Origin of the sequence: Enterococcus gallinarum NBRC 100675 (assembly GCF_001544275.1) — a bacterium.
GTDB lineage: Bacteria > Bacillota > Bacilli > Lactobacillales > Enterococcaceae > Enterococcus_D > Enterococcus_D gallinarum.
Genome location: NZ_BCQE01000033.1, coordinates 1 through 42,511 on the forward strand (window position 1 = coordinate 1; position 42,511 = coordinate 42,511).

Consider the following 42,511-nt stretch of genomic DNA (forward strand, 5'->3'; position numbering starts at 1 on the left):
AGCTAAAGTATATAACATGTATAGTTATATACAAATATTTAGCTTCGGTTGGTATAAACTTAATAAGTGACTTTTTGAGCCAAAAGTAAGGAATTACAAAAAGAGAAAGAAGAGAAGGAAGAATGAAAAAGGTATTATTTGCGGTTAGTTTAGTTGTTAATATAGCACTAGCAGGAGGATTATTTTATACCATTACAGAAATGAATAAGCTTGATGACCAACGGGAAAGCTTAGCAATCAGTAACGAACAATACAAAAGGAAGCTAGATGAAGCTAGCAGCACCAACGTGGACACTCAAGAAGCCGTAGAATCCTCTACAATTGTTTATAGCAATGAATCCAGTGAAACCCTAACAAATTCGGAAAGAAGCACAGCTCCAGCTACAGAAACTGTTTCTCAAAAAGCTACTATAACAATAGGAAGTAAAGTATTCACGTTTATAGTAAATGGCTTGACAATAGAACACGATTCTAGCAGAACAGGAAAAATGACCGAGCTTTCTCATGAGTTTCCAGTGATTGTTACTACTCCTAGTGCTACCCTTAACGGTATATTGGTGCAAGACAACAATGATAATAATTGCTATATAATGGTAGACGGTCAAACTCTATACAGAGGAACATACCAATAAATTTTGAGTCTTAATATGACTGATATTTATAAAAAATTCCTGATATTAGAACAAGAATACGCTGTCTTCAAATGTATAATATTACAATAGCACGATATAGCAATATTGTTATATCGTGTTTCATAATAATTAAGAGCTTTAAAATTAGTATTTATTAGATACTTAAAAGCTATTTTAGTATTGATAAATTGTTACCAGCAACAAAAAAGAAGTTACTTAGTGCTAACTTTTGAGCAACTGCTAGAGGAGGTAGGATATGGCTAATTATCCTGTAATTTTTATTGTATTTTCTAGAAATGTAATTATTCTCTTAAACATTCCAGCATATCCAAGTATATAGAAAATTTACGTTTTCTATATACTTGGATTTGAATTATAGCTATTTGTAATTTACTTCAATTATTTCGCTATAGCAGCTAATAACACTATAAAGACACACACAGTAACTCCTTAAATGGGCTGCGTATGTGTCTTTATAGTGTTGATCACTTCATATTTTAGTTGATCGAAATCCTTATCATACGTAGCAATATATACCGCTAAATTTACAGCATCTTTTTGATCAATAGCTAAAAGCTGTCCATTGATTTTCAAAAAGACAAAAGTAGCTAAGAAAGCAGTACGTTTATTTGCATTGTGAAAAGGATGTTTCTTTATCAATTGTATAAGTAGGATAGCTGCTTTTTCATAAATCGAAGGATAAACCTCTTCACCAAAAGCTGAGGCTCGAAGTTGCCCTACACACATTTCTAAAGCATTCGCATCCTTTACACCAAGGGGTTCATTAGGAGAGTATTTTTTTATTTGGATTACATTCATTTTTATAATATCTTTGGCTTCTAGGTAATGAATACTCATTTATCGACAAGCTCTCTAAAAGTAGTATCATATTCAGTTAATGCTTGAGATATTGCTACATCAATTTCATCAGATAAGGCTTGTTTTTTTGTAATTGCCGCTCGAAGTTTTTCTTCATCTAAAAAAACCGTATCTCCGGGATTTAACCCATTTTCTTTAAGAAACTCCTTTGAAATAGTTAATACTACTGAGTTCCCCACTTCCCTAAATTTTCTTTCTTTAATTGCCATAGTCTTCTCCCTCCTTTTTCTTTGTATATACAGTATATACGCTTGTTGATTTTAAATCAAGCATAGTCCCTCTCATGTCTAACTCTATAGAAAGATTGTTCTTTCTATATAATTAATTAAGAAAATTCAAAAAATTTAGATTGCTCCCTTCTATTTCCTTCCCTATTTATGTATACCATTTATTTTAAATTATTAAACGTATACCTATTTATATGCTTTTTTTGAAACAAATTAATAAATTTTAGAGCATACCAATTGACAAAACATTCTATAATTGGTATAGTCCAATTATAGAGATACTCTTCTCCCCTACTTATTGAAAGGATGAATGACATGAAAAATACAGAAATATATCAAAAAATAGATACAATCATACTTCATATGCCCGATTATATAAAAGATTTTGTTCAAGATCGTGAGGATAAAGATCAATCACCTCGAACCACTTTAGAATATCTAAAAAATTATAAGCTCTTTTATGAATGGCTTCTGAGTGAGTCTATAGTTCCTGATACTTCTATCACCTCGATAAGACAGTTAACTGCCTATGACCTAAACTTGTACAAATCTCATTTGAAACGTCGCACAAAAGAAAATGTAAAAAAAGAGACAACAAAAACTAAGCTCAAAGATAATAATAACTTAGGTCTATCTACTTCTACTATCAATAGAAATATCACGGCATTAAAGGTTCTATTTAAATATCTTTCGAAAAGTTCCAATAATCCTCTAGGAAAACCATACTTAGACAATAATCCTATGGATCAAGTAGCAACCATCACAGATAAAACTACGTTAGCTGCACGTGCCAATGCCATTGAGAAAAAATTATTTCTAGATAAGGATACACAAAATTATCTAGATTATATTGCCAATGAATATAAAAATACTTTGAGTAAACGAGCTTTGATCTATTATCAACGAGATGTAGAAAGAGACCTGGCGATCAATGCACTGATTTTAGGATCTGGATTGAGACTCTCCGAGGTTATAAATATTAATTTAGATGACCTATCTTTAGATAAGAATAATGTGGTAGTAACTAGAAAAGGAAATAAAAGAGATGCTGTCAATATAGCAGCATTCGCAATGGAATATTTAGCTAATTATCTAGCTATTCGGAAAGAACGATATAAAGTAACAGAAAACGAAAAAGCTTTATTTCTAGCAATTTACCAAGGAGAAGCCAAGCGTATATCCGGTATTGCAATCGAACGGATGGTAGCAAAATATTCAAAAGGCTTTAGAATTCAAGTCAGCCCTCACAAACTGCGTCATACATTAGCTACTAGACTCTACCAACAGACAAATTCATTGGTATTAACTGCCCAACAATTTGGACATTCAAGTACCAATACAACAACTTTATATACCCATATAGACAATGCGGCTACGATCGATGCATTAAATGCTTTATGAGTATAATGTATAAATAGGCGGAAATAAGAAACAACACGCTAGAAAAGCCTGTATTATAGTTTTTCTAGTGTGTTTCTTTTGGTGTGATCCTACTTTTGTTTATCATTTATTTTTTATTATCGTAAATAGGTGTCGGTTTGATTTTAGAAAAATTAGTTTGGATATAATCTGTGGGATCATTTGTTATCTCTCTCAATGAATTTAGATACAAATGACCATAAGTTCCTAAAGTCGTTTGTACATCAGCATGTTTTAACCTTTCTTTAATTCGAAGTGCATCTTTTTATTGTGATATAAGCAAAGAAGCATGACTATGCCTTAATCCGTGTATGCGGATTATATGAACACCAACGATCGTTGCATGTCTTCTCATAATATGACGGATTGTATATTTCTGAGTAGGTGTTCCATTATAAGAAAGTACAAACGACATGCCTCCTATTGAAACTTGACGCTCCTTCCAAGCTTTTAAAAAGGTAATTGTATTGTCGTCTAGTTCGATTGTACGAATACTAGAAGCCGTTTCGGGTTCTACAAACTCATAGGTTTTGGCTCTCTTATAATAGAGTGTTTTATTCACACGCAAGTTTTTATTTTCAAAATCAATATCTTTCCAAGTTAATGCAATGGCTTCTCCCAAACGCATAACGGTCATAAAAAGTAACCACATACAAATAAAACCAAAATGTTGGTACAAATCATCAATATAAAAAGTTGAAATAACTTTTGTAAATTCTTCTTTTGTCCAAAAATCAACTGTAGTTTTCCTTTTCTTCACATTTCCAATAACTTTTGCAGGATTTTTTTCAAGTAGTCCCAAAACAACTGCTCGATCTAATGACATCTGAAAAATCCCATACATGTTTCTTACATAAGAATTTTTATATTTGCTCAATAAATTATTTTGCCACTTTTGAATGTCAATTGGACGTATTTCTCTTAACTCCATTTTAAAGAAATAAGAAAAGTTTTTTTGATTGTAGATAACCGATTTTTATATGTTCTTTCTTCTACTTTCCCTTGATAATAAGGTAGGAATAATTTATAAAAAAACTCCTCAAACAACATAGTACTTTGAGAAGTTTCTGCTTCTTTTCCATAATTAGAAACAAGTTCGGTATACGCTTTTTTTCTTCTTTAACTGTTTTAACCCCTCTACGTTTTTTTGTACTCTTTTCCCTGTTCGTTTGTCGAATCCCAAACTAGCAGTAAAATGATATTTCCCATTTTTATCTTTTTTAAAATTAACCATGATTCTGAAAATCCTCCTCTACCTCTATCTTCATACCTAAAACTTCTTCTACAGATTCAACAGGTACTAGTCCTAATCTTCTATTTTCGTAATAGGTATAGCTTTTTGAAACCATAATTGCTTTTGCCTGTCGTATGATTCTCTCAGACTGATACTTCCCATAACCTAATTTCATTAATTCATTTTTTGTTATAACCACCATTTAACCACCACATTTTTTATTCAAATATAAAAAAGAACACTACTAAAAATAGTAGCGTTCCTGCATATTTTTATTCAAATTTAATCAGCTTTATAAATCTTTGTATACTTGCTCCTTAATACTCAAAAAATGCACATTAGAAATCTAATTCTAAAAAATATCACTAGTGTTGCATAAAACATTTTAGAATATTCTGAAAACTATTTCCTCTGAAAATAAGTCAAAAAAAGCTGTGCTGACGCAGAGGATGACTTTTTCCAGAAAATTTTTTATCTGTTATTCAACTGAAAACCAAAAGTAACGAGCTAAATTTCTTTTTTCTCATGTGGGAATTAATTTTTCTACCCAACATTCAAAAGGCTGAAACAGTAAATAACGAAAGAATCGTTTGATTTGGAACACTGATTTTTCCGTTTTCGTCTCCAATTTGATGAGAAACGTGAGGAGAGCGGAAATCATCGTTAAAATCAATTGATTCTGCACGCCTTTTTCACTTTGAGAAAAGAAGGTTTTAATGGTCATGTGTTGTTTGATGTGCTTGAAAAACAATTCGATTTGCCAACGAGCGTGATACATATCAGAGATTTCTTTTGAAGAGACGTCCATTCGATTGGTGATAAATTGAAACACACGTCCGTTCTTATCTTGAACAGTGACTAGTCGGAAATTGGCGGTTAGATAGGTTTTAGATCCTAAACGAACCAGCTCGTCTCGTAGAATTTCTGTTTCTGGCGATGTTTCCAGAGTATCTATCACGTGAACTTTGGTGTTTTTTTTAATCCGAGTGACGAAGAAATAGCCATCCCAATGCATCTGATCCATCTTTTCAAAGTCCTAATACCCACGATCAAACACGTAAGTTGCCTCTGGTTGATTCACCAATACTGGTAGTTGATTGAGATCATGTTCATGGGCATTTGTTAAGGTAAAATCAGTTGGATACATCGTGGTATCGTCCATATAACAATAGTTTAAGTGTAACTTGACACCTGATTTTGTTTGACGGAAAGTCGCCCACTTATGACGTTTTAAACTAAGCGAAAACGTACTGGAATCAATCAGATACAGATGATTTCGCTTGGTTGGTTTGATTTGATGTTGAACTTTTTCTAACAGTTGTTGAAAAATTTCTTCTAACACTTTAGGTTCAAGTGCATTAAATGCTCGAGACAATTGGGTATGACTAATCGATGACACATCGGTTTCTAGTTGGAGCGATCGGTCGATAAGAGCTGTACTCAAATCACGCAAACTTTCTTTTTCTTCATTAACTGCGTAGAGAAAGAGCTTGAGCACAGCTTCAAAAGACAGTTTTTTACGATACGAATTGTAATCAAAAATACATTTTTGGGAGTTGACAGAAAGTTTTCCTAATTTTATGGCAGAAAACCATTTATTAAATGTTGTATTTGTTTTATACTTATCCATGTATGAGTCCTTTTTATTGGTCTTGGATAAGTCATCCAAGTGCTAGTATAAAGGATTTTTTGTTCTATGGAATAGGTTAAAATTTTAATGCAACACTAGTGAAAATTTTTATATCTTTAGACTCAATGATAAATTCTTTCGTATCCAAGTTAGCCGTTAATGTTGCACTATCACTACCGTTTTTATTTTTACGTGTAATCACTATTTCTGATTCTGATGGCGTTGCTACTTCAATCGTTCCATCCAAATCAAACGCCGCAGATTCATTTCTAAATTTTAAAAGTGCAAATAATTGTTGAATCACTGGCCGTTGCACTTCTTCTTCAATTTCGGCTAAATCATAGTAATGACGATTAATATTACGCCCTTCTTTCGTTGCTTCCAACAGTTCAATATCATTTTTTCCTGCTAATAACCCAACGTAATAAATTTGTGGAATCCCTGGCGCAAATACTTGAATCGCACGTGCTAACAGATAGCTACGGTCATTATCGCCTAATGCACTATAATAGGTGCTGTTAATTTGATAAATATCTAAATTATTGTAATTGGCACTTGAATAGACCTTCTTCACATTCGCCCCGACTTTATACAATTCCTCAGAGGTGTAATCCAATTCTTCATCTGTTAATAAATCACGAGCGTCCACAACACCAATTCCATCATGCGTATCCAATGTTGTAAACTGCTTCATCGGACTCATTTTCAACCAATTGGCTAAACGTTCTGATTTTCCACTATAAAGTGAATACAGAGTGACCATTGGCAAGGCGAAGTCATAGATATAATAATCATGATTGGCAATTTTCATTTGAATGGAATAATGCTCATGGATTTCTGGTAATAATTCGACGTCATATTTCGCTGCTTCTTGACGCACTTCGTCTAAAAGTTCCCAAATATCTGGTTCCACGAAGAAATCATTGGTATCTAATTTTTTAATCGCATAAGCAAACGCATCTAATCGAATTAAAGAACAGCCATGGTTCGCCATATCTTTGATGGTTTCTCGAATAAATTCTTTCACAACTTCTTTGGTCACATCTAAATCAATTTGTTCTTCCCCAAAGGTATTCCAAACCTCTTCTGTCGTACCATCCGCAAATTCTACCGTTTGAAACGGCGCTTTGTCTTTACGCTTGTAGATTAAATTAATATCTTCTTGTGTTGGTCGATTTTCTGGGAAAAATTCATGAATACGGATAAACATTTCTTTGTATGGTGACTGCTCATGGTTTTTTTTGAAATCTTGGAAAAATTTTGATTCACGAGAAATGTGATTAATCATAAAATCAAACATCAAATAATAATCTTCACCTAATGCTTCCACATCTTCCCATGTTCCAAGAGCTGGATCAACTGTCGTATAATCACTCGGCGCAAAGCCTCGATCACCTGTCGATGGAAAAAAAGGCAACAGATGTACACCACCAATAACACCTTGTAAATGTTTGTCTAAGACTTGTTTTAATTCGCCCATGTTTTTTCCTAAACTATCTGCATAGGTGATGAGCATTGCTTCGTTTTTAATTTTCATAATTGTCCTCCATAATTAGCTAATACAATACTTTCAAACGGTCGTAAACGCAATTTTCGACTTTGATCTAATAAAACATCTTCATAATTATTGATTAATACTTGTTGGTACTGTTCATCTACATAATATTCTTGTTCTGTTGCTGTAACGTTTAAGATAACTAATACGATTTTATCTTCTAATTGGCGTTCATAAAGCAAAATATGTTCATTTTTATCTTTCACTGGTAGAAATTGTCCGTAGATTAGCACGTCTTTGTATACACTATTTTTTCTTAATTTAATTAATTGATGATAATAATTGAATACCGACTGTTGATTGGTTAACTGAGCTTCTGCATTGAGTTCTGGATAATTAGGATTTACTTTTAACCATACATTATCAGAAGTTGAGAATCTGGCATTTTTTTGCGTATTCCATTGCATAGGTGTGCGAGAATTATCCCGACTTCGTTTATTGACAGCTTTCAATGCTTGCTCTGGTGCCAATCCATATTCTAATGCCCGTTTATACTGAGAATGCGTAGCTACATCATCAAAATCTTCTAATGATGCCATTTCTATGTTGGTCATTCCTAGTTCTTGTCCTTGATAAATAAAAGGGGTACCTCTTAGTAACATAAAAAGCGTCGCCAACATTTTTTTACTATAATCATTGATCCATTCTTCTGGAATATATTTATTAATTGAACGTGGTTGATCGTGGTTTTCTAAATATAAGGCGCCCCAACCTTTATCTTGCGTAACTAATTGATTCGTAAAAATATTGGTACGCATATCCGTCCATGTCCATTGGCTATCTTTAAACCATTCACCAGTTTCAGGTACATCAATATCCGTATAACTAAAATCAAAAACCATCGAATAATAGCCATCTTCACCAATATATTCATCTAAACGTTCATTAGGAACATCGGCTTCTGCTACCGTCATACTATTATGTGGTTTAAATGTCCGCTCTCTCATTTCTTTTAACCACACTTCAATGCCCGACTGATTAAGAATCCAGGGCCCAATGAAGGCTAACCCATCTTCTCCATCAGATTCAAAGATGCCATACTCTAGTTTTTTTTTGATGTTTAATATCGCATCGATTCTAAATCCGCCTAGTCCTTTATCTAACCAATAGTTAATCATTGCATAGATTTCTTCACGTACTTCTTCATTTTCCCAATTCAAATCAGGCTGCTTTTTAGTAAATGCGTGTAAATAAAACATATTTTCTTCGTTTGGAATGAGTCTCTTTTGGTGTTGCACTTATATTGTAAATTCAAGCTACTATATCTGTTTCAAATAAAAGCGTTGTGTCGCATAATCACCATGTAGTTCTGAGTCAATATAAAAACCGAGATTCATCAATTCATCGCCAGCAAATGTTACATCTTCCATTTGATAAGTTGCTTCTTCTGCTAATCCTGCTAATTTCAATGTGACTAATGGATGCGCAGCTTCTGCTAATACTCGGAAATAAAAGACCATGGCTTCTGTTTGGTCTTTTGAGACAAACATCCATGCAGTATCATTGCCTTCAAACGGACTTTCCAAGCGATAAAAAGTTCCATATTGCAAAAGTTGGCGATGCTTTTTATAAAAGGCAACTTGTTCTTTAATTTCTGCTTTTTCTTCAGAAGTTAATTGCGTTAGATCTAGCTCATAACCAAAAACACCAGCCATCGCAGCATTGCCACGAATAGTTAAACTCGTTTCTCTTCCTGTTTGATGATTTGGGACTGCTGAAACATGCGCACCCATACTTGAAATTGGATACACTAAGCTGGTTCCATATTGAATTTTCAGACGAGCCACGGCATCGGTATTGTCGCTCGTCCAAGTTTGTGGCATGTAATACAAGAAACCTGCATCAAAACGACCGCCTCCACCCGAACAACTTTCAAATAAAATAGTTGGATAATTCGTTGTTAACTTTTCTAAAAATTCATATAACCCTAACATATAACGATGAGCCACTTCACCTTGCATCGTTGAGTCCAACAAGACAGAATAGACTTCTGTCATATTTCGATTCATATCCCACTTCACATAATCAATCGGTACACGATCAAAAATCGCCGTCATTTGTTGATAGATATTATCACGAACATCTTGTCTTGAAAAATCAAGAACATATTGATTTCGACTAATTGAGCGGTCACGACCTGGAATACCCAATGCCCAATCTGGATGTGCTCGAAATAGTTCACTATCTTCAGAAATCATTTCCGGTTCAAACCAAATCCCAAATTTCATCCCGTTATCATGCACTTGCTTGGCTAAATTTTCCAAACCACAAGCAAGTTTGCCTTCTGTTTCAACCCAATCACCTAATGAAGTGAAGTCATTTTCACGACCGCCAAACCAACCATCATCTAAAACAAACATTTCAATGCCCAAGTTCTTCGCATCATCGACAATATTCATGATTTTTTCTTCGTTAAAATCAAAATACGTTGCTTCCCAGTTGTTGATTAACGTGGGACGTTCTTGTAAACGATAGTTTCCACGAATTAAACGGTGATTATACAATTCATGATACGTCTGTGATAACGTATTCAGACCTTCATTACTATAAACCATCACGACTTCTGGCGTTTGAAATGAGTCGCCAGTTTTTAGTTGCCAACCAAAATTAAATGAGTTAATTCCCATAATGACCCGTGTTTGGTCAAATGGATCTTTTTGAATCACCGTTTCGTGATTACCGCTATAAACTAAATTAAATCCATATGCCTCTCCTTGAAATTCATCTGTTTTGGCATCTACTAAAGCAACAAACGGATTTTGTTGATGGCTGCTTGATCCGCGTTTACTATCTAATACTTTTATCCCTGTATGAATTTTTTCTCTAGTCATTTGACGTTCTCTTGCCCAGGTACCATTTAAATGAATTAACTCGAGTGGACGATTTGAAAAATCAATTGATTGACTAGCTAAGCGGTTAATCTCCACTGTTTCATCACTATTATTTACTAATTGCGTAGAACGAATAATTACACTGTGATTTTGATAAATTGTGTAGAACAACTGTAAAGTCAATCCACTAATCGCGTCTTTCAATTGAATAATCAGCGTTTCAGCTTCATCATCATCTTCCGTATATAAGGCTGGCAATCCCGCTAAGCTGGGCTTTCCTTTTTGAATTTCGTAGCTATCATAACGAAAATCATTTACACGACTACCGTTTCCTAATTTAATATTATGCGCCGGTTCTCTAAAATCACCATGTCCATATCCTGGAAATTCTAATGGTAATGTATCTAAAGATAATAAACGATCTTGTGCATTTGCATTGTTGGGTGAGAAGGAACGATCTGTTCGGGGGTAGCGATACCCACCAGAATAGTGCGTAATCTTTTTTCCAAAATAAAGATGCGTTAAATAATTATTTTCTTCGATTCCTAATAGATAGCTAATTTTTTTATTTTGTAAATGAAATGTTTGTGTGTGATTGTCAAATATAATCATAAGTTTATGAACTCCTTTATAATGAGAATAATTTATTGGTTATTTCACTGCTCCATTGCTCATTCCAGCTATAATACTTCTTTGGAAAGCAAGATAAACTAGTGTAATCGTGACAATTCCTACTGTATAGGAAGCAAAACTTGGACCATAGTCGTTAAAATATTGTCCCGTATAATTATATTGAAACAATGGTAGTGTCCACATATTAGACTCACGATTTAAAATTAATAATGGTAGCATGAAATCATTCCAAAACCATAGAGCATTAAGAATAATAGTCGTCGCATGCATTGGTTTTAACATTGGGAAAACAATTTTGAAATAAGTTGTAAAGTGACTAGCCCCATCAATTTCAGCAGCCTCATCCAGACTGATAGGCACATTTAGTTTAATAAAACCAACATATAAAAATAGTGTCTGTGGTACGGCATAAGTGAGATAGAGTAAGATTAATCCCCACATATTTGCTAAACCAATTTTACTCATCATAACGGTAATCGGAATCATAATTACTTGGAAAGGAACAAAAATTCCTAAAATTAAAAATAAATACATCAATCCGTATGCTTTCCCACGAGTCATTTTTCTTGCTAGTGAATAAGCAGCCATAGGAATAATTGCTGTCACAGCAACTACTGCAATGATTGTGATGATTGCCGAATTCCAAAAGTAATGACCAATTCCATCCGCTAACAATCTTCGGAAATTTTCCAAAGTCGCTGGATTAGGAAAACGAAAGAAATTATTCATAATATCGGGTGTTGTTTTAAATGAACCGAATAGCGTTGAAACTAAGGGAACTAAAATCATGAAGCCCCCTAATAATAAAAGCAAGTATTTAGAAATATTTTTTTCTTTTGATGTTTTCATTGGGAAACCTCCTAGATTTCAAATTTTTTCGATAATTTTAATTGTGCCAGTGAAACAATCCCAATTAAGATAAATAAGACTAAAGCAATAGCATTCGCATAACCAAACTGATTGTTTTTAAAAGCATAATTATAAACAAGTAACCCCAAAGATGTTGTGGCATCGCTTGGTCCACCACCAGTTAAAGCAAAAATTTGATCAAATGCTGTTAAGCCACCTTTTAATGCCATAATAAATACCATTGAAATACTTGGTAATAAGTAGGTGATTTCAATATTCCAAAAAATTTGCTTATCATTCGCCCCATCCATTCTAGCAGCTTCAATAATTTCTTGTGGAATACTTTGAAAACCCGCTAAGAAAATGATGACTGGCATGGCAATTCCTTGCCAAAGTAAAACAAAAATTACTGCAAAAATCGCTCCCCATGTTGTTCCTAAAAGACTGGTTTGTAAAAATTCAATGCCTAACATACTACCAATTTTTGGTAAACCATAGTTAAAAATTTGTTTAAATACTAAAGAAACAACCACGCCCGATAAGACCGCTGGAAAAAAGAACCATGCTCTAAAGAATGTTTTCCCTTTAATATTTGCGTTCAACGCCCGCGCAATCAAAATACCAAAACCAATTTGTCCAGCAATCATGCAAAGCGTCACAATTAAAGTGAAGCCAATCGATTTGATAAACTTCGGATCAGAAAAAAGAATCTTATAATTGTTCAAACCCACAAAATCAAAATTATAAGTCAGACCAGTCCAATTAGTTAAACTGTAAAAAGCACCTTGAACCATTGGAAAGTAGAAAAAAATCATCTGCAAAATAATTGGAATTGCTACAAAAATGATTGCCCAGTAACGATTTAAAATTTCTTTTATTTTCATTTTATTATCCTACCTTCCGTCAGCTTTCATTGGATTAAAGAAAGCATTTAATGCGTTAATCATGGCTTTTTGATTGCCATTGTGTAAATAATTTGTTGTTAAGGTATAAAAATCATTTTCACTATTCCAATCTTTGGCTAACCAAACTAAATGACGATCAGTAAAAGCAAGTTCAGTTAAACCACTTAATGGTGAATCCTGAGTATTCTCGATAACGCCCTCAACAGCACACGGTGCACCATCTACATCATAATATTTCTGCATCGCTTCAGGTGTTGTCATATATTCTACAAAACGTTTGGCTTCTTCTTTATGTTGAGAAGTTGCAGAAACTGATAAGGCTAGGTCTCCTGCGCCAATCGTTAGACTTTGACCTGCTTCATCTGCTGGAAAAGGAAAAGTTCCTACTTCAAAATCTGGATTTTGTGAATGAATCATCGGCATTGCCCATGAACCATTCGGCATAATCAACGCATCACCTTTTGTAAAAGTAACTACTGTATCGTTATAACCGGCACCTTGCCAGTTGTTTTGCAAAGCTTTTGGTTCTCTTAACAAATCTAATCGATTAAAATCTTTTTGCATTTCTTTGCTTTCAGCATTAATTCCATTAACTTCTGAGAAACGCCAAACATTGTTCGCTTCCTCTTCACCACCAGCAGCAGTCGCTAAAGCTAGTTGGTGATAACCATTTAAAGTCCAGCCTTCTGCTCCTGCAATCGCAAACGGTACTTTGTTTTGATCTTTAATCTCAGCTACTATTTTTTCAAATTCTGCCCAAGTTTCTGGTGCTTGAATTCCCATTTCCTCAAAAGCAGTTTTGTTATAGTAAAAACCATAGACATTAGCGGTTAATGGTATGCTATATACACGATCCTCAATAGCAAAACGTTGTGCATATCCATTTTTGATATTCTCTAAATACGGTTCTTCGGTTAAGTCCTCTAAATAACCAGCTTTCGCCCATTCTTTCAATTCTATACTTTGAGGATAAAGATTAATGACATCTGGTACATCGCCTGCAAGCATACGTGTTTTAATTACTTCACCAGCATTCGGTACATCCACAACTTTTACATGAATATCAGGGTTTTTTGCTTCAAAATCTTTAGCAATCTCCTGAATCGTTTGAGTCATTTCTTTTTTTTGATTAAAAAACTCTATTTCTACCTTACCGCTTGCATCTTCCTGATTTTTTCCACAAGCAGTCAAAGAGATCGTTGCTCCTAGTGCTATACAAGTTAAAATGATTTTTTTAGACCACTTCATTTTATGCTCCTCCTTATACAATTTGAATGCGTTTTCTTTTTTGTTAACACTAATGTAACTGTTTACTAAGTGTTTTGTCAATATTTTTACTAAATTTAACTAAGAAAAGAGTAAGGAATTGAAAATTCCTTACTCTTTCAGCTTCTTTTTAATTATATTCAGGTAAATAGTCCCCATGTGCTTCGATTAAATCATCCACTAAATTTTTGATATCTGTTAAAGACAATTCAGATGATAGATGTGGATCTAAATACGCTGCTTGATAAATTTTTGATTTATCTAGTGTTAAAGCGGCTTCTACTGTCAGTTCTTGAACATTGATATTCGTCCGATTTAAAGCAGCTAATTGTGTTGGCAATTCACCGACATAGGTTGGTTGCACGCCATTTTTATCGACTAAACAAGGTACTTCCACACAAACATCTGTCGGTAAGTTTGTGATTAAGCCTTTATTTAAGACATTTCCTGCAATCACTGACGGAGTTCCTGTCGTAATAGAATCCATGATATATGAAGCATATTCACGGCTTCTCGTATGTGTTAACTCCCCATTATTTACAATGTCCTCTCGCATGCTTTCCCAATCATTAATTTGTTGTTCACAACGACGTAAGTATTCATCCAACGGAATCCCTAATTCGTCAATCAATTCTGGGTATTTTGATTTAATAAAGTATGGATGGTATTCTGCATTGTGTTCACTTGATTCTGTAATATAGTAACCAAAACGTTTCAACAATTCAAAACGTACAGAATCTGGATGTGGATTTGGTTTTTCTGCAGCTAACTGACGAATTGTTGGATAGAAATCTTCCCCATTTTTTGTAATTTCCAACAAGAATGCCATATGATTAATGCCTGCAATTTTCCATTGAAAGTCATTTAAGTCATATTGATCGGCTATTCCTAAATGCTCAAACAATTCTGGTACGCATACTTGAACGCTATGACATAAACCAACAGTCTTAATACTCGTCGCTTTTAAAACACCCATGGTTAACATCGCCATCGGATTTGTATAGTTCAATAACCAAGCATTTGGACAAACTTCTTCCATTTCTTTAGCAAAGTCTAACATTACTGGTAGTGTCCGTAGGGTTCTAAAAATCCCACCAATCCCCATGGTGTCACCAATAGTTTGTCGCAACCCATATTTTTTAGGAATATCAAAATCAATCACTGTTGAAGGTTTATAACCACCCACTTGAATAGCATTGATAACAAAATCAGCCTCTCTTAACGCTTCTTTGCGATCATAATAAGAAACAATATCAGCACGATTTTCATTCGAATTTTTATTAATATTTTTAAGCATTAAATTTGATTCTTTTAGTCGTTTTTCATCAATATCGTACAATGCAATATGTGCATCTTGTAGACTTGGAGTTAACATCGCATCGCCTAATACGTTTTTTGCAAAAATAGTACTTCCTGCACCAATAAATGTAATTTTTGTCATGTACTTACTCTCCAATCACTAATTAATAGTTTTATAATTTACCACCTGTTGTAGCAATTCCTTCAATGAATTTTCTTTGGAAAACGATGAATATCACAACTATTGGCCAAATTGCTAATAACGAACCTGCCATTAATTGTGGGAAGTTCGTGGCATATTGTCCTTGTAAGTTTGCTAATCCCGGAGCTAAAGGCATCTTATCAATTGAAGTATTGACAATCAATGGCCACATTAAATCTTTAAATGCAAACAACGCTGTGAATATTCCAAGTGCAACCAATCCTGATTTAGCAAGCGGCAACATAATTTTGAAAAAGATCGTCCAAATATTGGCACCTTCTAAATAGGCCGCTTCCTCCAATTCATCAGGTAAACCTAAGAAAAATTGTCTTAATAAAAACGTACCAAACGCACTAACTACCCCTGGTAATATTAATGCTGGAATTGTATTTAAAATACCCAATTTTTGTGCTAATAAATACTGTGGAGTAATAAAAATGGAACCGGGAATCATCATTTGAATAAGTACTAAGCTGAAAAAGATATTTTCCCCTGGAAAACTTAGACGCGCACAAGCATATGCAGCCATTGCTGAAAATAAAACCGAGCCAATCACTCGTCCAACAACCATTAAAAATGTATTGATATAAAAAGCCATGAATGGTAATAAATCAAGTACTTGTTGATAGTTACTTAGCTGAAATTTCTCAGGGAAAATTGTAGGTGGAATTTGGGTAGATTCAACCAACGTTTTCCCTGAAGTTAAAATCATCCAAATAAAAGGTAATGCCATTGCAATACCACCTAAAATAAGCATGATATGGATTGGCGCATTTGAAAAAAATTTATTTTTCATAATTTGATAGCCTCCTTAATAGTTTACCCACTTTTTCTGCAACTTCATTTGAATTGCAGTAATAATTAATATAATCACTAAAAGGAACATAACGATTGCCGAACCATATCCCTTGTCATTTAAAATAAATGAATGTTTATAGAATAAATAGGCTAATGATTGTGATTTAAACATGGCGGTACTATTAGGAGTAATCATCATAAAAATAACATCAAATACTTGGAAAGCATTGATAACTGTTGTTACAACTACAAAAAATAATGTTGGTGTAACTAATGGTAACGTAATGTTGAAAAACTGCTGGATTGGACTAGCACCATCAATTTCCGCTGCTTCATAATAATCTTTAGGAATTTCTTATAAGCCGGCTAGTAATAACACCATGTTATAACCAATAGCACTCCAAACTCCTACAATGATAATAGAATAAATCGCAATCGATGGATCCGTTAACCATGCTGGTCCATCGAGACCTATTTTAGCCAACATGTTATTAATCAGTCCATAATCATTATTGAACATCCAGCGCCAAATCATTGCGACTGCGGATGGTGCAGCAACGACTGGTAGAAAATAAATTGTCCGATAAATCGACAATCCTTTAACTTTTCTATTCATTAAAACTGCCACCAACAAGGATAATACAACAATACTAGGTATCGAAACCACTGCATAAATTAATGTGTTTAATAAAGACTGAAAAACTTCACCGTCTGCAAACATTTTTTGGTAATTTCTTAATCCGACCCATTCAGTATCACCGAACCCTACCGTTTTTTGAAAACTTAAAATTGCTGTTTGAATTGCTGGCCATATATTTAATAAAATTAATCCTAATGCCGTTGGAAAAATAAAAATATAGCCTCATATCACTTGATCTTTACGATATTTTCCAAAAATTCGATTTTTCATAATATCCCCCTTTTTGGTATTCATCCATTAATATACAGACGAAATAGAATCCTTTCGCCTGTATATTGTATAATTAACTAATTTAATTTCCGCTCAATATCGCATTGACTTCTTTTTCAATTTGAGCGGTTCCATCTTCAACAGTTACTTCACCAGACAGAATACGGTTAATAATTTGAACTTCTGCTTGTTCAGCTCGTAATCCATCTTTATTGTATGGACGAGGGACTCCATACTCCAACATTTTTCCAAAAGCACTCAAATCAATTGTATCTGAAGAAGCAGCCCACTCGTCTTCAAAGCCTTTTAGTGCTGGGATTGATGCCCCCGTTTCCGCTTGGATTTTATTGGCGTCCTCACTAGCTAAAAATGCCATTAGTTTTTTCACTTCTTCTGGGTATTTTGTATTCGCACTGGCAGCCCAACCAAGTCCATTTGTAATTGTTGCATTAACTTTTCCCTTAGGTAACACGGCAGAAGCAACATTTTCAACTAGATAGTCATTTTTCAAAAATCCCGGTGCAAACCAGTTTCCTTCAATCATCATTGCTAATCTACCTGATTGAAAACGACTTAACTTATCAGGATCTTGTAATTCTGTAATTGTTGGTGAAGCATGATCAACAAGTGCAATATCTCGATAAAAAGCTAAAGCTTCTTGTGCTTCTGGGGTATTCAAACCTGATTTTGTATTGTCATCGGCAAATACTTCTCCCCCATTTTGATAAATAAATGGCCAGTAGCCAGTCTCTGTTCCAATATGTGATGCAAAACCATAGATGCCTTTTGATTCATCTGTTAAATCAATTGCAGCTTGTCTGAGTGTTTCCCATGTCCATGTTTCATCTGGATAATCGACACCTGCATTATCAAATAATTCTTTGTTGTACCATAGCCCCACTACAGAAGCATCTTTAGGGATTGCGTATAGTTCGTCTTCAAGCGTATAGAAATCAGCAATTCCTTCAGTAAAGTTTCCCATGTCAATATCATTTTCTTTGATAACATCATCAAGTCCCATCAAAGCATTCTGTGACATATATTTATAGGATTCGCTAGAGTGCATGGTTACTACATCTGGCATATTACCTCCCGTTGTTGCAGCTTCTAATTTAACCCAATATTGATCCCAAGGCGTTGTCTCCATTTCTACTTTGATATCAGGATTTTGTTTTTCAAATTCATCTAACATTTTTCTTAGTCCTGGAGCTTGGTCAGTATCCCAACTCGCATAGCTTAAAGTTACTTGCCCGTCTTTAGAATTACTATCTCCCCCACCACATGCTGCGAGTAATGTCCCAGTTAAAACAGCTATCCCTGTTAAAGCTATTTTTTTGAAATGTTTCATCTTAATTCCTCCTGTTTTGAATGCGTTTTCTTTTTGTTAACAACACCATAACTGTTTACTTAATGTTTTGTCGAGATTTTTTACTAAAAATATTAGTAAACAAAAAAGTAAACACCCTTTTTTGGATGTTTACTTTTTAATCGATATTTTTTTCACTTTCTCTAACAATAATATTATTAGAAACAATCACTTTGATCGAAACATTTCTAACTTCTTTTATTCGTTCATTAACCATGCGAACTGCTAGTTTTCCAATTTCTTCTGTATTCACATTCACCGTATTTAATGCAGGTGTTAAAAATTCAGCAACTTCAATATTATCAAAACTCACAATCGAAATATCTTCTGGAATATGTAGACCATTTTTTTGAAGTGAACGATAAACCCCCACAGCAATAGGATCATTTCCTACCATGATAGCAGTCGGCAACTTATCTTTAGCATGTTTTTTCAAAAGTAAATCTGCTGCCTGCATTCCGTCAAGTGTGGTCCAGCCTTCTAAATAAATTTGACTATATTTTTCTAATCCTTTTTGTTTCATCCACGTCTCATAGGCTATTTTTCGATAATCATCATCTGACACGTGTTTATTTCCTTGGCTATCTAAACGAACACGTCCTCCTCCGATAAACGCAATGTTTCGGTGTCCTTTTTTATACAATCGATCTAAATGCTGATTCGTTGCTTTTGTTAAATCAGTATAAACTGCATCTACTTCAGCTTCAATACTAGGGTCATCAATCACTACGACATTCGAATTAATTGCTGATACTTCTTCAATCACAGAAGATAGCACCTGCCCAATAATCAACACACCTTGACATTTTAGCAAATCGTCTTGCTCCAACGGTGTTTCTGACAAACGAATAATTTTCTTCAAATTGACTTTGCTTTGTTCTGCTTCGACTTGAATCCCTCTGCGAATCGTTCGAAAATAGGGATCTTCCAACTCATCTACTTCAGAAACTGTCGTTATTAATGCAATATTTGTTAAATTTTTTGCAACGGGACTTTTTTTGACATAATGATAAAAATTAACCGATTCTGCAATCTTTCGTTTGGTTTCATCGGTTACTGAAAGTGTCGGATCCTCATTTAGCACGCGCGATACTGTTGCAATGGACACACCCGCCCGTTTTGCAACATCCCTAATTCCTACCATAATAGCTCCTCTTTTCATATTTGAAAGTGTTTACTAAAATATAATCATACATTTTGAAAATAAGCAAATTTCGTTAAAAATAGGCACTGTAATCATAATTAAAAACAAGAAAAAATATCCGAACAATTTAGAGTAAATAATGCTAATTCTAGTGAATTTGCGACGAGGAACTGCTAGATCACAGTTCATTCTCTCTATCGTTCGGATATTTTATTGTTAACTATACTTATTTCACAGAGCTTTTTTATTTGATTTTGTGAACAGAGTCTCGAGGGTTCTGTTGCAAAGTTTTAAATCTACTATCAAATAAGGTAGAATAATAGAAAAAGATAGCAGGAGGAATGACGATGAATCATTTTAAAGGAAAGCAATTTCAGCAGGATGTGATTATTGTAGCCGTGGGCTACTATCTTCGTTATAACCTTAGCTATCGTGAAGTTCAAGAAATCTTATATGATCGTGGCATTAACGTTTCTCATACAACGATTTATCGTTGGGTGCAAGAGTACAGCAAAGTCCTCTATTATCTTTGGAAAAAGAAAAATAAAAAATCCTTCTATTCATGGAAAATGGATGAAACGTACATCAAAATTAAAGGAAAATGGCATTATTTGTATCGAGCCATCGATGCAGATGGTTTAACCTTGGATATTTGGTTACGTAAAAAACGGGACACACAAGCAGCCTATGCTTTTCTTAAGCGGTTAGTGAAGCAGTTTGATGAACCGAAGGTTGTAGTCACAGATAAAGCCCCCTCTATTACAAGTGCCTTTAAGAAACTAAAAGAATACGGCTTTTATCAAGGGACAGAACATCGTACCATTAAATACCTGAATAATTTGATTGAACAAGACCTTCGTCCAGTAAAGAGACGCAATAAATTCTATCGAAGTTTACGCACTGCCTCTACCACGATTAAAGGCATGGAAGCCATCCGAGGATTATATAAGAAAACCCGAAAAGAAGGCACTCTCTTCGGGTTTTCGGTCTGTACTGAAATCAAGGTATTATTGGGAATCCCAGCTTAAATCATAGATACCGTAAGGGATTTTATTCTTTATTTAAAACTTTGCAACAGAACCACATTTCTTGTTGGATTCTTTCTGTTTTTTTCATATTCTCCTCCAAAGGTGTCATGAAATGAAACCATTAACTGTTACAGTTAGTTTATCATAGAAAAAAGGAGAATTGATTATGGCATCCATCGATGTAGCACTTTTTTTGACCTTAGAAGGAAAAGGAACAGAAGCACTGGCTTTCTATCAGGATATTTTTGATGGAAAACTATTATTTAAAATGACGTTCCAAGAATTTAAAACCCAATTGGCTCCCGATACTGTGATTGAAACTGGCACCGAGCATTGGCTTTCCCACGCAGTACTGCAAATAGGCCAGACGCAAATGCAGTTGACAGATCAACCCATTGATCCTAGGATTCCTTGCCAGCAAGGAAATACCTTGTCATTGAGTGTCATTACGGATACGATCGAAAAAGCACAAACCATTTACGAGAAATTGAGCCAACACCAATTGAGCAAGATCTATCAGTCTCCTATTCAAAATGAATTTGCGGACTTCTACGCCATCTTGCAAGATCCGTTTGGTCTGGTCATTCAAATCACCAAAGAAAAAACACTTTCTGATGAGTAGGAGGAAAATCAATGCGTCAGTATCAAACAAAAGCAGAATTGATCCAAACCATTCAAGACACGTTTCAAAAATACATCACCGAATTTGAAGAGATTCCAGAAGAATGGAGACACCAGCACCATGATGAGGTAGATAAAAGTCCCTCTGAAAATTTGTCTTATCAACTAGGGTGGCTCCATCTTCTATTAGACTGGGAAGCCCAAGAAAAAAACGGCGTTGCTGTGCAAACACCAGCAGCAGGCTATAAGTGGAATCAGTTAGGTGCACTTTATGATCAATTTTATCAGCGCTATGGGCAGCTTTCCCTAAAAGAACAACAACAGCAGTTGACCCAACTGGTGGAGGAACTATGCCAATGGATCAGCACACTATCAGATACCGAACTGTTTGAGCCCGGACAGAGAAAGTGGGCTACAACCAAAGCACAATGGCCCCTGTATAAATGGATCCACATTAATTCAGTGGCGCCATTCACTAATTTCCGAACAAAAATCAGAAAATGGAAACGATTGGTGATGGCCTAAAATGCGGCAATCAGAGAAATTGATGACTGCATTATTGAAGATGCACCATATAGCTGGCCCCACTAAGATTCAAACGGAGAGACAAAACAGCGTATATGAAGGCATGACTTTCGTTGTTGGAAACACGACTTTTCGTAGCCGTCTGGCGAAGAAAACACCAAAGAAAAAAGGCTATTTCACTGCATTGTGGGAGCACCCTCATGAAAAGAATCAAGCTTATTCATTAAGCGGCTATCCAGACAAACTAATGATTACTGTCCTTGATGGCAAGCAAAAAGGTCAATTTGTCTTCCCGTCTTCTGTTCTTGTCGCCAACGGCATCATCAAAACAGAAACAACCGCAGGGAAAATGGCTTTTCGCGTGTATCCACCATGGGTGCAGGACTTAAATCCTACCGCATCCCGAACACAAAACTGGCAAACGCCTTATTTCCTCGATTTATCTGAACCTCTCAAGCAGACTGAAACCCTAGAAAAGTTTTACTTTCAATGAAAAAGGCTTAGAAGATGTCTGCGCTTCTGAGCTTTTTTCTCTCATCCCGTCTCTAATTTCCTTTATTAGCAAAAATCTCATTTTCCCTTTGACAGATTCCAAACTATTTTGTACACTAGATAAAACAATTTAAATATTCTGAAAATTTAGACAAAGGAAGTGATTGAATGACTGTTAGTAGAAGAGAGGCAATTATTTTATTATTATAGTCGGGACTGTTTGAGTATTTTATTCAAAGAGTCCCTATTCACATTGCACCAGAAGAACAGAGAATCTTCTTGGGTGGAATGTTTTTTTATACCCTTTTTAAAGCTTTGCTTGTTGAAAACTTTTGCTGTAGCTGTGTTGATTTTCTATTGATTCCTCTGATCCGCAGCATCTCAGGTGTTGGAAACGGTGATAGGATTGCTAGTCCCTTTACGTCAAGATGGAAGGAAAGTCTTAATGAATACAATAAATTCGATTGCCAAATTTGTGAATAAATACCTGATTTATCTCATGGTCCTTTTGATGCTGATCTCCTACCTGTTTCCCCAACCATTTTTGTGGATACCTACGCGCACAACAACGTTACTAAGCATCATCATGTTTTGTATGGGAATGACGTTAAATGTCACTGCTTTTAAAATGGTGGTGATTCAGCCAAAAGCGTTTCTTTTAGGTTTATTGATCCAATTTACCATCAGCCCGCTTGTTGCCTATGGATTGGCACAGCTTTTCGGGTTATCCTCCGGACTGATTATCGGTTTTGTCTTGCTGGGTTCTGTTTCAGGAGGAACCGCCAGCAACGTGATGACCTTCATCGGCAAGGGAGATGTCGCATTGACGGTCTCTTTGACCACTGTCTCCACACTAATGGCAACAGTGGTGACCCCTTTGCTTGTCTATCTTTTAGCTGGACAGTATACAGAAATTTCATTTTTCGCCATGCTTTTGTCGGTTTTGCAGATGGTACTACTGCCGATTCTTTTAGGGATCATCGTCCATACGCTTATTGCCAACTATATTGATGCGTGGATGCAAGCTTTTGTTTTAGTCTCTTCCGTCAGCATCCTTTTGATCGTTGCAGGAACTGTGGCGAAAAACGGGTCAGTGATCGTTCAGTCTGGAATAATCGTCATCTTCCTTGTCTTGTTGCATAATCTTATCGGTTACGGTGCAGGCTATTGTATCAGCCGCTTACTAGGTGTCAGTGCCCAACAGGCCAAGTCGATCATGTTCCAATTAGGAATGAAAAATACCGGATTAGCCATCTCCTTAGCGAATGCTCATTTCGCCACGATCGCTGCTGCCGTTACTCCAGCTGCTGTTGGCATGATCATTCATCAAATCACAGGACCAATATTAGCGAATATCGTCGCAAAGAAAGAAGGAAAACAATATGAGTCAAAGTATCTTTTTGCCAAATTATACGATCGGAACAGACGCTTACGAAAAAGTAAATGATATCGTTAAAAGTTATGGGACAAAAGCTGTTCTGATTGGTGGAAAAACAGCACTAGCGAAAGCAGAGCACAAAATCAAGTCTGCCTTGACACAAGACGTATTCGTCATTGACAGCCTATGGTATGGTGGAAATTCTACCTATGAAAATGTTTCACGCTTACTGCAGGAAGAAAGTGTCCAAGCAGCGGAGATCTTATTTGCCGTCGGTGGCGGGCGTGTGTGTGATACCGTCAAAGTCGTGGGTGAGAAATTAGCCAAGCCCGTCTTCACATTTCCGACGATTGGCTCAAATTGTTCTCCCGTTACAGCCGTATGTGTGATCTACACCGAAGCAGGCGAAATGCATGGCTTGTTCTTTCCTTCAAAACCGCCGGTCCATGCCTTTATTGATACAGCCATTATCGCCGCAGCGCCGGATAGTTACCTGTGGGCCGGCATCGGTGACGCCTTATCGAAAGAAATCGAAGCCACTTTTTCTTCCAGAGGGGATCAATTGGATCATACCGATGCATTAGGCATTCAGATCAGCAAAATGTGCACGGAGCGCTTATTGACCTACGGCACGCAAGCGTTGAAAGACAGTGCCGCCAATCGCCCCTCGGATGCCATCCAACAAGTCGTCTCAGATATCATCGTGACCACCGGGTTAGTATCTGTCTTAGTCATCAATGACTACAATTCTGCCATGGCCCATTCGTTCTATTATGGTACGACTGTTCTGGAAAAAATGGAGAATTATCTGCATGGGGCTTCTGTCAGCTACGGCGTTCTAGCATTGTTGATGATGGATCAGCAAACCGAACTCTTTCAACGAGTCTATGCTTTTATGAAAGAAAACAAGCTGCCCGTCTGTTTGGCTGACATGCACCTCAATGCCCAATCGGACTTGGAAGCCATCTTAGATAAAGCCATGACCACCAACGACATTGTTCATGTACCCTATCCCATCACTCGCGAGATGTTCCAGCAAGCCATTCTTGCTGTAGAAGCCTATCATGCCAAACAAGAAAAGCAGCAGTACACTACTATTGGATAAATACCACGAATAAACCAAGAATCTTTCTACCAACAAAGTAAGCAAAAAAGAGCAGCTCGAGTTAACTCGAGCTGCTCTTTTTCTATTACGGCTTATCAATTAGCTAAGGAATTCGTTCAATTTCAACTAATCGTGGTCTTATCGGCTGAACAATCGTTGCGCCATTCTACTACCTTTTGGAAATAGTCATTTGTTATGAGAGAGAAACGACTGACCAATTACTTTGGCGGATGATCGCCGATAGTGATAGCATCTCTCCTTTCTCAATGAGTCGTTTTGTCCAGTGATTGGATCACTTCTCTAAGTTGGCTGCAGGATTGGGCAAATTTTTGCTGCTCGGCTGGGTCGATATTCAGCTCAATGATTTCCCGCACCCCTCCTTGGTCAACCACCGAAGGGACACCTGTAAATAGATCCTTTTCGCCGTATTCCCCATCGAGATAGGCAGAGACGGGCAATACTGCTTGCTCATTGTTCAAGATTGCTCGAACGATTCTGGCAACACTCATACCAATCCCATAGAAAGTAGCTTTTTTGCGATTGATGATCTCATAGGCACTATTTTTCACCCGATCAGAAATGGTTGTCAAGTCTTCGACAGTCAACCGGTTGTTTTTGACAATGAACTCTAATAGTGGTTTTCCCCCTACAGTTGTATGAGACCAGACAGCTACCTCGGAATCCCCATGTTCACCAATGATGTAGCCATGGATACTTCGGGGATCAATCTGCAATTTTGCTGCTAGCTCTTTCCGGAATCTCGTTGTATCAAGAGTTGTCCCAGTTCCAACGACACGGTTGCTTGGTAGACCTGACGCTTGCCAAGCCACGTGCGTCAATACATCCACAGGGTTAGAAGCAATGACTAAAATCCCATCGAAACCTGACCCCATCACTTCTCTTACGACACTGGTCATGATCCCCGCGTTGACGTCGATTAGTTCCAACCGTGTTTGTCCTGGTTTTTGATTGACACCGGCTGTGATTACAACGATATCTGCATCCTGACAATCAGTATAGTCTCCAGCCCAAACTTTAATATTTCCCTGTGCCCATGACATGCCGTCTAATAAGTCTAGTGCTTCTCCTTCCGCCTTTTCACGATTCACATCGATCAAAACCAATTCATTGATCAGTCCTTGGTTGATCATTGAGTAGGCAATACTTGTCCCGACAAATCCCGTACCAACGACCACAACTTTTCTACTTGTATTTCTCATATGAACCCACATCCTTTTCTATTATTAGAAACCATAGGCATTTCATCTTATCCAACAACGTCCTTGTCAATAACTACCTTTCACCTGCACGAACTGCTTAGAATTCCTGATGTGCAACTAAATGCCTTGTCTGACGATACAAATGAACGAAATACTTCAGCAACACGTAACAAACCATTGCGATAGCTAATACTGTTTCAATTATACTCAATAACTCAGTTGTACCAAACAAAATGGGACGATCTATAAAGAATTGCGAAGATTTGAACATCGCCGTTGCTGAAATGACTAATGGGAATGTGAAAGCCGCATAACTTGGATAAAAGCCGACTTCCAGCATTTTTTTCATGTAAAATACCACGCAGAAATAAATTGCTTGTGACAATACCAGCATCAAGGCTACAAATAAAGCCGATCCTTCTTTAAAGACTGACAGATAGCCCGCCAAACAAAGGGACCCTGGGGCAGTCAAAATTGTGATCAAAGGTACTGCTGAAGCTTCTGTCATCTTTTGGAACATAATTCGTTTTAGAATCACTGGTAGTAGAGCAAAATATAGAACCAGTGCAATCCATACAACGATTTCCCCAAGCTCTTTGATAAAGACTGCTGATGTATTTGGAATCACTCCAATGCCGACAAAAGTAATAAACCAGCTTGGATACACATATTCCAACGTAATGTCGACAGGTAAAATATGAACGACAACAAAATAAGTCATGAGACCCAAATGCAACCCGATTGATGTCAGCCATAGCAAGTCATTCATCAGTAAATTAGGAAATACTCGCTCCAACACTACCGAGATCACCATCAAAGACATGGTAAAAGTAGGTGCAACAGAAGCGATGATCGGATTTTTCAAATCCGCTAATGTGTTTTTAAATGTGAAAAACAGCTTAAGAAGGAACAATCCCATAATCAAAATACCAATCAAACAAAAGATATTGCCGATTGCTTCGAACCCTTCGGCAAACAATAAATTTCCTAACGAAACCGTTCCTAAAATCAACCCACAAATAGGTATCGGAATTGCATTCAAAAAATTTTTTAGTGATTGATTCATTGATCCATCCTTTCTGAACGATTAAAAATTTCTATCGTACTTGTGTTATCTTTTGTAGTCATCTATAATATAACCACGAATTAACTATTTGTAAAATAACGATTTTATATATCCGTTATAAATTATATTAATAGAAAAAGGTGGGATTCTTTTGTTTGAACTATTAAAAACATTCGTTGTCGTTTATGAAACTAGGAATTTTAGTGTTGCCGCCAAACAAATGTTTAAGACCCAGCCAACCATCTCCGTCCAAATTCAAAAATTGGAGACCGAGTTAGGGTTCAAACTCTTTGAACGCAAAGGAAAACAATTGATTCTACCCACGAAACAAGCAGAATTCTTGTACCCTAAAGTGGTGGATTCGTTAAATTCGTTAGCTAGTGTCTTTGCACAAGCTAAAAATGCCAAAAATTTCAAGACGGACTGCGTATTGGCTTGCTCCAATACAACTGGTGTTCACCTACTCCCAACGATCATGGGCCAGCTGATCGAACACTTTCCATTCATTGCTTTCGAAATCAAAATCATGAATTCTCAGGAAGTCATTGATGCCGTGGAAGCCAACAAAGCCCATATCGGACTGATCGAAAAAGCCATCGTCTCTCCTTTGATCCAAAAAGAGTTCGTCTATAAAGACGAACTTGTTCTAGCAGGAGATATTGATTCCGATTTCTGGATCCTCAGAGAGAATGATTCCGGAATGTACTATATCAATGAAACGTATCTTTACTCGAATCATTTGAACCCGCAGATCATTAAAGCCAACAATAGCGAAATGATTCTAGCACTACTGGAGAATAACATCGGCAAGTCGATCATTTCCAAACTTGCCCTCACAGACACATTGAATTGGCAAGAACTAGCCCCAGAGTATCGCTACCGAGACCTGTTTATTATCCAGAACGTCCAAAGCCCCTACCCAGAAACAGCCGTAGTTTATGACGTGATCAAAGACTTACTGATCCAGCTTTCGGAAGAAACAGATGCCTAAGAAAACAACACAAAAAGCAGCTCACCTACTGATGAGCTGCTTTTTATTCCTATCTCAAAATTATCTGAAAAAATGTTTTTATTAGGGTGATTAGCAAGGTTGACAATTATAGATTTCAGCTACAAAACTTAACGTTTTTTTGTCTCTTAAGCATTGGATAATGACCGGTACACCCTACCAAACAGCAAGAGATAATGAAGCGTTTCAATGATCTGTAAAAATAGCAAGAAGATTTCCTGAATGATTAATCAACTACATTGCCGACAAATTAACTAACACTTACTTGCTCATTTTATCTTGTTTTTACTTTACTTATTGGAAGAACTTGCATGTCTATTATGACTAATTGGAGCAGTTCTTGTATGGATTTTTATTACTGGAAAAAACACTCTTCCTCTATCTTCTATCCCCTACCAACACTTGCCATCGTTCATTCGTCTTCAACCAAGAAAAGGTTTCTTCATCACTAAACATGCGGAATAAATTCTCGTAAAGTCCGTTAACGAAGTTGCTGTCGATTTCCTTAAATGTCATGTGTTCATACAACGTTGAGTGGGTGAAATCATTGGTTTTAGCAACACTGGCGAGGATTTTCTCCATTGTTTCAACCGTTCTCTCCGCGTCTTTTTCTGCGATGGCTAAGTCAAGATCACTGGATACCTCGTGATATTCCCCCATTTCAAATAATTTTGCTAATTCTGACTGTTTCTTTATTAGCAAATGTGCCTTTGCATTATTCTCATCCTTCATAGCCAAAAGATATAATTGTTGGAATACCATACTCATCCTTTGATAACTTGAAAACAGCAGCTCCTCATATGCTTGATAGGCTTCCGCTACTCGTCCGGTCTTACTGTAAAGATAGGCTTGTTTGATTTTTCTCTCTGGGTTCTGATTGGAAAAATAATGGAGGTAGCTTTCTGCTTTCTCGTACGCTTCTTTTCGTACGTAAAATCCAAACAAAGAATCGGCTGCTCGATTTCTGGTATCTTCATCCCGACTTTCTAACGCCCGTTCGTACCAACGATGAATGTGCTTCTGGTATGTTTCTTTAGCGGGAACAGCTTGTTCCAATAGCTGCACATCTAAAAGCAGTGCTACTTGGCCAATCAATTGTTCACAATTTGGGTAGGTATCCAAAATTTCTTTGGCCCAGCGAAATACATCTTCAAAAGGTTGATTTTTAAGCTTATGATCCAGTTCACGAATGATCTGATTGATTTCGGTTACCGTGAGTTCTTTTTCAAATGAGAATAACGTATCAAGACTAATATCTAGTAAGCGTGCAATTGGCGCTAGCAACAAGATATCTGGATGTGAATGCCCCTTTTCCCACTTATTTACTGCTGGCGCTGTCACACCAAGGCGCTTGGCTAACTCTTCCTGTGTTAATCCTTTTTTCTTCCGGTACTGGCGAATCACTTCCCTCATCTCCATCGCTGTGGTCTCCTTTTCGGTTGATAGTGGTAACTGCTTTGATCATAACAAGAATCGGAACACGCAACAATTGATTAAATGATTCTATTTTCTAAAAAAAATTAACCAGTGGTTAGGTTACAAAGAGCAATCAAAGCGGACACAGAAAACTTGTCCCTTAGTTGTTTTTGTAGCAATCTTGACGCAAAAAAGACACCCATCTCTGAGTGTCTTACCAATGACTGATTCCCAATCTAGTAAACAGTCTTTATGCTTCACTTATTTGACGATTTTCTTGACCATGTCGAATAATGTTTTCACATCTTCTGGTCGCGTATCGCCAGTTTCTTTGTCAATAATCGAACTGTAAATATGCGGAATCACTTTTTTAACGCCTGCATCAATGGCGATTTGCAGAATTTCTTCGAAGTTTTCCAGATCAATTCCTCCGGTTGGTTCTAAATAAAAATCATATTTGGCGCAAGCTTCCGCAACTGCTTTGAATTCTTCTTTGTGCGCTAACCCTTTCATTGGGAAGTATTTAATGGAACTTCCACCCATGTCTTGCAGCATTTTAATGGCGGTCTCGATGGGGACCTCTGCCGCCGGTGCTTGTGAACTTAAAGGTCCAGTGGCAATATTGACGTACCCTACCTTGCCTGTTGGTGAAACCAATCCATTGATGACTGTATCGTTTTGTCCCAATAAAGCACGGGAAGTTCCTACACCAGTGAATACTTGGTTGACATGTTGCGGTTGTAAAGTACCAGATAGACGGGAAACCATCTGACTTTGGTTGGGATCTCCGGCGCCCAACCCAACGGACAATGCATTATCCGTTGCCGCTTGATATTTTTTCATGTCTTCGATCGCTGCTTCATCGCTAGTATAGTTTTTTGATAACACACCTAGTACGACATGTCCTGCTGCTGCTTCATAACAAGCCTTCGCATTTTCAACTGAATGAGCCAATACATTTAAACATACGCGATCTTTATAATAATTTGGAATAACTGACAATTTAAAAGCCTCCTACATGATTTCTTTTAAGCGTTTAATGATTTTTTCCATTTCGTTTTGGTTGACCGAGCGAATATCAAACTCAATAATTCCATTATTTGCTTGATATTCACGTGTGTAGACTGCTGGGTTTTGTGCCTTTAGTTCTTCAATGACTTCTTTCGCAGATTTCTTGCCAGCAACCGTGACACTTGCGCGATAAATATCTCTCCCGGCGCCATCTTGAACAATTTTCGCTGATAAATCAGGAAGTTGATTGATCGCCGCCACGAAAGGTGCCAATCGTTGTTTCATGGACTCACCGGATTCACTGCCATTTTGCAGGTAATCTTCTACTGCTTGTGTAAAGCCTAAAATATTGTCTTTGCCGATTTTCATTGCCCGACCGATCCCTTTAGACTGTAGACGAATCCATTGAATGTATTCCTTTTTCCCTATGACCAGACCGGCACTCGGACCTTCGATTGCTTTGGCGCCAGAATAGATAACAAGGTCGGCACCCATTTCACTGTATTTGAACAAGTCTTCTTCCGCGGCTGCGTCAACGATCAATGGCAAGTGATGGGCTTTGGCAACTTCTACCATCTCCGACACCGTTAGCATACTTTTCTGCACGGTATGATGGCTTTTAATATATAGAAGTGCGGCTGTTTCTTCCGTGATCATCCTAGCGACATGCGCCGGTGTACACATATTTGCATATCCCGCTTCGACGACTTGTCCACCCCCTTGAGCAACCATTACTTCAACCGGTGTGCCGTAGTCTACATTGTGACCCTTAGGTACGACGATCTCCCGTCTCGTGATTTTTTCCGTGTAGGGATGATAAACATGGTACAGGTCGCCTTGACCAATCAAAGCCGCGACAGATTGGGCAATCCCTGCTGAAGCAGAAGAAACGATCTGCGCATCTTCCACCTTCAATAACTGAGAAAGGTAGGCGCCAGTTTTCACAGCCAGATCACTCATTTCAAAAAAATGTTCGCCGCCAAATCGTTGTGCGGCTAGCACATTTTCAGATACTTTCGAGACACCGAGTATCGTCATTTTTCCCGAGGCATTGATGACTTCCTTTAAAGCAAACTTTTCATAGCTAATTGTCATAAATGACGCCTCCAATAATTGTTTGGACTGGAACAATTTGTTCTTTCGCTATCCGTGTAACCCCATTGGAATCTTTCAGTTCTTTTTCATTTTCGACAATCTCAAAGATCGTCAAATCGGCATCAAAACCAACAGTCAATTGACCTTTCTTCGCCAAGTGGAAATTTTTAGCAGGAACTGCGGTAACTTTCTCAATGATCTCTTCCCACGAGTAGCCTACTACTCTCAATTTTTCCAGCGTAGTAGCCAGATCAAAGACTGGCCCATTCGTACGATTGCGGATATAAATATCTGTACTGATCGAGTTTGCTTTGAGACCTGCTTTTAAAGCTGTTTCGGCAACGTGGAAATTAAAGCTGTCTGTTCCATGACCGATATCAAAGACAACGCCTTTTTTATACGCATCCCAAACAAAGTCTTTGATTTGATCCGTGGCTTGGTCTAAAATGCCGTTCGGTTTTCCATTAAAACAATGGGTCAATACGTCGCCTTTTTCCATTCTTGTCAATACTTCTTCTAATTCAGGAGGCGCGGAACCAATATGAACCATCAATGGCAAGTCATTGTTTTCTGATTGGATTTTTTTGGCTAACTCTAAGGGTGTGATGCCATTCTCTCCGACAACTGTTTTGCTCATTCTTGCCTTGATCCCTACAATAAATTCCGGAAGCTCTGCTAATGCAGATCTGACTAGATTTTCTTGGATTTTTGTTAGATCGGCAAGTTCATCTTGTTCGACGATCCCCCATTTAGAGATGTTCATTAGCGCATACACATTGGTTTTGACTGATTTCGTCAGTTGATAAAAATCGCGAATATTTTCTGCACCAGTAGTCCCTGCATCAATAACCGTTGTTACTCCCTTTTGGACCCCTATTTGATCGGGATAATCATAATACAGGTTCATCTTTTCATAACAGTGGACATGATCATCGATCCAACCGGCAGAGAGATAGGAATTGCCGGATAAATCAATCACTTCTCGTGCCGGCTCATTGATCTCTGAAGCAACTGCTTTGATTATGCCTTTTTCCAACGCAACTTCCACTTTGCTGCCATCGATTAATTTGCCATTTTTGATTAAAGTATCAAACATTTCATTGCCTTCTTTCTATTGAATTACCGCTGGGAAGATCGCACCTAAGATCATTGCGCCTAAAATAGCGCCACCGGCAATTGGTTTTTTCCAAGCATAAAAAGCCAACGCGCCTAATGTCGCCCCAATGCCAATGGGAATAGAGGCTGCACAAGCACTTAAAATGATCAATGGGCCTAAAAACCGGCCGGAGGAATTTCCGGCGCCCATCATAACATCTGCGCCAAAAGTTGAATTTGACTGATTGATGGTGAATTTCCGAATCAACACGATAATGCCGCCAACGATCAGACCCAAGACCAATCCGGTCAATAACGAGAGGGCAAAATTATCGATAGGCGCTGTTATTTTCATACTTAAGAGAATGGCTGGAACGCCAATTCCGATCCCAGTTAAAATCGAACCGCCTAAGTCCAAGATCCCTACCAAAGAGCCTTCTAAAATCCTAGCAAATAAGAAACTCGCCCCAAAAGCTGCCGCAGCCCCATAGGAACCGCCATCCAAGCCGGCTTTTAGCATCGCAACGATCGAAACTTCATTGAATGCACCGACGCCATACACGACATACATATGGGTTCCTGAGAATACAGCCGCTGACATGATTCCTACGATCAATGGGAAAGACCAGTCTGCAAACCAAAAACTCTTTTGCCGTTTTGCTTCTACTGCTTTTACCTGTTCTTCTGTCTCCATGATTTCCCTCCTATTTCACACTAAAGATGTTGTGCAAGTTATCAAGCCAATGAGGTACTTGAAGTTGGAAACTCTTGATCATTTCCATATCAAATCCACGGAAAAATCCGCTGAAAACAAAGAGTAAAACAATCGCAATCATCATACTCTTCGTGACCCGATTCCAACCACTCTCATCGACGCCTTTACCGATTAAGATTCCTAGAACAACGCCAGGAACCGCATTGCCCATGATCAGTTGCGCAATCCCGCCAAAAAGCGTCCCCCAGAAACCTGTTCGTTTCCCTGCATCTAAAGCCGCCAACCAGAAGATCACTGGCATCACGGTATTGATCAGAATCGTCGCTGCCGGTACCAACACGGAAACAGCGGTTACTTGTAACGCCTCTGGAATCGCTGCAGCTGTCGTATTCAAGAAAGCGACTACTAACGCGCCAATAACAGCGCCAATGATCCCCATTTTTTTCGGATCATGCATTGTCTGGCTGACATCTTTGTTTTTGGCTAAGAGAGCCGCAGCTGCCCAGTTAGGCACGATGCGGTGGGTCACATCTTGCGTGAAAGCTCCAGCGCCAACTGAAGAAGCCCAAGCATTAAAGAAAAAACCTAATCCAAAGGAAAAATGGGAGGCAGCATCCCCCATGCAGGCATTCATCTCCCCTAATGTTCTAAAAGCTCCTAATCCTTGCGTACTGGGCGCATGAAACATACGAGCTGCTCCGACAGATGCAGAGAAACCGAGTAAGCCCCCGATGATGATCGATTTAGTTAAAATAATGACAAAATCCACGTTATTCCCTCCTCCTTATGATTCAAATCAAATTTTTTTCGTTACAAACGGTAAAACAATCCCATTGGGGTCTTCTGTGAGGTGTTGAGTGAAAGGTACGTCTGCCAAACGTATTTCTGTCACAGTTACCGTGACAGAAAGTTCGACTTCATAATTCACTCGTTGCCGGGGAAAAAAGAAGAATAGAAAGCGTTCTGTGTATTTGTTTTCGACCGCCTTCAACACCTCCACATTGACTGGTTCGATGCGCAATAATACTTTCGCCGATGCCATTAGTTTGTTTTGGATCTCTGCGAGTGCTGACGCAAAGGCATGTTGCTTAGTTTCTCCTTTACCGGAGACGATGACTTTTTGCTGAGTTGTCTTTTGAACGCTCATCTCGTATGCCCTCTTTCTATTTTCCGTGCTTTTTGATAAATTCTTCCGTCAACCGTTTCCCTAATTCCTCTTGATCCATAAAACCGAAACCTAGCACGGTTTTCCCATCTTTGATGGCGGTGATCCCTTCTTCAATCGAACGCATCCCATGACGTTCTGGATACCCATATTTATTTGCGGCTGTTAAGGCTCCAGCCCCACCGCTCCCGCAAAAAGAAATTCCCATATCGGCATTCTCTTGTTGCATGACATCACCTAAACGCATATCTGCGCCCATTCCCGGAACAACAACTGCCTTGCCGCCAGCTGCTTCTACACCTTTAGCTACGTTTTGTCCTTTTCCCATACGATCTGCAATAACTACTGTAATCATGATTGTTTCCTCCCAAATATTAATTATTTTTTGCTGTTTCAAAATGAATCGATAAAACATAGATCTCATCTTCACTTAAATGACCAATCGTTCGAACGACCTCGTCGGAAATCGCAATGGCTTCTTTGGATACTTCTCGGAACAATTCCCGATCAACAGCGGGAATCTTTTCTCCTTTTTGAGAGCGTTTCAGCATCTCATTCAAGTGATTGATCAGAATCGTCCACTGAAGTTCAGTAGGTTCAATGGCATATTCCGCAAGTCGCTCTTCGACTAAAGCAATCACTTGTTTTAATTTTTCCTGGTTTTGACTTTCCTCGATCATAGTTATCGCTTCTGCTGACAGTTTCACTAGCTTGACGCTCCTTCTTTTATATATGAAAATAATGCGCTGATTTCTGATTTGTTGATGCCTAAATTATTTTCAGCAAAAATTGCTTCAATTTCTCCTACCAACGCTTCTCGGTTCAAAATGATTTGGTCGACTTGGCTGCCTTCTGCTAAATATTGCTGATCAAAGGTGATGCGATGGACCATCAAGAAAACATGAAGCAAAAAGGCTTCTCGGTATTCTTGGATCAATTCAGACTCTAATGTGACAAGTAACTGTTCATAGATCGTATATGCCTTTAAAATCAGTTCCTTGCTGAAGTCTTCCAGAGTCCCCTTATTGATAGGTGCTTCATTGAGAACTAATTTGTGCCGCCTATCCTGACTTGTTGAAGCGAGGATTTTTTTGATCATCTGCTGGATGTTTTGCAGATCCTGCTCAGTCGGCAGTGGATGGACTTTGATGAAAGGCCGATCAATGCCATTGATCGGAAAAATACTAATGACCAGATCCGGATCCTTCGCGGCAATCACCTCTTGTGCATTTAAGACTGAAGCAAAAGCCACAATAGTAATATTGTTCAATTCTTCGTTGATCTTTTGCTTAATTAAACTCGTCACACCTAAACCCGTTGAACAAACGTAAACCGCTCGAACACTTCGCAAGTCTTCTTCTCTTTCGTAGGAAACCAGAAAGTGCAACGCAATGTAGGCAACAAAAGAATCATTGATCAAGAGTTTCTCGTTTATTTCTTGGAGTGCTGCTTGATTGATAGCAGCAAACAATTCAGGATATTTCTGTTTGATGTCCTCTTTAAACGGATTGTACTCATTGACAAAATTTTTCCTTCTTGAGAGACGCATAGACAAATGGGCGTAGAGATTCGTCAATAATTGAGGGTCTTGATAAAACGGAAAATTGATTTTCTTGCTTACCTTATAAATTATATTCTCTACCAATTTCATGACATCTTGCTGATGGATCGTATCAAAGGTATCACTATAAATATAGTCATACTCATCTTCAAATAATGGCAATTGATAGTAATCAAACACCTGCTGCATCACACGATACGAAAGATCATGTTTGTCTATTTCGTGTTCCCGGATCAATTGGTACCGTCCAATCGTGGATTCTTTGCGCAAGCGAACAGTGGCAATCGCTACACGGATCAGGATATTTAGTAGTTCCGCATAATTTAGTTTTTCCAGATTTTCAGATTCTAGTAAGTACCTCATCCGAATGATGACTTGATTAAAGACCTCCTGCAACGGTGTTGCCTTCGCAGAATACATTTCGAAGCATTCCGTTTCTCTGCCATTTAGCAATAAAGCCATTAATTTATAAATGTCATAGTCTGTAAACTCTTTTTGCAAAATCTCCTCGATCGTTAATCGTACTAGGCGTTCCTTGCCAGTGATCCAAAATCCCTTTCGTGTCTGGCGATTCAGAACTAAACCTTCTTTGAGAAAGTGATGTTCCAACTCATCTAAATCATTCATGATCGTATCTTTACTTACTTCTAGCGCATTGGCTAACTTTAGCGCCGTGATTGCTTCCTTGGTAACAAGAAGCATGATTAACAGGCGATTGATCCGTAAGCCTTGATCGGCAAACAGCTCCAGACGATTGACATCCATCAATTCGCTTTTTAGTTTGATTCGATCAGAATCACTCACACTTAGCCAAATACCCTGGCTCCGTTTGCTGTGCAGTTCTTGATTCCGCTCAATCAACCAATCACGGATATCATCCAGATCATATTTGATCGTTCGTACACTGACACTTTCTTTTTCAGCTAACTGTTTGATCGTTACCGGTTCTGTCATTTCTAACAAGTAAATCAAAAGTTGGCTTTCTCTTTTGGTAAGCTGCTGCATCGTTCTCGCTCCTTACACCGCTAAATATAAGCGTTTTCTTAACTAGTCACAATATGAAATGTTTGCACTTAACTTAGTGCAAATGATCGTAATTTAACAACTCATCAACTTATTCACAAGCTTATCCCCCCTTAAAACCGCAACTTGGGCCCATTAATTATTGCACTAAGTAGACCCTTTACAAAATTTCGATGCCATTTTTTCTGCTTTTTTTATTTTATGACATTAATCCAACTGGCAGATACCCTTTACCTCGATGTATCAGAAAACGATTCCCCGCATGACATCATTAAACAGCAAAAAACACTTTCCAACTTTTGGAAAGTGTCAGGAAATAAGATATGAACGTGTTCGTTTTCTTGATTGATTGTTATTTAATCTGGTAATTGTGCATCAATGAAACCGTTAGACATATCCATCTTGATTAACTTTGAACAGCTATTTATTGAATCAGGAGAAGAAACAGTTCAAGATCAATACACTTGAGAACCAATGAAAACCCACTAATGCTATGCCATTTGTCATTAAAACTACTTCCATTTGTACTCGCCTACTTCATTTCAAACTCTTTGCCGAATTTTATTAGATACATTTTTTCCAAAGTGTCCTCTAACAAATACAACTTCCTAGGGTAGATAAATGCATTCTTCCAGTCCCAATTCACCAAATCATACTTTCCAATGTCAGCCATCGCTCTTACTTCTTCAATCGATAAGTTCAATTCTTTTCTTAGTTCATCGATTTTTTGGATTTGTTTTTTTCTTCTGAGAGCCGTTGGTACATTTATCGAAGAAATGACCACCATAAACCCTAAGAAAGAGGTCCATTCATAATAAAAGTCAAATACCTTACATACAAATAACAGAAACAAGCCTAACAAGAAAAAAATAATCGAATACAACCAATCGATCTTTTCATTAGCTACCATCTTTTTCACGTTGATAGCCTCCCTCCTAATTACCTTCAAGACAAACAATAAAAAAAGAAAGCAACTCGCTTGATTTCAGCCGCTCCCAGCTATATTTTACTATGGTTCTGATTGACTGTTCGTTAAATATTTTTCACTATTCTTCTATTTTTTTCAACCTTAACCGCAACACAAGATACATCATACCTCCAAAAAAGCAACCTCCGGCAATGGAAGCAACGATTCTGGCTGGTGAAACGATGTATGGAAGGAAATCTTCTTCATCCAACATCTTACTAAGTACTCCATTCAATAAGTGAATCGCAATTGCAAAGTAGATACCCAGTCCAATTCCTTTAAGAATCGTCTTCTTCTTTTCTTTTGCCATCTCTTTGACTTCTACTTCGTTTTCTGTCAATTTTAAGCGTGCCGTGGCAAACAGAATATAACCGCAAACGATAAAGACTGTAAAGAATATATTACAGCCAATAAAAATCCATAACGCCAGCTCTGGTTTCTTAGATGCAAAAAGCGTTACCAGTAAATTAGCAACCAGCGTATACCCAAACATCAGCATAAACGCATTATTGCCAATATGTTCTACTTGGCTTTTTTTGTATTCGCTTAAGACACCAGAAATACCATAAAACCGCTTGATTATTTTTACTGCCAATCCTTCTTTAGCCTTCATCACTTTCTACCTCCCAAAACAAAGAATTTAAATCCGTTTGTAGTACTTTAGCAAGCTTAATACATAAATCAAGAGAAGGATTATACTTATTATTTTCAATCAAATTGATCGTTTGTCTTGCCACCCCAATCTCTTTAGCTAAAGCATTCTGAGATAAATTCATCTTCTGTCGAAATTCTCGGACTCTATTCATTCTTTTCTCCTATTTAGTCATATATATGTGACACAAGCGTACTACTTATCTCTTTTTCTGTCAAATATATATGACATATTACCAAGCTAGTGTAAACTCCCAGCAATCGATCTCACAAGCTTTGTAGAGAGTATAAAATTTATAATCCATATCAGCAAATCTAGGCTAGAAGTACGTAAAAAAGACCCTTCCAATGGAACAGACCATCATTACCTAAGATAACTATTCTAGTAGAATGGAATAAGCTTTGCATGTTCCACATTCTGTAACCAGCATCTTTCGTTGATGAGACGATACGCTAAAAACTTCTTTCTTAATCCTCTCATCATAGAACTCTTCTTTTTTCTCGAATCACTTTTTGCTATACTAATTGAACATATCGAAATTTTTATTGTTTATGGAGGAACCATGCAAAAATTTATTGGAAACAAAGCTTTTTACAGGACTGTTTTAACGATCGCCATTCCGATCATGATCCAAAATGCCATCACTAATTTTGTCGGTTTATTAGACAATTTAATGGTAGGACAAATCGGAACGGCCCAAATGTCTGGCGTGGCGATCGTTAACCAACTAATTTTCGTTTTTAACTTAAGTATCTTTGGCATTGTTTCTGCCGGTAGTATTTTTGGTACCCAATTTTATGGGAAAAAGGATTATCAAGGGATGCGAGATGCCTTTCGTTTCAAGCTAGCGGGCAATCTTTTGATTTGTTTGTTGGCGATGGGGCTGCTGTTCTTTTGCCAAGATTTTTTGATTCGCTTATATTTACACGGTACCGGTGACAGTGCAGAACTGACACTTGCTTTGACGTCTGCCAAAGAATTTCTAGTCATTCTTTTGTTTAGTCTGCCGTTTTTTGCTATTTCTCAAGCTTATGCCAGTTCTTTACGCGAAATGGGCAAAACCATGGTACCGATGTTTGCCAGCAGTATCGCTGTCGTCACGAACACAGCATTGAATTTCTTATTGATTTTTGGTTTGTTTTTCTTCCCCACTTTAGGGGTGCGAGGTGCCGCGATCTCCACATTGATTGCCCGCATCGTCGAATGTGCCATCACGATGTATTGGGTACATCGCCATGAGGAAGAGAATCCGTTTGCCATTCGGGTCTACCATCAATTCCATGTCCCATTGCATTTGGTGAAACAGATTCTGCGTAAAGGATCACCATTGATGGCAAATGAAATCCTTTGGGCGATCGGGCAGACAATGATTATTCAAGCTTATTCTGTTCGAGGACTATCAGTGATTGCTTCCTTGAACATCTCATCCACCGTCTCCAATTTGTTCAATATTGTCTATATGGCACTCGGCGGTGCCGTTGCGGTCATGGTAGGGCAACTTCTTGGAGCCGCTAAATTTGAAGAAGCCAAAGACAGCGCCCGGAAACTGCTTTTCTTTTCCGTCATGAGTTGTCTTGTACTTGGTCTTTTGATGATCCTAGTCGCACCATTCTTTCCAGAAATTTATCAAACCGAACTCGAAGTCAAACATCTGGCGAGTCAATTCATCAAAGTCGCCGCACTGTGTATGCCTATGTACGCCTTTAATCATGCCAGCTATTTTATTTTACGTTCAGGTGGGCAAACCTTGATCACCTTCTTATTTGACAGTGTCTTTACCTGGGTGATCGTCTTGCCTCTAGCCTTTGTATTAAGTACCCACACCAGTCTTTCGATTGTCTTAGTCTACTTGTTCTGCCAACTAGCAGAACTATTGAAGAGCGGGATTGGGTATCGTTTGATTCGATCCGATCTTTGGGTGAAGAATATTGTGCATTGAGGAAAAGTTTCAACATAGGGGATGAAAAAGATGGATAGTCTGGTGGAAATGAGTGATTTTTTATCCTAAAAATAAATAAGACATTCCTAAAACCGATTATGATTTTGGGAACGTCTTATTTATTAAGATTATATTTATTCTTTTGACCATTGAAAATATAGACATTTCATACAAAAACTGTTTTCAAAAAATGGTAGCTTTACTAAAAATGACTCCGCAAAATGATCATAGTAATTTTTTGCTATTATTGAAATAATTTTTTTCCAGTCCAACTTGAAATTTCGTAACTTTGTAAAGTTTTTGGAATCGTACTGTAATTCAAATAAGTAGCATTTTCGTACCAACCATCTGCCACTACAATAAAGTTTGCTTGTGCCCCATTCATAGTGCCCGATAATGCCCCTTGGGTAAATACCGTATGTCCTCCAATACTTCCGTTAGGTTTATAGTAAAAATAAGTAAATGCTACTGGATAACTCTGTGCAATTTTCGTTTGGATATCCGAAAACGAAGGAGACACTTTTCTCTGATATGTTAAACTAACACTTTTATCTTTTGCGTATTTTACTAGTGCTGGTCCAATTTGGTCAGGTTGTGTCCCTCCATAAGAGATTCCATTATTGGTTGAAGATACGGTAGTTCCTGAATAGTTCCACAATGAATTGTATGCCACCTTTAATTCCGAATCATTTCCAGAATTAAAGAATCTATAGGAAGAACTTATAGTTGCTAATGCATGTACTGCACAAGCGTATTTCCCAGTGGCTTTTTCAGATCTACTCTGGGATAGCGCATTAAACATTGCTAAATAATGTGCACTTGTCAAGTGTAAATTACTTGGATAATTACTAAATACCGCGCTTGCATGGTCATACTTTGTAGAACGAGAATTATATCTAGAAAAGTGTTCTATTTCCATTTCAGCAACAGGCTGTACTTCTTCTACATACTTTTCAAATTCATTTAGTGAAAAGTTCTCACCGTTGGTACTGATGACTGAATCTTTGTCTTCTACAACTAAATTATATTCAGTGGGAAAAGTCTCAATTAAATAAGATTCCTCAGTATTATCAACTTTCATTTGTGATTTATCTGCTAAAAATCATATAAACTTTTTGATCCAAGTTCTATAGAAAATTGAGCAATATAAGTACCTTCCATTCTTAAATCAATTATAACGTAACCGTGTGTCACACCCTCTTTAATAAAATCTACACTATAAGAAATAATTTTTTCTTCTGTATCATAAATGGGAATTATAGAAGAAACAACCAAATCTTCAGTTCCTTTAAATTCTTTTGCAAAGTTTAAAGCTAAATTGGCTAAGCTTTCATCAGTTATTTCAACAGCAGACTGTTCAGAATAATTTTCACTGATGTCTGCTTCTGAAATGGAAACTTCTTTTGCATTAGTACTCTTCTCTGTATATAGAAACACAAAACAACTTGTTACCATTACCCATAAAATTCTACTGATTTTCTTCATTTTTAACTACTCTCTTTGTTTGCCAACCAGCGCAACCATAGAACACAATGTATTATTCATTCCACTTAAAACCATATTCTATGACCAACATTTTTTCACTTCATTTACCTAGCATTTACAAATTTTATGACAGTTTAAAACATTCAGTAGAGCTTAATTGCTTC

40 protein-coding genes and 3 pseudogenes are annotated in these 42,511 nt (G+C 37.4%); 10 read left to right on the forward strand and 33 right to left on the reverse strand.

All coding sequences use genetic code 11. The features are described 5' to 3' along the window. The first annotated feature begins 122 nt into the window (after nt 1–122). Nucleotides 123–632 carry a hypothetical protein gene (locus EG2_RS15395; RefSeq protein ID WP_002295345.1) on the forward strand — a complete coding sequence of 170 codons (510 nt, stop codon included), beginning with the start codon at nt 123–125 and terminating at the stop codon, nt 630–632. A 450-nt stretch (nt 633–1,082) separates the two neighbouring features. Here the strand turns inward: EG2_RS15395 and EG2_RS15400 are convergent, their stop codons facing one another. Together EG2_RS15400 and EG2_RS15405 are read right to left on the reverse strand one after the other, a co-directional pair. Beyond that, on the reverse strand, nt 1,083–1,490 hold the full coding sequence (locus EG2_RS15400; RefSeq protein ID WP_002329899.1) for a type II toxin-antitoxin system death-on-curing family toxin: 408 nt from the start codon (nt 1,488–1,490) through the stop codon (nt 1,083–1,085). Beyond that, nucleotides 1,487–1,720: an AbrB/MazE/SpoVT family DNA-binding domain-containing protein gene (locus EG2_RS15405; protein ID WP_002297441.1), complete on the reverse strand. Its 234-nt coding sequence runs from the start codon at nt 1,718–1,720 to the stop codon at nt 1,487–1,489. The genes EG2_RS15400 and EG2_RS15405 overlap by 4 nt, the downstream gene beginning before the upstream one ends. A gap of 333 nt (nt 1,721–2,053) precedes the next feature. Between EG2_RS15405 and xerS the strand changes: the two genes are divergently transcribed. Further along, nucleotides 2,054–3,139 (forward strand): tyrosine recombinase XerS, encoded by a 1,086-nt coding sequence (gene xerS, locus EG2_RS15410; protein ID WP_060815321.1) that lies wholly within the window; start codon nt 2,054–2,056, stop codon nt 3,137–3,139. 178 nt (nt 3,140–3,317) lie between these two features. On the opposite strand, the pseudogene EG2_RS15415 reads toward xerS, so the two are convergent. The 14 genes and pseudogenes from EG2_RS15415 to EG2_RS15490 all read right to left on the reverse strand — a co-directional run. Beyond that, nucleotides 3,318–4,088: pseudogene (locus tag EG2_RS15415) on the reverse strand (site-specific integrase); the annotation flags it as partial. Between the two features lie 295 nt (nt 4,089–4,383). Then, a complete protein-coding gene (locus EG2_RS15425; RefSeq protein ID WP_002290357.1) occupies nt 4,384–4,593 on the reverse strand; it encodes a DUF3173 domain-containing protein in 210 nt (69 codons plus the stop codon). Nucleotides 4,594–4,914: 321 nt separating this feature from the next. Then, nucleotides 4,915–6,021 (reverse strand): annotated as a pseudogene (locus EG2_RS18590) (IS4 family transposase). Between the two features lie 76 nt (nt 6,022–6,097). Continuing rightward, nucleotides 6,098–7,558 (reverse strand): sucrose phosphorylase, encoded by a 1,461-nt coding sequence (gene gtfA, locus EG2_RS15440; RefSeq protein WP_060815324.1) that lies wholly within the window; start codon nt 7,556–7,558, stop codon nt 6,098–6,100. Then, nucleotides 7,555–8,775, reverse strand: a complete 1,221-nt coding sequence (locus EG2_RS15445; RefSeq protein ID WP_002342361.1) for an alpha-amylase family glycosyl hydrolase — start codon at nt 8,773–8,775, stop codon at nt 7,555–7,557. The genes gtfA and EG2_RS15445 overlap by 4 nt, the downstream gene beginning before the upstream one ends. Before the next feature lie 60 nt (nt 8,776–8,835). Further along, nucleotides 8,836–11,019, reverse strand: a complete 2,184-nt coding sequence (locus EG2_RS15450) for an alpha-galactosidase (protein ID WP_002343072.1) — start codon at nt 11,017–11,019, stop codon at nt 8,836–8,838. A 39-nt stretch (nt 11,020–11,058) separates the two neighbouring features. Then, complete coding sequence (locus EG2_RS15455) at nt 11,059–11,889, reverse strand: carbohydrate ABC transporter permease (RefSeq protein ID WP_002343071.1); 831 nt, start codon at nt 11,887–11,889, stop codon at nt 11,059–11,061. Between the two features lie 11 nt (nt 11,890–11,900). Beyond that, complete coding sequence (locus EG2_RS15460) at nt 11,901–12,773, reverse strand: carbohydrate ABC transporter permease (protein WP_002290370.1); 873 nt, start codon at nt 12,771–12,773, stop codon at nt 11,901–11,903. 9 nt (nt 12,774–12,782) lie between these two features. Next, nucleotides 12,783–14,042, reverse strand: coding sequence for an extracellular solute-binding protein (locus EG2_RS15465; RefSeq protein WP_029486207.1), 1,260 nt, complete (start codon nt 14,040–14,042; stop codon nt 12,783–12,785). A 148-nt stretch (nt 14,043–14,190) separates the two neighbouring features. Beyond that, the gene (melA, locus tag EG2_RS15470) at nt 14,191–15,501 is read right to left on the reverse strand and encodes an alpha-glucosidase/alpha-galactosidase (RefSeq protein ID WP_002329911.1); all 1,311 of its coding nucleotides are present in this window, start codon (nt 15,499–15,501) and stop codon (nt 14,191–14,193) included. A 31-nt stretch (nt 15,502–15,532) separates the two neighbouring features. Then, nucleotides 15,533–16,357 carry a carbohydrate ABC transporter permease gene (locus EG2_RS15475; RefSeq protein ID WP_060815325.1) on the reverse strand — a complete coding sequence of 275 codons (825 nt, stop codon included), beginning with the start codon at nt 16,355–16,357 and terminating at the stop codon, nt 15,533–15,535. Nucleotides 16,358–16,372: 15 nt separating this feature from the next. Then, nucleotides 16,373–17,215: pseudogene (locus EG2_RS15480) on the reverse strand (carbohydrate ABC transporter permease). A 136-nt stretch (nt 17,216–17,351) separates the two neighbouring features. Beyond that, complete coding sequence (locus tag EG2_RS15485) at nt 17,352–18,617, reverse strand: extracellular solute-binding protein (protein WP_016853349.1); 1,266 nt, start codon at nt 18,615–18,617, stop codon at nt 17,352–17,354. Nucleotides 18,618–18,753: 136 nt separating this feature from the next. Next, the gene (locus EG2_RS15490; protein WP_002338088.1) at nt 18,754–19,779 is read right to left on the reverse strand and encodes a LacI family DNA-binding transcriptional regulator; all 1,026 of its coding nucleotides are present in this window, start codon (nt 19,777–19,779) and stop codon (nt 18,754–18,756) included. 347 nt (nt 19,780–20,126) lie between these two features. On the opposite strand from EG2_RS15490, the gene EG2_RS15495 reads away from it, so the two are divergent. The 6 genes from EG2_RS15495 (at nt 20,127) to EG2_RS15520 (ending at nt 24,928) form a co-directional block, all read left to right on the forward strand. After that, on the forward strand, nt 20,127–20,807 hold the full coding sequence (locus EG2_RS15495) for an IS6 family transposase (RefSeq protein ID WP_060815326.1): 681 nt from the start codon (nt 20,127–20,129) through the stop codon (nt 20,805–20,807). A gap of 166 nt (nt 20,808–20,973) precedes the next feature. Beyond that, nucleotides 20,974–21,429 (forward strand): VOC family protein, encoded by a 456-nt coding sequence (locus EG2_RS15500; protein ID WP_060815327.1) that lies wholly within the window; start codon nt 20,974–20,976, stop codon nt 21,427–21,429. An 11-nt stretch (nt 21,430–21,440) separates the two neighbouring features. Further along, nucleotides 21,441–21,953, forward strand: coding sequence for a ClbS/DfsB family four-helix bundle protein (locus tag EG2_RS15505; protein ID WP_003128966.1), 513 nt, complete (start codon nt 21,441–21,443; stop codon nt 21,951–21,953). A gap of 1 nt (nt 21,954) precedes the next feature. After that, the gene (locus EG2_RS15510) at nt 21,955–22,446 is read left to right on the forward strand and encodes a MepB family protein (protein WP_071870197.1); all 492 of its coding nucleotides are present in this window, start codon (nt 21,955–21,957) and stop codon (nt 22,444–22,446) included. Nucleotides 22,447–22,890: 444 nt separating this feature from the next. Continuing rightward, complete coding sequence (locus tag EG2_RS15515; protein ID WP_060815328.1) at nt 22,891–23,892, forward strand: bile acid:sodium symporter family protein; 1,002 nt, start codon at nt 22,891–22,893, stop codon at nt 23,890–23,892. Then, complete coding sequence (locus tag EG2_RS15520; RefSeq protein ID WP_003128958.1) at nt 23,828–24,928, forward strand: iron-containing alcohol dehydrogenase family protein; 1,101 nt, start codon at nt 23,828–23,830, stop codon at nt 24,926–24,928. Before EG2_RS15515 ends, EG2_RS15520 begins: the two co-directional genes overlap by 65 nt. Nucleotides 24,929–25,191: 263 nt before the next feature. Here EG2_RS15520 and EG2_RS15525 read toward each other — a convergent pair whose 3' ends face one another. Further along, nucleotides 25,192–26,148 carry an L-lactate dehydrogenase gene (locus tag EG2_RS15525; protein ID WP_021150730.1) on the reverse strand — a complete coding sequence of 319 codons (957 nt, stop codon included), beginning with the start codon at nt 26,146–26,148 and terminating at the stop codon, nt 25,192–25,194. Nucleotides 26,149–26,245: 97 nt separating this feature from the next. Then, nucleotides 26,246–27,214, reverse strand: coding sequence for a TDT family transporter (locus tag EG2_RS15530; RefSeq protein ID WP_060815329.1), 969 nt, complete (start codon nt 27,212–27,214; stop codon nt 26,246–26,248). A 151-nt stretch (nt 27,215–27,365) separates the two neighbouring features. Between EG2_RS15530 and EG2_RS15535 the strand changes: the two genes are divergently transcribed. Further along, the gene (locus tag EG2_RS15535) at nt 27,366–28,205 is read left to right on the forward strand and encodes a LysR family transcriptional regulator (protein ID WP_003128954.1); all 840 of its coding nucleotides are present in this window, start codon (nt 27,366–27,368) and stop codon (nt 28,203–28,205) included. Nucleotides 28,206–28,601: 396 nt separating this feature from the next. On the opposite strand, the gene EG2_RS15540 is transcribed toward EG2_RS15535, so the two are convergent. The 13 genes from EG2_RS15540 to EG2_RS15600 form a co-directional block, all read right to left on the reverse strand. Beyond that, nucleotides 28,602–29,642, reverse strand: a complete 1,041-nt coding sequence (locus EG2_RS15540) for a helix-turn-helix transcriptional regulator (RefSeq protein ID WP_060815330.1) — start codon at nt 29,640–29,642, stop codon at nt 28,602–28,604. Nucleotides 29,643–29,900: 258 nt separating this feature from the next. Then, a complete protein-coding gene (gene dagF / locus EG2_RS15545) occupies nt 29,901–30,641 on the reverse strand; it encodes a 2-dehydro-3-deoxy-phosphogluconate aldolase (protein WP_003128951.1) in 741 nt (246 codons plus the stop codon). A 12-nt stretch (nt 30,642–30,653) separates the two neighbouring features. After that, nucleotides 30,654–31,745 carry a DgaE family pyridoxal phosphate-dependent ammonia lyase gene (locus tag EG2_RS15550; protein WP_060815331.1) on the reverse strand — a complete coding sequence of 364 codons (1,092 nt, stop codon included), beginning with the start codon at nt 31,743–31,745 and terminating at the stop codon, nt 30,654–30,656. Then, the gene (locus tag EG2_RS15555; protein WP_003128947.1) at nt 31,735–32,841 is read right to left on the reverse strand and encodes an amidohydrolase/deacetylase family metallohydrolase; all 1,107 of its coding nucleotides are present in this window, start codon (nt 32,839–32,841) and stop codon (nt 31,735–31,737) included. Before EG2_RS15555 ends, EG2_RS15550 begins: the two co-directional genes overlap by 11 nt. A gap of 15 nt (nt 32,842–32,856) precedes the next feature. Continuing rightward, entirely contained in the window at nt 32,857–33,534 is a 678-nt protein-coding gene (locus EG2_RS15560) for a DUF4310 family protein (RefSeq protein WP_003128946.1), read from the reverse strand. Between the two features lie 10 nt (nt 33,535–33,544). Then, nucleotides 33,545–34,324 (reverse strand): DUF4311 domain-containing protein, encoded by a 780-nt coding sequence (locus EG2_RS15565; RefSeq protein WP_003128944.1) that lies wholly within the window; start codon nt 34,322–34,324, stop codon nt 33,545–33,547. A 27-nt stretch (nt 34,325–34,351) separates the two neighbouring features. Next, a complete protein-coding gene (locus tag EG2_RS15570; RefSeq protein WP_060815332.1) occupies nt 34,352–34,702 on the reverse strand; it encodes a DUF4312 family protein in 351 nt (116 codons plus the stop codon). A gap of 16 nt (nt 34,703–34,718) precedes the next feature. Continuing rightward, nucleotides 34,719–35,075 (reverse strand): glycine-rich SFCGS family protein, encoded by a 357-nt coding sequence (locus EG2_RS15575; protein WP_005469834.1) that lies wholly within the window; start codon nt 35,073–35,075, stop codon nt 34,719–34,721. Between the two features lie 19 nt (nt 35,076–35,094). Beyond that, complete coding sequence (locus EG2_RS15580; RefSeq protein ID WP_060815333.1) at nt 35,095–35,427, reverse strand: PRD domain-containing protein; 333 nt, start codon at nt 35,425–35,427, stop codon at nt 35,095–35,097. Beyond that, entirely contained in the window at nt 35,427–37,286 is a 1,860-nt protein-coding gene (locus tag EG2_RS15585; RefSeq protein WP_060815334.1) for a BglG family transcription antiterminator, read from the reverse strand. Before EG2_RS15585 ends, EG2_RS15580 begins: the two co-directional genes overlap by 1 nt. Before the next feature lie 550 nt (nt 37,287–37,836). Beyond that, nucleotides 37,837–38,214, reverse strand: a complete 378-nt coding sequence (locus EG2_RS15590) for a hypothetical protein (protein WP_229073650.1) — start codon at nt 38,212–38,214, stop codon at nt 37,837–37,839. 136 nt (nt 38,215–38,350) lie between these two features. Further along, nucleotides 38,351–38,884, reverse strand: coding sequence for a DUF3278 domain-containing protein (locus tag EG2_RS15595; RefSeq protein ID WP_060815336.1), 534 nt, complete (start codon nt 38,882–38,884; stop codon nt 38,351–38,353). Then, nucleotides 38,874–39,077 carry a helix-turn-helix transcriptional regulator gene (locus EG2_RS15600; RefSeq protein WP_003128937.1) on the reverse strand — a complete coding sequence of 68 codons (204 nt, stop codon included), beginning with the start codon at nt 39,075–39,077 and terminating at the stop codon, nt 38,874–38,876. The genes EG2_RS15595 and EG2_RS15600 overlap by 11 nt, the downstream gene beginning before the upstream one ends. Nucleotides 39,078–39,485: 408 nt before the next feature. Here EG2_RS15600 and EG2_RS15605 point away from each other — a divergent pair, with 408 nt between their 5' ends. Further along, nucleotides 39,486–40,862, forward strand: a complete 1,377-nt coding sequence (locus tag EG2_RS15605) for an MATE family efflux transporter (protein ID WP_003128936.1) — start codon at nt 39,486–39,488, stop codon at nt 40,860–40,862. 244 nt (nt 40,863–41,106) lie between these two features. Here the strand turns inward: EG2_RS15605 and EG2_RS15610 are convergent, their stop codons facing one another. Continuing rightward, nucleotides 41,107–41,943, reverse strand: coding sequence for a hypothetical protein (locus tag EG2_RS15610; RefSeq protein ID WP_003128935.1), 837 nt, complete (start codon nt 41,941–41,943; stop codon nt 41,107–41,109). A 14-nt stretch (nt 41,944–41,957) separates the two neighbouring features. Then, a complete protein-coding gene (locus tag EG2_RS15615; RefSeq protein ID WP_003128934.1) occupies nt 41,958–42,347 on the reverse strand; it encodes a hypothetical protein in 390 nt (129 codons plus the stop codon). Between the last annotated feature and the right edge of the window lie 164 nt (nt 42,348–42,511).

What these genes read in the sequence shown, in the direction of transcription:
- EG2_RS15395 (WP_002295345.1), top strand. Translation starts at nt 123, where the DNA reads ATGAAAAAGGTATTATTTGCGGTTAGTTTAGTTGTTAATATAGCACTA.
- EG2_RS15400 (WP_002329899.1), bottom strand. Translation starts at nt 1,490, where the DNA reads ATGAGTATTCATTACCTAGAAGCCAAAGATATTATAAAAATGAATGTA.
- EG2_RS15405 (WP_002297441.1), bottom strand. Translation starts at nt 1,720, where the DNA reads ATGGCAATTAAAGAAAGAAAATTTAGGGAAGTGGGGAACTCAGTAGTA.
- xerS (WP_060815321.1), top strand. Translation starts at nt 2,054, where the DNA reads ATGAAAAATACAGAAATATATCAAAAAATAGATACAATCATACTTCAT.
- EG2_RS15425 (WP_002290357.1), bottom strand. Translation starts at nt 4,593, where the DNA reads ATGGTGGTTATAACAAAAAATGAATTAATGAAATTAGGTTATGGGAAG.
- gtfA (WP_060815324.1), bottom strand. Translation starts at nt 7,558, where the DNA reads ATGAAAATTAAAAACGAAGCAATGCTCATCACCTATGCAGATAGTTTA.
- EG2_RS15445 (WP_002342361.1), bottom strand. Translation starts at nt 8,775, where the DNA reads ATGTTTTATTTACACGCATTTACTAAAAAGCAGCCTGATTTGAATTGG.
- EG2_RS15450 (WP_002343072.1), bottom strand. Translation starts at nt 11,019, where the DNA reads ATGATTATATTTGACAATCACACACAAACATTTCATTTACAAAATAAA.
- EG2_RS15455 (WP_002343071.1), bottom strand. Translation starts at nt 11,889, where the DNA reads ATGAAAACATCAAAAGAAAAAAATATTTCTAAATACTTGCTTTTATTA.
- EG2_RS15460 (WP_002290370.1), bottom strand. Translation starts at nt 12,773, where the DNA reads ATGAAAATAAAAGAAATTTTAAATCGTTACTGGGCAATCATTTTTGTA.
- EG2_RS15465 (WP_029486207.1), bottom strand. Translation starts at nt 14,042, where the DNA reads ATGAAGTGGTCTAAAAAAATCATTTTAACTTGTATAGCACTAGGAGCA.
- melA (WP_002329911.1), bottom strand. Translation starts at nt 15,501, where the DNA reads ATGACAAAAATTACATTTATTGGTGCAGGAAGTACTATTTTTGCAAAA.
- EG2_RS15475 (WP_060815325.1), bottom strand. Translation starts at nt 16,357, where the DNA reads ATGAAAAATAAATTTTTTTCAAATGCGCCAATCCATATCATGCTTATT.
- EG2_RS15485 (WP_016853349.1), bottom strand. Translation starts at nt 18,617, where the DNA reads ATGAAACATTTCAAAAAAATAGCTTTAACAGGGATAGCTGTTTTAACT.
- EG2_RS15490 (WP_002338088.1), bottom strand. Translation starts at nt 19,779, where the DNA reads ATGGTAGGAATTAGGGATGTTGCAAAACGGGCGGGTGTGTCCATTGCA.
- EG2_RS15495 (WP_060815326.1), top strand. Translation starts at nt 20,127, where the DNA reads ATGAATCATTTTAAAGGAAAGCAATTTCAGCAGGATGTGATTATTGTA.
- EG2_RS15500 (WP_060815327.1), top strand. Translation starts at nt 20,974, where the DNA reads ATGGCATCCATCGATGTAGCACTTTTTTTGACCTTAGAAGGAAAAGGA.
- EG2_RS15505 (WP_003128966.1), top strand. Translation starts at nt 21,441, where the DNA reads ATGCGTCAGTATCAAACAAAAGCAGAATTGATCCAAACCATTCAAGAC.
- EG2_RS15510 (WP_071870197.1), top strand. Translation starts at nt 21,955, where the DNA reads ATGCGGCAATCAGAGAAATTGATGACTGCATTATTGAAGATGCACCAT.
- EG2_RS15515 (WP_060815328.1), top strand. Translation starts at nt 22,891, where the DNA reads ATGAATACAATAAATTCGATTGCCAAATTTGTGAATAAATACCTGATT.
- EG2_RS15520 (WP_003128958.1), top strand. Translation starts at nt 23,828, where the DNA reads ATGAGTCAAAGTATCTTTTTGCCAAATTATACGATCGGAACAGACGCT.
- EG2_RS15525 (WP_021150730.1), bottom strand. Translation starts at nt 26,148, where the DNA reads ATGAGAAATACAAGTAGAAAAGTTGTGGTCGTTGGTACGGGATTTGTC.
- EG2_RS15530 (WP_060815329.1), bottom strand. Translation starts at nt 27,214, where the DNA reads ATGAATCAATCACTAAAAAATTTTTTGAATGCAATTCCGATACCTATT.
- EG2_RS15540 (WP_060815330.1), bottom strand. Translation starts at nt 29,642, where the DNA reads ATGGAGATGAGGGAAGTGATTCGCCAGTACCGGAAGAAAAAAGGATTA.
- EG2_RS15550 (WP_060815331.1), bottom strand. Translation starts at nt 31,745, where the DNA reads ATGACAATTAGCTATGAAAAGTTTGCTTTAAAGGAAGTCATCAATGCC.
- EG2_RS15555 (WP_003128947.1), bottom strand. Translation starts at nt 32,841, where the DNA reads ATGTTTGATACTTTAATCAAAAATGGCAAATTAATCGATGGCAGCAAA.
- EG2_RS15560 (WP_003128946.1), bottom strand. Translation starts at nt 33,534, where the DNA reads ATGGAGACAGAAGAACAGGTAAAAGCAGTAGAAGCAAAACGGCAAAAG.
- EG2_RS15570 (WP_060815332.1), bottom strand. Translation starts at nt 34,702, where the DNA reads ATGAGCGTTCAAAAGACAACTCAGCAAAAAGTCATCGTCTCCGGTAAA.
- EG2_RS15575 (WP_005469834.1), bottom strand. Translation starts at nt 35,075, where the DNA reads ATGATTACAGTAGTTATTGCAGATCGTATGGGAAAAGGACAAAACGTA.
- EG2_RS15585 (WP_060815334.1), bottom strand. Translation starts at nt 37,286, where the DNA reads ATGCAGCAGCTTACCAAAAGAGAAAGCCAACTTTTGATTTACTTGTTA.
- EG2_RS15590 (WP_229073650.1), bottom strand. Translation starts at nt 38,214, where the DNA reads ATGGTAGCTAATGAAAAGATCGATTGGTTGTATTCGATTATTTTTTTC.
- EG2_RS15595 (WP_060815336.1), bottom strand. Translation starts at nt 38,884, where the DNA reads ATGAAGGCTAAAGAAGGATTGGCAGTAAAAATAATCAAGCGGTTTTAT.
- EG2_RS15600 (WP_003128937.1), bottom strand. Translation starts at nt 39,077, where the DNA reads ATGAATAGAGTCCGAGAATTTCGACAGAAGATGAATTTATCTCAGAAT.
- EG2_RS15605 (WP_003128936.1), top strand. Translation starts at nt 39,486, where the DNA reads ATGCAAAAATTTATTGGAAACAAAGCTTTTTACAGGACTGTTTTAACG.
- EG2_RS15610 (WP_003128935.1), bottom strand. Translation starts at nt 41,943, where the DNA reads ATGAAAGTTGATAATACTGAGGAATCTTATTTAATTGAGACTTTTCCC.
- EG2_RS15615 (WP_003128934.1), bottom strand. Translation starts at nt 42,347, where the DNA reads ATGAAGAAAATCAGTAGAATTTTATGGGTAATGGTAACAAGTTGTTTT.